The sequence below is a fragment of the Pseudoalteromonas luteoviolacea genome (assembly GCF_018100925.1).
Taxonomy (GTDB): Bacteria; Pseudomonadota; Gammaproteobacteria; order Enterobacterales; family Alteromonadaceae; genus Pseudoalteromonas; species Pseudoalteromonas obscura.
Genome location: NZ_JAGJEH010000007.1, coordinates 57,672 through 115,342 on the forward strand (window position 1 = coordinate 57,672; position 57,671 = coordinate 115,342).

At 40.9% G+C, this 57,671-nt stretch carries 45 protein-coding genes (2 of these 45 cut by a window edge); 13 read left to right on the forward strand and 32 right to left on the reverse strand.

All coding sequences use genetic code 11. The annotated features are described in order from the left end of the window. From J8M00_RS15875 to J8M00_RS15910, 8 genes are all read right to left on the reverse strand, one after another. On the reverse strand, positions 1 to 1,859 hold the 5' portion of the coding sequence (locus J8M00_RS15875) for an SPFH domain-containing protein (protein WP_211011521.1). The gene continues 241 nt to the left of window position 1, outside the view; only the first 1,859 of its 2,100 coding nucleotides appear in the window; it begins with the start codon at positions 1,857 to 1,859; the stop codon falls past the left edge of the window. 147 nt (positions 1,860 to 2,006) lie between these two features. Continuing rightward, positions 2,007 to 2,615: a DUF1449 domain-containing protein gene (locus J8M00_RS15880; RefSeq protein WP_211011522.1), complete on the reverse strand. Its 609-nt coding sequence runs from the start codon at positions 2,613 to 2,615 to the stop codon at positions 2,007 to 2,009. A gap of 56 nt (positions 2,616 to 2,671) precedes the next feature. Further along, complete coding sequence (locus tag J8M00_RS15885; protein ID WP_211011523.1) at positions 2,672 to 2,995, reverse strand: hypothetical protein; 324 nt, start codon at positions 2,993 to 2,995, stop codon at positions 2,672 to 2,674. Between the two features lie 5 nt (positions 2,996 to 3,000). Then, positions 3,001 to 3,693, reverse strand: coding sequence for a PspA/IM30 family protein (locus tag J8M00_RS15890; protein WP_211011524.1), 693 nt, complete (start codon positions 3,691 to 3,693; stop codon positions 3,001 to 3,003). 15 nt (positions 3,694 to 3,708) lie between these two features. Continuing rightward, positions 3,709 to 4,119, reverse strand: a complete 411-nt coding sequence (locus tag J8M00_RS15895) for a YjfI family protein (RefSeq protein ID WP_211011525.1) — start codon at positions 4,117 to 4,119, stop codon at positions 3,709 to 3,711. A gap of 409 nt (positions 4,120 to 4,528) precedes the next feature. After that, positions 4,529 to 5,113: a GNAT family N-acetyltransferase gene (locus J8M00_RS15900; protein ID WP_211011526.1), complete on the reverse strand. Its 585-nt coding sequence runs from the start codon at positions 5,111 to 5,113 to the stop codon at positions 4,529 to 4,531. A gap of 75 nt (positions 5,114 to 5,188) precedes the next feature. Then, a complete protein-coding gene (locus J8M00_RS15905; protein WP_211011527.1) occupies positions 5,189 to 5,935 on the reverse strand; it encodes a hypothetical protein in 747 nt (248 codons plus the stop codon). Between the two features lie 372 nt (positions 5,936 to 6,307). Then, complete coding sequence (locus J8M00_RS15910) at positions 6,308 to 6,547, reverse strand: hypothetical protein (protein WP_211011528.1); 240 nt, start codon at positions 6,545 to 6,547, stop codon at positions 6,308 to 6,310. Positions 6,548 to 7,199: 652 nt separating this feature from the next. Between J8M00_RS15910 and J8M00_RS15915 the strand changes: the two genes are divergently transcribed. Then, complete coding sequence (locus J8M00_RS15915; RefSeq protein ID WP_211011529.1) at positions 7,200 to 7,514, forward strand: hypothetical protein; 315 nt, start codon at positions 7,200 to 7,202, stop codon at positions 7,512 to 7,514. Between the two features lie 259 nt (positions 7,515 to 7,773). Next, entirely contained in the window at positions 7,774 to 8,184 is a 411-nt protein-coding gene (locus tag J8M00_RS15920) for a hypothetical protein (RefSeq protein ID WP_211011530.1), read from the forward strand. Between the two features lie 66 nt (positions 8,185 to 8,250). Here the strand turns inward: J8M00_RS15920 and J8M00_RS15925 are convergent, their stop codons facing one another. Continuing rightward, the gene (locus J8M00_RS15925) at positions 8,251 to 8,697 is read right to left on the reverse strand and encodes a DUF1353 domain-containing protein (protein ID WP_211011531.1); all 447 of its coding nucleotides are present in this window, start codon (positions 8,695 to 8,697) and stop codon (positions 8,251 to 8,253) included. 850 nt (positions 8,698 to 9,547) lie between these two features. Here J8M00_RS15925 and J8M00_RS15930 point away from each other — a divergent pair. Continuing rightward, entirely contained in the window at positions 9,548 to 11,203 is a 1,656-nt protein-coding gene (locus J8M00_RS15930; RefSeq protein ID WP_211011532.1) for an alpha/beta hydrolase, read from the forward strand. 43 nt (positions 11,204 to 11,246) lie between these two features. Here the strand turns inward: J8M00_RS15930 and J8M00_RS15935 are convergent, their stop codons facing one another. Next, complete coding sequence (locus tag J8M00_RS15935) at positions 11,247 to 11,429, reverse strand: hypothetical protein (RefSeq protein WP_211011533.1); 183 nt, start codon at positions 11,427 to 11,429, stop codon at positions 11,247 to 11,249. A gap of 200 nt (positions 11,430 to 11,629) precedes the next feature. On the opposite strand from J8M00_RS15935, the gene J8M00_RS15940 reads away from it, so the two are divergent. Continuing rightward, positions 11,630 to 13,051, forward strand: a complete 1,422-nt coding sequence (locus J8M00_RS15940; protein ID WP_211011534.1) for a PQQ-dependent sugar dehydrogenase — start codon at positions 11,630 to 11,632, stop codon at positions 13,049 to 13,051. 50 nt (positions 13,052 to 13,101) lie between these two features. On the opposite strand, the gene J8M00_RS15945 is transcribed toward J8M00_RS15940, so the two are convergent. Further along, on the reverse strand, positions 13,102 to 14,925 hold the full coding sequence (locus J8M00_RS15945) for a methyl-accepting chemotaxis protein (protein ID WP_211011535.1): 1,824 nt from the start codon (positions 14,923 to 14,925) through the stop codon (positions 13,102 to 13,104). A 138-nt stretch (positions 14,926 to 15,063) separates the two neighbouring features. After that, on the reverse strand, positions 15,064 to 15,543 hold the full coding sequence (locus tag J8M00_RS15950) for a MaoC/PaaZ C-terminal domain-containing protein (protein WP_211011536.1): 480 nt from the start codon (positions 15,541 to 15,543) through the stop codon (positions 15,064 to 15,066). Positions 15,544 to 15,952: 409 nt separating this feature from the next. Between J8M00_RS15950 and J8M00_RS15955 the strand changes: the two genes are divergently transcribed. Next, entirely contained in the window at positions 15,953 to 16,663 is a 711-nt protein-coding gene (locus J8M00_RS15955; protein WP_211011537.1) for a hypothetical protein, read from the forward strand. A 51-nt stretch (positions 16,664 to 16,714) separates the two neighbouring features. Here J8M00_RS15955 and J8M00_RS15960 read toward each other — a convergent pair whose 3' ends face one another. Then, positions 16,715 to 17,548, reverse strand: coding sequence for a mechanosensitive ion channel family protein (locus J8M00_RS15960; RefSeq protein ID WP_211011538.1), 834 nt, complete (start codon positions 17,546 to 17,548; stop codon positions 16,715 to 16,717). 335 nt (positions 17,549 to 17,883) lie between these two features. On the opposite strand from J8M00_RS15960, the gene J8M00_RS15965 reads away from it, so the two are divergent. Continuing rightward, positions 17,884 to 19,944: a di-heme-cytochrome C peroxidase gene (locus J8M00_RS15965; protein WP_211011539.1), complete on the forward strand. Its 2,061-nt coding sequence runs from the start codon at positions 17,884 to 17,886 to the stop codon at positions 19,942 to 19,944. A gap of 49 nt (positions 19,945 to 19,993) precedes the next feature. Here the strand turns inward: J8M00_RS15965 and J8M00_RS15970 are convergent, their stop codons facing one another. After that, positions 19,994 to 20,686 carry a helix-turn-helix transcriptional regulator gene (locus tag J8M00_RS15970; RefSeq protein WP_211011540.1) on the reverse strand — a complete coding sequence of 231 codons (693 nt, stop codon included), beginning with the start codon at positions 20,684 to 20,686 and terminating at the stop codon, positions 19,994 to 19,996. A 243-nt stretch (positions 20,687 to 20,929) separates the two neighbouring features. Between J8M00_RS15970 and J8M00_RS15975 the strand changes: the two genes are divergently transcribed. Further along, positions 20,930 to 21,676 carry an HAD family hydrolase gene (locus tag J8M00_RS15975; protein WP_211011541.1) on the forward strand — a complete coding sequence of 249 codons (747 nt, stop codon included), beginning with the start codon at positions 20,930 to 20,932 and terminating at the stop codon, positions 21,674 to 21,676. Positions 21,677 to 21,770: 94 nt separating this feature from the next. Here the strand turns inward: J8M00_RS15975 and J8M00_RS15980 are convergent, their stop codons facing one another. Continuing rightward, on the reverse strand, positions 21,771 to 22,400 hold the full coding sequence (locus tag J8M00_RS15980; protein ID WP_211011542.1) for a hypothetical protein: 630 nt from the start codon (positions 22,398 to 22,400) through the stop codon (positions 21,771 to 21,773). Positions 22,401 to 22,810: 410 nt separating this feature from the next. On the opposite strand from J8M00_RS15980, the gene J8M00_RS15985 reads away from it, so the two are divergent. Continuing rightward, positions 22,811 to 23,269, forward strand: coding sequence for a hypothetical protein (locus J8M00_RS15985; RefSeq protein ID WP_211011543.1), 459 nt, complete (start codon positions 22,811 to 22,813; stop codon positions 23,267 to 23,269). A 70-nt stretch (positions 23,270 to 23,339) separates the two neighbouring features. On the opposite strand, the gene J8M00_RS15990 is transcribed toward J8M00_RS15985, so the two are convergent. From J8M00_RS15990 to J8M00_RS16035, 10 genes are all read right to left on the reverse strand, one after another. Further along, positions 23,340 to 24,191, reverse strand: a complete 852-nt coding sequence (locus J8M00_RS15990) for a trypsin-like serine protease (protein ID WP_211011544.1) — start codon at positions 24,189 to 24,191, stop codon at positions 23,340 to 23,342. A 177-nt stretch (positions 24,192 to 24,368) separates the two neighbouring features. Further along, positions 24,369 to 25,241, reverse strand: a complete 873-nt coding sequence (locus J8M00_RS15995; protein WP_247687423.1) for a hypothetical protein — start codon at positions 25,239 to 25,241, stop codon at positions 24,369 to 24,371. A gap of 495 nt (positions 25,242 to 25,736) precedes the next feature. Continuing rightward, on the reverse strand, positions 25,737 to 27,032 hold the full coding sequence (locus J8M00_RS16000) for a hypothetical protein (protein WP_211011545.1): 1,296 nt from the start codon (positions 27,030 to 27,032) through the stop codon (positions 25,737 to 25,739). A gap of 1,245 nt (positions 27,033 to 28,277) precedes the next feature. Beyond that, complete coding sequence (locus J8M00_RS16005) at positions 28,278 to 28,430, reverse strand: dsDNA nuclease domain-containing protein (RefSeq protein ID WP_211011546.1); 153 nt, start codon at positions 28,428 to 28,430, stop codon at positions 28,278 to 28,280. 152 nt (positions 28,431 to 28,582) lie between these two features. Further along, on the reverse strand, positions 28,583 to 29,026 hold the full coding sequence (locus J8M00_RS16010; protein ID WP_211011547.1) for a hypothetical protein: 444 nt from the start codon (positions 29,024 to 29,026) through the stop codon (positions 28,583 to 28,585). A 123-nt stretch (positions 29,027 to 29,149) separates the two neighbouring features. Further along, a complete protein-coding gene (locus J8M00_RS16015; RefSeq protein ID WP_211011548.1) occupies positions 29,150 to 29,440 on the reverse strand; it encodes a hypothetical protein in 291 nt (96 codons plus the stop codon). Positions 29,441 to 29,536: 96 nt separating this feature from the next. Continuing rightward, positions 29,537 to 30,616 carry a restriction endonuclease gene (locus tag J8M00_RS16020; RefSeq protein WP_211011549.1) on the reverse strand — a complete coding sequence of 360 codons (1,080 nt, stop codon included), beginning with the start codon at positions 30,614 to 30,616 and terminating at the stop codon, positions 29,537 to 29,539. Between the two features lie 375 nt (positions 30,617 to 30,991). Further along, positions 30,992 to 31,786 (reverse strand): siderophore-interacting protein, encoded by a 795-nt coding sequence (locus tag J8M00_RS16025; protein WP_211011550.1) that lies wholly within the window; start codon positions 31,784 to 31,786, stop codon positions 30,992 to 30,994. A gap of 178 nt (positions 31,787 to 31,964) precedes the next feature. Continuing rightward, positions 31,965 to 32,819 (reverse strand): helix-turn-helix domain-containing protein, encoded by an 855-nt coding sequence (locus J8M00_RS16030; RefSeq protein WP_211011551.1) that lies wholly within the window; start codon positions 32,817 to 32,819, stop codon positions 31,965 to 31,967. A 102-nt stretch (positions 32,820 to 32,921) separates the two neighbouring features. After that, complete coding sequence (locus J8M00_RS16035) at positions 32,922 to 33,743, reverse strand: GNAT family N-acetyltransferase (protein ID WP_211011552.1); 822 nt, start codon at positions 33,741 to 33,743, stop codon at positions 32,922 to 32,924. Between the two features lie 498 nt (positions 33,744 to 34,241). On the opposite strand from J8M00_RS16035, the gene J8M00_RS16040 reads away from it, so the two are divergent. Genes J8M00_RS16040 through J8M00_RS16050 form a run of 3 tightly spaced genes read left to right on the forward strand, consistent with a single transcriptional unit; the run spans position 34,242 to position 39,196 of the window. Continuing rightward, entirely contained in the window at positions 34,242 to 34,967 is a 726-nt protein-coding gene (locus J8M00_RS16040) for a TetR/AcrR family transcriptional regulator (protein WP_211011553.1), read from the forward strand. An 18-nt stretch (positions 34,968 to 34,985) separates the two neighbouring features. Next, a complete protein-coding gene (locus J8M00_RS16045) occupies positions 34,986 to 36,101 on the forward strand; it encodes an efflux RND transporter periplasmic adaptor subunit (RefSeq protein ID WP_211011554.1) in 1,116 nt (371 codons plus the stop codon). After that, the gene (locus J8M00_RS16050; protein WP_211011555.1) at positions 36,098 to 39,196 is read left to right on the forward strand and encodes an efflux RND transporter permease subunit; all 3,099 of its coding nucleotides are present in this window, start codon (positions 36,098 to 36,100) and stop codon (positions 39,194 to 39,196) included. Before J8M00_RS16045 ends, J8M00_RS16050 begins: the two co-directional genes overlap by 4 nt. 379 nt (positions 39,197 to 39,575) lie before the next feature. On the opposite strand, the gene J8M00_RS16055 is transcribed toward J8M00_RS16050, so the two are convergent. Further along, a complete protein-coding gene (locus tag J8M00_RS16055) occupies positions 39,576 to 42,005 on the reverse strand; it encodes a TonB-dependent receptor (RefSeq protein WP_211011556.1) in 2,430 nt (809 codons plus the stop codon). 389 nt (positions 42,006 to 42,394) lie between these two features. On the opposite strand from J8M00_RS16055, the gene J8M00_RS16060 reads away from it, so the two are divergent. Continuing rightward, positions 42,395 to 44,551: a M3 family metallopeptidase gene (locus J8M00_RS16060; RefSeq protein WP_211011557.1), complete on the forward strand. Its 2,157-nt coding sequence runs from the start codon at positions 42,395 to 42,397 to the stop codon at positions 44,549 to 44,551. A 59-nt stretch (positions 44,552 to 44,610) separates the two neighbouring features. Here the strand turns inward: J8M00_RS16060 and J8M00_RS16065 are convergent, their stop codons facing one another. The 6 genes from J8M00_RS16065 to J8M00_RS16090 form a co-directional block, all read right to left on the reverse strand. Next, positions 44,611 to 45,423, reverse strand: coding sequence for a substrate-binding periplasmic protein (locus J8M00_RS16065; RefSeq protein WP_211011558.1), 813 nt, complete (start codon positions 45,421 to 45,423; stop codon positions 44,611 to 44,613). Between the two features lie 23 nt (positions 45,424 to 45,446). After that, complete coding sequence (locus J8M00_RS16070; RefSeq protein ID WP_211011559.1) at positions 45,447 to 48,056, reverse strand: TonB-dependent receptor domain-containing protein; 2,610 nt, start codon at positions 48,054 to 48,056, stop codon at positions 45,447 to 45,449. A gap of 233 nt (positions 48,057 to 48,289) precedes the next feature. Beyond that, entirely contained in the window at positions 48,290 to 50,482 is a 2,193-nt protein-coding gene (locus tag J8M00_RS16075) for an immune inhibitor A domain-containing protein (protein WP_211011560.1), read from the reverse strand. Positions 50,483 to 51,099: 617 nt separating this feature from the next. Further along, positions 51,100 to 52,617: a hypothetical protein gene (locus tag J8M00_RS16080; protein WP_211011561.1), complete on the reverse strand. Its 1,518-nt coding sequence runs from the start codon at positions 52,615 to 52,617 to the stop codon at positions 51,100 to 51,102. A 568-nt stretch (positions 52,618 to 53,185) separates the two neighbouring features. Continuing rightward, positions 53,186 to 54,670, reverse strand: a complete 1,485-nt coding sequence (locus tag J8M00_RS16085) for a flavin monoamine oxidase family protein (RefSeq protein WP_211011562.1) — start codon at positions 54,668 to 54,670, stop codon at positions 53,186 to 53,188. A gap of 193 nt (positions 54,671 to 54,863) precedes the next feature. Next, positions 54,864 to 55,769, reverse strand: coding sequence for a hypothetical protein (locus J8M00_RS16090; protein ID WP_211011563.1), 906 nt, complete (start codon positions 55,767 to 55,769; stop codon positions 54,864 to 54,866). A gap of 530 nt (positions 55,770 to 56,299) precedes the next feature. Between J8M00_RS16090 and J8M00_RS16095 the strand changes: the two genes are divergently transcribed. Continuing rightward, a protein-coding gene (locus J8M00_RS16095) for an S-layer family protein (RefSeq protein WP_211011564.1) crosses the window boundary here: on the forward strand, positions 56,300 to 57,671 show its beginning. The gene runs 1,667 nt beyond the window's last position; the window shows 1,372 of its 3,039 coding nt (coding positions 1-1,372); it begins with the start codon at positions 56,300 to 56,302; the stop codon falls past the right edge of the window.

A 57,671-nucleotide genomic window follows, 5' to 3' on the forward strand; every position in this document is an offset into this window, starting at 1 on the left:
CTTTCTCCCACTAAACCATCAATAGATTTTCCGAGCGTGATCGCTTTCATAAATTGATTAAAGAACTGGCCATCGCCACCCATGATGTTGATATCTGCATTACCCAGCGTCTTAGACAGGATTTCTGATTGATGAGCCGCAATGTCTTTTTCAGTATCCAGCTTGGCCAGCGTAAGTTCTTTTTGCTGATTAAGTTGAAGCGTAAAGCTTTCGTAATCTCTTGCTGATTGGTCCATCGCATTGAGTGCTTCAAGCTTTTCTTCAAGACCTTTTGCTTCAGCTGACATACGACGCTCAAGTGTCGATGCTTCTGCTTCCCCTTGCTTTTCAATTGCCTCGGCCATCGCAGATTGCACTTCTGCCTCAGCAAATCCGATATCACGTTTACCTTGCGCTTCAGCTGCCAGTTTTTGCTGTAGTACTTGCGCTTCTGTTTCACCCTGTTGCGCATTCGCTTGCGCTTTGGCTTTGATCACTTCCGCTTCAGCAAGGCCAGCTGCTGCTTTTTCAGCGCGCTCAGCTTCGGCTAATACCTTTTTCGACTCCGCGGTTTGATTTGCTATACGCAGCTCGGCTTCAGCCATTTTTTCTAGCTCGCGCGCTTTAAATTCTGACGCTTGCTCCTGTGCTTTAGCTGCTTCAATATCCTTCACCAACGCTTCTTCTGCTTCCGCTTTGGCCTTGATCACAATCGCTTCTTTTTCACGTTCAGCGGCGGCGAGTGTTTGCACATCTTTGATGCGCTCCTGCTCTTCGGCAACGGTTTTTTCTACCGCAACGCGATCTCGCTGTACTTCTGCGATTTCTTTGCGTTCAACTTCCAAGGCTTTTTCTTTATTGATACGCATGATTTCTGTTTCTTTCTCGCGTTCAATCACTTCAATTTCACGAGAGCGCGATACTTTTTCTTCTTCAATGGCGAGCACGCGCAGGCGGTTTTGCTCCGCAATGTCTATTTCACGCTGTTTATTTTGCTCTGCAATTTCAATGGCTTCATCCGCTTTTAAGCGTGCATCTTCTGCCTTCATACGCTCTTCTTGTTTTACGCGTTCAGCTTCTGCGGCTTCTCTGGCACGCACAGTTTCGATTTCTCGTTGTTGCTTCGCTTTGGCATCTTCTTTTTGGCGCTCAATCTCTAGAGACTTTTCAAGTGCTGCTTGATTTTGGATTTCAATTTGCGCTTGCTCATCACACTTGAGCTGGTTCGTCTGCACATTTTGCTCGGCGGTTTTCTCCGTAATACGTCGAATCCCTTCGGCATCCAAAATGTTGTTTTCATCTAGCTTGTGAATTGATGTTTGCTCAAGATAGTCAATCGCCACATCTTCGAGCGTATAGCCGGATAAATCCTGACCAATCACTTCTTTAATTGCATCTCTAAACTGGTTGCGATGGGTAAACAGTTCTTCAAAATTCATTTGTTTACCAACAGTTTTAAGGGCTTCCGAGAACTTAGCTTCAAATAGCTCTTGTAGTGTTTCAGGTTGAGAGGCGCGGGCACAGCCAACTTGTTTGGCAACGCGCAAGATGTCCTGCTTGTTTTCATTTACACGAATATAAAATGTAATGGCGATATCAGCACGAATATTATCCTTACAGATAAGGCCGCTGTTTTCCCTGCGCTCTAAAACCATGCGCTTGGTTGAGATATCCATGACTTCCATTTTATGAATGACAGGGTAAACGATCCCACCTGTTGTGGTTACGTCCGGCTCATTCTTCATTTTGTTAATTATGAGCGCATGCCCTTGATCCACTTTTCGATAAAACTTACCGATGATTAAAATAATCGCAAATATAACTCCGATAGATACGCCAACGATTGTTAAAATAGGTCCGAGATTATCTAAAAATTCCATGTGTGTTCCTAACTAATATGATTATTCCAAGCCATGGCTTAATGTTGTTTTCCAGTAGAGCTGCCACAGCAGTTTTGTGCCATATAAAACTAAGTTATTTTGGCAGTTGTTTATGTGTTAATGATGTATTGTGTTAATGAGGGGGTATTACCAAGGTTTCTCTACAATGAGGTAGCTATTTTTAGCTACATCATGCTCTATTAATAAACCTGTATCACCTAAGGAAAACATGCCTTCTTCCTCTGAACGCACTTCTATTAGCTGCTCTGTTCCTTGAAATTGTACTTTTGCTTGCCCAAAATGGGGACTTACTTTACTTGTCGCGATCACACACTCCAAACCGATAAAGTCATTCTTAGAGGCGGTTTCTTTGCTGTCAAAAAAACGTCTTAAAGGCCTAACTAACATGGCTGTTAACGGGATCGATACAACAAAACACCCCAGCATCATCGCACCACCTAATAGGTAGAACATAACTCCATCGCCAAGAGCGTATGCAAACAGTTGATGCGCATAAAAACTTGCTATCCAACTAAGCAGTACAACTAAGCTAATTGATATGGTCAGCGGTACACCACCAAAGCCCATTTGCATAATGGAGTCACCGCCACCATCAGCCTCTATCTCAACATCTCCTTCCAACATATCAATGTCTGCAAATCCAAGCAGTGCGATTAGCCAAAAGCCTATGACGATGAGTAACAAAGTGGTGAAAACCACTGTTGGGAAAGTAAAAATAGTATTGAGAAAGTCCATAATATTAAATATTCCTATGCATTAAGGGCCATGCAACTGCAAATACGCTTTAAGGTTTAACCACTGGCATCCTTCACGTGTTGAATCAGTAAGTCGGCGACTTTTTGCTTTACTACACGCTTGTCAGCATCAGGGATCTCAAACCGTTGTGCTAAAAGTGCAATTTCTTCATCACTTAGGTTAAAACTTAACCTCTGACGGGTCTTTTTTGATTTAACTTCCAACCCTAAAATCCGCCTTATCATGTCAGACGGTGTGAGCTCTTCATCAATTGCACTTTTTTTAATAAACTTTTGCACTTCAGAGCTGAGGTCAAAAGCAAGTTGCGTTGCTCGAACTGCTTTTTCTTGCTTTTGCCAAGTATGTTTATTATCACTCATCCGTGTTACTTATTTTGTTTTGCGCGAATTCGGGCAAGGATATCAGCGCCTTTGCTAGCATCTTCACCGATACCCGCTTCACGCATCTTGTCGTGAAGAGATTTATCGTTACTCTCATCAGCGAGTTGCTGCGCAGCATCTAGCTGATCTTGCCTGTCCATTTGACGCTGTTTTATGCGCTCCAATGACTGTTTTGCCGAAGCCATTGCTGAGTCACCAGAGGTCATTGTGTCGTTGACTGCCATCGTTGCTTTTTGCACACTTTCTGTTGTTTTGACCATGCTCAATTGACGCTGGTTTTCAACGATGGTTTTTTCTGCTTGTTTAATTTGCTCTTTTAACTTTGAGACGTTAGCAGTAAATGTACTAAGTATTTGCTGCTGCTCTGATTTTTCTTGCTCAAACTCGGCAATTTTCCCTGCGATTTCAAGTGCGAGTGACTCTTCGTCTTTATCCAGTGCCTGCGTTGCATAGGTTTCATGCTTGTCGATATCATCCTCTAACGCCTTGATAGCACGAGAGGTTTGTATTTCTTTGGCCATCACTTCTGTAAGGCTACGTTTGGCCTCACTCAATGCATTCTGAGCATCTCTGATTTCCTGTTCAAAAATTCGAATAGCATTCGCATCTACAATACCTTCACCCACCTCATTCACACCGCCTTTTACCGCAGTAAACAACTTCTTTAATATACTCATAATTAATACTCCTTGTTATTCAGTCAAATAATCACTTATCGCGTCCAAAGCATCAATTGAATTGGCAGATAAGGTGACAATTTCATGGCCTAATTGTTCTAGGGTAGAACTGGTAGAAAGCGCACCAAAAATTGCGTATTTATTGTCAATCTTAGCGAATGCACTTAAGGGCATGGGGACATTCAAACGTAATAGCGTATCGTTTAGCTCTGCGTGTTTGTCGGCATTTATTTCTTGCTCTGTAAACAAGTAACAAATACACAGTACCTGCTCTTCTGTGCGTGTTACAAAAATAGGAAGCTCATCGTTTCCATCAACGATTACTTGTAGGACTTCTTGTCCAACATTGTTGATAAAAAACGACTCAAAACTGGCACCTTCAGTTTCATATTGTGAGAGTTTAATTGAAAGCTCATTTAATTCCATGTAACAGATTCCTTATGTCAAATTGGCATTTATCTAGTAGATAAAGCCTGCCTGTTTGTATGAGTTACGTACTTAGATTTGCACGCCATGACATATTATGTCAATAGCATTTTTGATAAAAACGCAAGTTTATTTGCTCATTTAGCACTCAACTCCCCCGAGAAAAAGCCCTTTAGTATTGCAAAAGTGAATATATGCAACACTTTACAACCACCTCAAATTGACTAGATTATTTTGCCTGTCAGCCACTATGACATTGTCCATTCGGCTCATTTTTCATTGCATAGCTGCGGCTAGAAATTGAGAGTAAAATAGTAAAGGTGGGGAGGTGTAGAACGCAGAAGCACCGACTAAACAAATATCTCGCTTTGCAGTTAATCGACATGAGCGACTAACTGCTCATATCAGATTAGTATTTTTCTAATTTTGCCAGCAGATTATTTTTGACCGCTGGCCATTCGTGCGCAAGTATTGAATACACTGCGGTGTCTCGAATTGAACCATCAGGCATAATTTGATGACTTCTTAGTACACCATCTAGTTTTGCGCCCAGCCTTTCTATGGCGGTGCGAGAAGCCTGATTGAAAAAGTGGGTTTTAAATTCTAATGACATCGCATCACGTGCATCAAAAAGGTGAGACATTAGTAAGTATTTACATTCTGTATTAACTGCTGTTCTTCTGACTGAATTCGAGTACCACGTATAGCCGATAGACGCCCGTTTATGGTTTTCTTTGACATCATAGAATCGAGTAGTGCCCACTATTTTATTGTCACTTTTGGTTTTGACTACGTAGGCCATTTCACCATGTTCCATATTGGCTAGCGCTTTATCAACATAAGAATACATGTCTTCAGGAGAAGGAACCGACGCATACCAAAGCCGCCAATTTTGTCCATCATTAACTGCAGCAATTAGATCTTCACAGTGTGAACGTGCGATAGGCTCTAGTAATACAATCTCTCCTTCTATTGTTCCACTTGATAACCACATTTTTTATCTCCTTGACTCAATAAGTTAAGGAGAATTGTAAAGGAACTTCAAAAAATAAAAAGTGAAGATGTTTACTCAGTCAATTTTTATGATTTTTCTCGTAATTTGCTTTTCTTGAGATGGTGTCCAAGTGCGATAAACCTGCTCATAGCAGCTTAATTCGCCCTGTTCATTCAATTCATGGCAGGTAAAATGAGCTCCTGTATTTTGATAGCTTGTTTCGCTTCCTATTGCTGACCATTGATCTGCTAGCAATGAATCAAATTGATCACCTGAAGCGTCGTCTAGTATCCGCTTCATGTCTAATGTCGATACTCTAACAGCTAAGCTGTTCAACTCTCGCTTGCACAGCTTCACTCGATTTAAATTTTTCTCCAATACCACCTCACCTTCTCCAAGTTCGTGCTTATTTTCTAGTTCTTTTAAAAGAATGATTGAGAGGTCTCTGACGATGTGTGTCTGTATCAACTGGAACACACTCTCAGTTGAACACGCACCGGCTTTAGAAGCGACGTCCAAGATATGTAGCAGATCTTTGTCTGGCAGGCTATTTTGCGATAAACACATGCCGTATTGGGCATCATTTATAACCGTAAATTCAACTTTTTCATCATTTTGAATTGGCAGTGATGGAATTTCAATAGTAGGGAAACAGCTGGCAATGATGAACTGCTCAAAGCCCTCCACAAATGCTACCTGTAAATAACCAGATTCTAATTGCTTGATATGTATAATATAGCTAGCCTCAACGTCAGCTCTAGGCTTACCGCATGACGCGTCTAGTTTATCTTTATAGTAAATACTGTATTGACCATCTTGCATCGTAATTCCCTACTCATGCAGCCGCCGTCTTCAATATTCAACTCGATAATAATCGACAAAACTTTCCACATCAGAGCGGTGATATTGGCGTTACAGAAGCTTCGCACTGATATCACAGTTATTTAACAATTTGAATATGATAGCTGCTGGATGTATTTTTAATTGTTATTGTTTAAGTATTAATCTAAAGCCAAACACCTAAAATGTAAATAATCAATTTACATTTTAGTATACTTAACCAGCTTCTAAACTTAGTTCAAGGAAGGATAGCGCACAGTGTATTTCGTTATACCTCAATCAAAGCAATATAACCTTATCCATTACCTTTTATTCGCAACTTAAACTATACACTCAAACAGCTGAATGCTTCACTCAGTTTAGTAAAGCAAAACGCATATTAAATACGCCCTCCGCGACCTCTTCTATCTCGATAGAAGCAGAATGGCGATACAAATTTAATTGAGTTAAAAGCCTAGTCCGATCTTCTACAGATGAAACATCTTCATCCAAAAGCAAAGTCGCATTGATAAAGTGCTTTTTTGATTCGGTATACTTGCGCGCCTCGTTGTCGCGTTCTTCGTATTCAATTTGTTCGATCAATTTATGGTCCATAGCACATCTTTATTGCAAGTTATTTAACACTAATAACTATATAAAAGTCCTTGTAGCTCAACTATTACAAAGTATTACACGTGCGAACAATTTAGTCTACTCATCTAGCCTAGACAAATTACATAACTAATTCATCACGGGCGTACGCTGGCTTATAGCAAACATTTTTTGGTCTTTCCTATCTACGTCTATAATGCATAAGACTTTTTAAGCTTCTGTTTTTGAACACAATTTAAATTTTATTAGTGTAGTTGACGACATGTACCTTCATCGCTCGGCGTGCCATATATATGTCCTTTTAACCGCAAAGAGTGGCCTCACTCATGAGTAACCATTTTTCCTAGACATAACCTAGCTTTTACGCCAAACGCTCACTGCGCTACCACAACTCCACAAATCTATCAGGCACAAAACATAGAGCATTTACTCTCCCCCTAGGCCAAAAACTTCTCGTAGGCTTCTATTTTTAACTCCCTGCCAATTTTAATTCAGATCAATCACATTTAGTGAACCTCAGTTATAAACACAATTAGTATTTGTCGAGTAAAACCCGTCTAACAAATAAAAAAAAGCTTGCCAACACATTCTTTGAGAATAGAATACCCCACCAATAGAGCACAAGCTCTATATAACAAACTATTAAGGATGAATAATGAAAAAACTAATTACCTGCCTAATGGCATTGTGTGCATTTAACGCCTCAGCAAATAGTGAAGACTTAAACGCTAAACTATTATCAAATAAGATTAAAATTGTTGCTTTTGGTAAAAGTGGTTGGGATGACCGCTGGAGAGAGCCAACTTGTAGCATCACAAAAACAGACAAAGATGAATATGGCCGCCCTTATCTAACCAGTCACTATGATATGTGTAGATGCCAAAATAGCATTGAAGCAAAATATTTGGTGGAAGACACAAGAGATAACCCTAAAGACGAATTAGTGATTTGCTATATAAATAATAACTAAACGATAGAAGTTAAGGTCAGTTATACCTCTGACCTTATATAAAGAAGTCGACCTTATAGCGAGGTCAACTTCCTACTTTTTAAACATCTACTGAATACAGCAAGTATTTAAAAGCCCCCACCCTAAGTAGAGTCGAAAGTTGAACGGAATTTTATATTGCAAAGAAACAAGCACAGGGTAGAAAAATTACCACGCCCTCCACACTAATGTTACAATGTAACGCTATTTACGACTTTCATTTTTATTTATAGGTATTTAAATGGCACCTTTGCAGCTAGAAACATACATCAAATACAGCAAATTTGTCGCTTTGTTAGCGATTTTGATCAGCATTGTCGCTTGGACTGTTGAACTGACCGGCATCGTATATGTTTGCCCTTATTGTAGAGCACAGCGAACTGCCATTGGTCTTTTAGGGTTGCTGTTGATCCTTCCCAGTGCATCTCATTGGCTCTCCAAATACGCTGCGCTTGTTATTGGTTTTTTTGGCGCGGTTGTCGCTGCAAATCAGCACTTTATGGGCTGGAAGAAAATCTCAGCAGGCACTTTCAAGTTTCATGAGCACATTGCTATGGACCCATTTATTTTATCGGGTTTGGCAATGACAGGTATTATTGGTTTAGTGTTTTTGCATTTAAAACAAGTTAAACCGAATAAAACAAATGGATAGCTAAACCTGCCCCATTGATCCAAGCTTTACGTCAGCACTGCATCGAGTGCTGACTTGACCAGATCACTACAACCCATATACGCAGGGGTTTCTCCCGTCTTGCCGTATCAACTCTTTCAGCTCTTTTTTATAGGCTTGGTCTGCATCGTCATTATGCCAATACCACTTCCCAAATAATTCTACTGCAAAGCGCATTAATTTAGCTTTAGTATCTCCGACACCTGATTCACATAGCATAGAATAAAATAGCGCATCAGCTGCAGCTCTCTCTATCTCATGGGTATGATAGAGCCAATCATGTACTAACGCAGCTTTCATATATCTAGGATTAAATGGGGTCCCTACTATGTGATAGGCCAATATGGGAATACTTGCGCCATCATATTGGAAGAACTTGGGTACCCAACGAACCTGACCGTTATGTTCATAAGGAAAGTCATCCACAAGTTCATAAGCATTATCTAATTTATTTGAATGTGTCACGATCACTGGCTTAAGGTTGAGTGCTTTCACGATCTTTGCCCAGAAAAACAAACAGTGTGGTTATTCAAGCATGTAATTATGTCAGTTTTGTTAGGTGAAAATAGGCTTTGGTGACGAAGCTTTCGGAAATATCATTAGTAAAATGAACAAGCAACAAGAAAAACTATGGCAACCCCGCCATGGAGTTGCCATAGTGGCCAAGCTGGCTTGTCCCTTATTCTTTTTATTAGTTGGGACATCATGCATCCTCGTACTGAAGGCTGCTTGATATTAAGGGCGTGTTATTATTTTTTTATTACCCTGATTTCGCTGTAGCGCTAAGCCTCAACAAGGACCTATATTAGGTATTAAAACCGCCTAATGTCAACGTAAAAATAACTTTAATGTTTGAAAAAGCTAATATTATTAATTTTTTTATTCTTGAACATTTATCGATATCAGATAGCGAGCATTTGACATATTATGTCTTATGTTTCAAGCATAACAAAGTGCGTAAGCAATACTAGTATCTTAAAAAGACATTAACTCAGACAAAGTATATTTCAAGGCTATTGGCCATCACAGCTCAAATAGCTAGGATTTAAAATTTGATTCACAGTTAGTCTATTAAGGTTATTTTTGGCCATTATCGGCCAATGTTCGAGTGCCACTTCCCTCCCGTCGCTGGCAAACCATATATTTGAAAAATATAACTATTAAAATCACCACATGTAAAAAATCTATCTCCTATTTCAGAGAGGCCGTTGCGTCGCTTCGATCATGCTAGTGCAAGTTTATTAAGTCCAAGTGTTATTTTCACAAAAAATATACATTTATATATGTATCGAGTTTATTTCAACATCATTCGAAACACGCTTTATAGAACATAAAAGGATGAAACATGTATAAGGTAAAATTGGCGCTTTTGTGCTTATCGGTATTTGGATACTCACAGGGTGTTGCTGCACACTCAAACACCTCTGAATATAATCGCTACGTTAATTTTAATTGGGGCGAATGCCCCGGCTCTTTTGCCACCCCTGATAAGCGCAACCTCTGTTCCTTTGCAAAAGTACCAGTTAACTGGGACAAACCAAATGACAAACAAATAGATATTTTAGTTTCGAAATATCCTGCAAAAAGTAACCAACCCAAGGGCCAAATTTGGTTTCTACAAGGAGGGCCAGGCTATTCCGCAAGCTTTTACGCCCAGCACTACGACACGACACTTTCCCAATACACACAAGACTATGATTTATACATTCTTGAACACCGCGGTGTGGGCTGGTCAACACATTTAGAATGTCCAAACAAGCCAGATGGCGACTACCAACAATATCAACAGTCGTGCTATGACGCACTCCATCAGAAATGGGGCGACGATTTATTTCACTTTAATACCACGGGTGCCGCGCAAGATTTAGCCTATTCTATCGACAAAAGCCGAGCGACAAACTGGTTGCCAAGCTACGTTTATGGCGCGTCATATGGAACGCTTTGGGCGCAACGTTTTACTCAAGTCGCACCGCAGGGCGCACAAGCGATTATTTTAGATTCCATCGTCCCATCTAAAGGGTTTAGTCTGGACTTATGGGATGAAAACTTTAACTATATCTTTAGTGGATTAGCTGAATACTGTAACGCGGATCCCTTGTGTCAAAGTAAACTTGGAAATGATTCAGAGCATACAATCAAAACATTGTTAAATAAGGTTTATTCGAACTCCCATTGTCCGCAGACCAAGTTCAATCAAGACTCATTGCAAGCACTATCCACATTACTCATGATGCGCTCAATAGAGGGCGCGCTTATGCCGGCATATTACCGGCTAGCAAGGTGTAATAGTGACGATGTCATTGCCCTTAACAACCTACATCAATTCATTTTTGAAGGTACTGGTCGTCAACTACTCGAGTTGCAGCCCAAACCTAAAAATGACTACTCTCAGGTATTATCCAGCCTCATCGTTCACAACGAAATAAGCCAAGAACATAGATCCCTTGAGGCGCGCCTCAACTACTGTAAGGATGCGGTATCTTGTATTCCTAAAGCACTGCTGTATAGCCGCTATATTCAAAAGGCCGTATGGGGAGACAAATATCGTAGCCAGTTTACCTATACTGACGTTCATCATTACATCCCGACACTCATGCTCAATGGTGATTTAGATCCGCAAACACCGCATAGCTACGCGTACGACTTTATGCGGACTTTTACCAACGTAAACCAGCGTTACATTGAATTCCCACAAACCCCACATGCCGTAATCTTTGAATCCCCTGCTGATACAAATACAGGGAATAATTGTGGAGTTGATGTCATGCAAAGCTTTCTAAACAATATATGGCAACAGCCTAATACTGATTGCATTGCAAAATTACATGGTCTCAATTTCAATCTACCAGCATTTGAAAGTACATTGCTGTTTGGAACCGAGAACGCCTACGATGGCAGTGCACAAGTTATGACATTGGATTCACTAAAAAGGCTACGAGATACGCACCCAGAGAAATTTTCGGCAGCCCGAGATACTTTAATGCGAGTATCAGATTTTTAGAATCTGGGCAGGTGAAGACGCCAATATGGCGTCTTTCGCTCTGTTAACAGCGACGTGAACCACAGGCACGGCAAGTTAAAGTTGCAGGGCACTTTTTGCCCGTAATATCACAGCCAAAATCTGAGTGAGCACGACCACCAGCCACTCTTGGTGTGTTTTGATTTTCTAGCTCGTTATTAAGCTGTGTAAGTTGTTTGAAGTTTCTTTTTTTCAATTTAAGTTTCATTTTTAATTTCCTTTTGTTTACTTTTTAATCCAAAAGCTACACTACCAGACAATTAACTGAGTCTCAATATAGGTAATAAATGCGTTCTTTGTTGTTATTTGGCGTTACAAATTTACCTCCGACTCATCGAATAAAACGTACTATATTTTCACATTCCCTTTATACTCTTTGGGTTGTGAGTAAAAAACGCGCGTATAAAAATGAAAACTATCAACTTTGTAGCAAGTATCGTAGCGGCGCTGGGCGCCGCAATAAATCAAGCCTCGGCGAACGAAAATGTTGAGGACATATTTAAAAATAACTGTGCTTCTTGTCACGGAGCTCAGTTACAAGGGGCTATGGCTGGCTCGCTGCTCGATACGCAGTGGATCACTGATGGCTCAGATAAAGCTTTAGCAAACGCCATAAAAAATGGACTACTCGATCGCGGAATGCCTGCATTTGGGCATGCCTTAACTGAGCAAACTATTCGCACCTTGGTCGTGTATATTCGTGAAACAAGTTATAATGCCGACACTGCCAAACTCAAAACTCCCACTTTAAACAAGCAGTTCAAAACAAATCACCACAATGTAAATACTCGAGAGGTACTTTCTACCAAGGGTATTATTTGGGCTTTAGATTTTTTGCCTGATGGAAGCTTGATATATACACTTCGCCAAGGTGAGCTGTGGCATGTTGACGGCAAAGGAAATCGTACACACATTAAAAATACCCCCACAGTCTGGCATCGAGGGCAAGGTGGCATGCTCGATGTGCTTCCTGATCCTGATTATCAAAAAAATGGCTGGATATACCTGTCTTACAGTAAAAAAACAGGCAAAGACAAGGCTGGACGTGACATAGGGATCACAGCCATTGTTCGTGGAAAAATTAAAAACGGTAAATGGACAGAACAACAGACCTTATTTGAAGCACCAAAACACACACATAAGAACCGAGGCTGGCACTTTGGTTCACGATTTACCATTGATGGGGAATACCTCTATTTTACCAACGGAGACGAAGGCCATCAGGATGATGCACAAGATCTGGCAACCCAAAATGGTAAGGTACATCGTATTTATAAAGACGGTCGAATTCCGAAAGACAATCCATTTTACAATAAAAAAGACAGCCTAAAAACAATCTGGACCTATGGCAACCGCAACCCACAAGGCTTAGTCAAACATCCTAAAACCAACCAAATTTGGTCAACAGAGCATGGCCCTAGAGGGGGTGATGAACTCAATTTGATCAGCAAGGGCGTGAACTACGGATGGCCAAAAACTACGTTTGGTATGAATTATGATGGCTCACCAATTACACCTCATACAGATCTACCCGGTATGCAATTACCCGTTCACCAGTGGACACCCTCTATCGCTGTTGCAGGCATGAACTTTTATACTGGTAGTCAGTTTAAACACTGGCAGGGGGACCTTTTTGTTGGCAGCCTAGCAAAAAAGCAACTGCACCGGATAAGATTCAAGGGCAATCAGGTAATTGAAGACGAAATAATTTTAAAAGGGCTTGGTAGAATTAGGGACGTAGTGACTGCACCATCAGGTGAACTGTTTATTACTGTGAACGACCGTAATAGCAACACAAGCAAAATAGTTGCACTGAGTGCACAGAAGTAACTATGCATGGTAGCGGTGCTGCACAGCACGCTACCTTTATACCCTTCGAGTTATGATAATTTAAAAAATGACGCAGATGAACGCAATCTGACAGATAATTCGACAACCTCTTTGACTGAGTTAGACAAGTCGTTACTGGCTTGTGTCGAGCGCTTTGTTGTAGCATCGACGGCTTCAACAGTTTGGTTAATTTGATTGAGCCCGGTTTCTTGCTGCTTCGAAATAGCCATGATGTTTTGCACAAAATGCGACGTTTTATTGGCAGCAGGGATAATAGTCTCCAATTGTTTACCCGCATTTTCAGCTAAGCTAACACTATGGTCAGCTGTTTTACCAATACGCTCAGATGCATTTTGACAACGCTCAGCCAGTTTACGGACTTCACTGGCCACAACAGCGAACCCTTTACCATGTGCACCTGCGCGAGAGGCTTCAATAGTCGCGTTCAAAGCGAGTAAATTTGTTTGGTAGGCAATCTCATCGATGATCTTTACTTGCTCGGCAATGGTCTTCATCGCTTCTATCGTTGTTTTCACCTTCTGTCCGCCATCGTTGGCTTCCTGTGTCGTGTTAATTGCGACCTGATCTGTGGCGAGCGCAAATTCACTATTCGCTTTGATGGATTCGCTAATCGATGTCACGGCTTGTTTTGTGTCCGCTACACTTTGCTCTTGAGATATCGCCGTGGACTCCATTTCTTTTGCTGTGCGAATAACCAGTGAGGAGAATTGCTCAAGTGCCGTTGCACTTTGCTTCACCTCGAATACGACAGTTCTAAACTGCTTTGCCATGCCCTTTAACGCACGTATTAACTTGGCAGTCTCGCTATTACCGGTTACCTTTCTCTTGAAATGCAAATGACCTTGCGCCAACGCATTTGCAATAGAAACCGCTTCATTTATTGGCCCAGTGATAGAACGAGAAATAAAAACAGCCAATAAAATTGCAGCTAAGAGACTAAACACACTTACCCAGATCACGAAATTTTGAGATACCCTGTTGTCCTTTTGTAGTATCGGCCCTAAGTCATCTTGTTTATCTTTAATATTCAATTTTAAAGATTCAATTTTACGCGCAGCTTGTTGGCCTATAACATCTAATCGCTCTCTTTTGAGGGCATTACGTTTATTAATAACGTCAACGAGTTCTGTAAAGCGACTCATATATCTAGGCGCAAGGCTGCGCACGTTGATAAAGTATCGCCGCCGTATCTCATCTTGTAGCTGTTCATCTAATTGTTTGAGGTTTCCTAAAAATACGCTGTACTCTCTGTTCACTTGCTCAACATCCGCACTGTCATTGCTATCCAAAAATTTGATAACGTGAAGCCTCATCAACAATAGACTTCTAAGTGCTAAAGATGCGTAAAATGCAGCCTCCATATCATTGTCTTCGCGCGCACTAAGCAATACCCGAGACAAATCTTGCTCCATCAATGGCCCCATTTTGTTTAAGCTTTTGTGTACAATCTCATTGCGCTCAGCAATTTTTTCTTCAACTTTCGCAAACGTATTTGCATATTGTGTTGCGAGATTTTCTACATCTATGAAGGTTTGTACTTGTTCATTGCTAATAGCATCATGGTGAGCATTCGCCAATAGCTCATTCAGCGTTGCCATTCTTGTACGCTCTTCTTGCAATGCTATCTGGCTACCAGTGTTAATATAATGAAGTGCGGCGATTCTAATCGTCAGTAAATTCGCTTGAACACGCCCTGCGTTGTTGGTGTTTCTTGCTAGTGAGCGGTACTCTTTAAAGCCATCGGATGCGGTGTTTAGTGCCTGAATAGATACTAAAACAGCACAGCTAAAAAGGAGCAATAACACACAAAAACCCAAACCAAGCCGACTCGATATTTTTAGCTGTGCAAACATATCAACCTTCTGGTACATCCATACCTTTGATATACGATTCTAAAAATATAATACAACGGCTACACATTGCTGGTTTTTATTGTTAAAAGCTCATCAATATACTTACCCTTAATTTAAAAAATACATCCCAAAAATGGGTTAGCAGGCGCTATTTAGTACTTTTTCCTTGGTAGATTTTATTTCGATGCAGATCTTTTCAGTTGGCGCACGGACCGTTGCAATGCCAAACACAACCTCTTCCTTTCTTTGGTTGCTACATTGGCAATCGATGATCAATGAACCATGTCGAAAATCTTTGTCAATCACTGTCACTTTTGTGGTGATTACATCTCCTACCACAACAGGCAAAGCAAACTTTAGATCTTGTGAGAGGTAAACCGCACCTGGGCCCGGAAGTTGGGTGTTGATTACCGCAGAGATCTGCGCAGCAGTCCAAGTACCCTGAACGACTGCGCCTTGGAAAGCCATATTGTTAGCATATTCTTGTGCCCAATTATCTAGACTCTGCCCTTCGGGCAGTATGCTTAAATCTTGAATGTCACTCAATTGCACCAGTCGAGTACGTATTGCACTTTGACCTATTTCAATATCCTCAAAAACAACATTCTCTAGTTTCATCTTTTACCCTGTCATCTGGACGCAATTCTCAATATAGAGCTCTGATGCCATGACCATTTTAACTTCAACAAACTCAAACTTTGAGAGATGCGCAAACCCCACCTTGAAGGCACCGAGTGCCAACCACGTTCACGGCAAAGTAGACCGCCTGAGTCTCAATCAAGTCCGTCGCCATATGCTTTTTTTGGTCTAACTACAGTATAGAAGCGAGACTTTTCATAAATAAGTCAATTTGCAAGGGCTACTAAATTGGAAATTAAATAGGCAGTTTTATGAATCATAAATTAACGATAAGCTATTGAATAACCATAAATAATGATAAACACCCTAATTTTATCTTGATCACTTTACACAGGCGCAATAAACAGTATTATCCGTTCCGATTAAAACGACACATATTAGGATAGAAATGAAATTACTTGCCTTAGCATTATCAAGTGCTCTAATTTCAACAGCAACATTTGCTAGCGACACGGTTAACTTTGATTACGTTGGCGCAGGCTACGCCAAATTTAAGCTTATTGATGAAGATGGCGATGACAGTTTAAATGGATTTACAGTAGAAGCGAGTAAACAGCTTGATCAAAACTGGGTTATCTCTGCTCAGTATTTAGATACATCTCTTGATAAAGCTGATACTAGAGTCTCTGAATATGGCGATAAAGTTTATACAACATACGTGGAAAGCACCAGTGACATCGCGCAGTGGAATATAAACGCAGCCTATATTATACCCTTTGAAAACAATACATTGTTAGAACTTGTTGGTTCAGTTGGCCGAATTAATATGGATAATGATGGATTTATAAAACAAACAGTTAACTATTTAGACACTCATGGAGAAGAACACTCATATCCTCGCTTTCAACGAGACTATGACACACAACTCCATACTAGCACCTACGGTATCGAAGCAAACTACCACATTGCGTTTTTAGATAATTTTAGAGCGACAGCTGGAATCGGTTATCAACACTTTAGTAGAGCGCAAGATAAGAACGAATTTGCCTACCAATTTGAATTAGCTTATGACATTACTAAAGACTTTACTATCAGCGCAAGTTACCAAAACGTAGATGTGTACGAGAATCATTTTGTAACTGTTAGATATAACTTTTAAACGCACAATATAGTGGGAACAGCACATTCCCACTATCGTTTTCTTTCCACTCTAAGCGCTTTTATCAATAATATGTATATCTCTTTGAGGGAAAGGAATTGAAATATTGGCTTTGTCTAGTGCTGGTTTAATGGCTCTATTCGTCGCAAAATACACATCCCAGTAATCATCAGTTTTGCACCAAACCCATATCGTCAAATCAATTGAATTGTCGCCATACCCCACGACGCCAACAAAGGGAGCTGGCTCATTTAGTATTCTCTCGTCACACTTCGCCATCTCCAATATAGCGCGCTCAGCTTCATCAACACTGTTGTTGTAACTGATCCCAACAGACAAATCGACTCGTCGAATGGGTTCATGTGTCACATTGTTGACTTGCTCACTTGCTAAGGGACCATTAGGCAGAATAATACGCCGATTGTCCAACGTGATTAAAAAAGTACAAAATACATCAATGGCCTCAACCACCCCTTCTTCACCCTGCGCAACAATATAATCACCAACCTGAAAAGGTTTGAAAATGAGTATCAACACACCACCCGCAAAATTTGAAAGACTACCTTGTAGCGCCAAGCCCACAGCGAGCCCCGCGGCACCCAAAATGGCAATAAAGGATGTCGTTTTAACACCCAGCATGGAGATCACTGATATAAACAAACAGGCCTTGAGCAACACCGTTGCTACACTACTGAGCCATTTCCTCAGCGATATATTGAAATCTTTCTTTTCAAGTAAATAGTCTATGGCATTGCCAACAAGCGAAATTAGCCAAAGGCCCACTATCAAAGTAATAATTGCAAGCGCCAGTTTCGGTGCGAAATTAACGACATGCTCTGTGACTAAGTCCATTACTTTTTGCGGATCAAACGAAGATGTGTCCATAAGAACCCCCTTAAATTAAACCTTAAGGATTAAGCTTAGTTAAAAAAATGAAATTAAAAATGAATTTTTATAGAACAAATGTTCAAAGCAAAAAGCTAAAGCCTAGACTGAGGCTCTAAGCTGGAGGCGTGGCTCTACTCACCGCGAACACGCAGACTTGATGCCTGCACCAGAGCACAGCATTTAATTTAGTTGGCAACCTAAGCCCTGCGTATCACTCCCCCTTTTTATCACAACTTTTTGTTTTCTCAGTCCTAGTGTAATCCCATGTAATTTTTGCAATTAACAAGTTATGTAAAAATATTAACAACATTCCATTACCGTCAGAGAAATTTATGCCCAGAGATTACCCGTTAATACTTGGCTGGCTTCGAAAGAAGTGGCCTTGGATAATATCAACGCTAATTGCTTTCGCTATTTTAGTTGTGGTGTTTCGCACCGTAACGGCTTTAAGCGAACTCAACTATGGATTGACACCACCAAAACTCCCTAAATATGAGCACTTAGAGACCAAGTTTATTAATCAATCAGGTTGGCCAAGTATTAAACACTACAGTGATGAATGGCCTTACCATGCATCTCAAGGTACGGCGACTTTGCCCATTCCTTATGAGTGGTTAATTGCCCTTGAAGCACCGAAAAATACACCTTGGTTTATTCTTTTTGGTCAAGAAAAAGCCTTTTTATCTGAATATATCTACCGGCTTGGTTTTGTTAATTTGAATCCTTCAACAGATTTGGACAGCACTCAATTACAATTGCCTTTAGGGCTGGCAAAAACAGCCAGCATCCCAATGCCTGGCTTAAATCGCTCAGCAACTGCGGTTGGCTTTACTTGTACGGCTTGCCATACAGGGCAGTTTACCTACAACAACATTCGCTACGTTGTTGATGGTGGGCCTGCGATGACCGATTTGGGCTTGCTAACCAAATCACTGGGAGCTGCCATAGGTCAAACTGTCTTGTCGAGTAAATTGGCGCCATTCGACAGCCGCTTTGAACGCTTTGCAAAGAAAGTATTAGGCAGTAACTACAATGTTGTGAGCAAAGCAAAGCTTAAAAGTGCGCTGACCGATACTGTCAGCCAGCTTGCCAAGACTCAGGATACCATCAATGTGACGGAAGGCTTTACTCGACTTGATGCACTAAATCGCATCGGCAATAAAGTATTTGCGGACAACATGGATAGACCTGAAAACTATAACCCAATCGAAGCTCCAGTAAACTACCCTCATATCTGGACTACCTCATGGTTTAATTGGGTTCAATACGATGGCTCAATTATGCAGCCTTTGATCAGAAATGCTGGCGAAGCGCTCGGGGTAGCGGCAAATGTAGACATGCAGGTACCCGAAAATATCATGCAACAGCCAGCTACTTTTTCTAGCTCAATTCCGATAGACACTCTATACGATATCGAAGAGTGGCTGGCAGGTGAGTACCCTTTACGTAATTATACAGGAGCATCAGGCCAACTAGGAGAAATAAATGGCCTTCGCGCGCCAAAATGGCCAAACAGCTTGCCTAAACTCAAGCCCTCTTTGGTAAAAGCAGGGAAAGAACTGTACAAACAGAATTGCCAGCAATGTCACCTGCAGCCAATGGATAGCCCCGGTTTTTGGAAAAGTAATTGGCACGAGATCAGCTACGAAGAAAATGGTGAAGTTAAGTCTACTACTCACAAATACTTAAATCTTAACCTTTACTCTATAGAAAAGATTGGCACCGATCCTGCCCAAGCACTAGTTCTCAAAAATCGGACCGTCAATACCAAGGAGCTGGGACTCAATACTGATTTGTGCGTTGCGGTTGATAAATATCAAAAAACGCCTGAAATGCGTTCTGATTTACAGTTTATCAATGTACAAGACAGTGCTACCAGTAATTTTGCACTCGCACTCGGCGCCGTTGTAGAGGAAACCAACCAGCAGTGGTTTAAACAAAACTACACACCATTCGACACTCAACAGCAGCTTGAGGGCGGCAGGCCCAATTGCTTAAGGCATAGTGGTGGCTACAAAGCGCGGCCGCTCAATGGTATTTGGGCGACAGCCCCCTATCTACATAATGGTTCTGTCCCAAACCTGTATAGCCTACTTTCGAAGCCCTCACAAAGGCCTACTTTTGTCGAGCTAGGCCGCCTCGAATTTGACCCTGTCAATGTTGGCATAACTCAAAGTAAGCATATTGAAGCCTTAAATACCCGAAAGGACCTACCTCCAGCGAATCAAGTCGATGATTACCAAGGAGGCTATTTTGTTCTCGATACGCGTCAAGCTGGCAATCACAATACAGGCCACGCCTTTACAAACGATACAAGTGTACCGGGAAAAATAGGCAGAGAACTCAGCCACGAAGAGAAAATGGCGTTGATAGAGTACTTAAAAACATTGTAATTTGAGCTTGTGTGCATACCCATATGGGTATGCACCGCTATCAATCATGCTATCGGCGCTTTCGCCATGTAAACTGCTTTCGAAATGCACTCGGAGTAATACTTTCGTGCTTTTTGAAAAACTGATTAAAGTACGCAGAACTGTTAAAACCGCATTGTTGCGCAACAACCCCTATCGGCTGGTGTGTTGTCGCAAGTAGATGTCTCGCTCGCTTTATTCTCAAATGGTCACAATACTGTGAGTAGCTCATACCGAGACTGTCTGCGAACAGTCGTTTGAGTGTAGCTACACTGAGATTAGCCAATAAAGCGCATTCGGTCAGACTTGGTAAACAAGCCAAGTTATTTTTAATGACATCCAGTACTGGCTCTATCCTTGTAGTATTACGACGTGGTGCACTTGAAATAGCACTTTGGGATATGTGTGATTGCATTAACTGCGACAATACATCGGCCAATATCGTGAGCTTCTTAAGTGCTTGGGCACTGTTCATGCTCAGCATTAATGGCATCACTTTGTCTGTTATTTCCTTTGAAAATACGATGCCAGCTTCCAATCCAGTCAGCCAAGCTTGAATCACTTCAAATTCACTGATCTCAACTGAAAATAACGCCTTTGGCCAAAGCACGACAACCACATCGCCGACGGGCGCTAATTGATCTGTATTGTCCCACGTATGGGGTTCTCCAGGTAAAATTAAGGCAAGATCAACCGCCTCAAAGCAATGAACATCACCGGCCAAAAAGCGCTTGCCTTTTGCGCCCAATGTTAAGATTAATTCAAAACAATCATGTTGATGCCATTCAAACAGCAATGGGCTATTTTGAATATGCTTAACACGAACAGATTCATTGATGGTAAATCGAACGGGAGCGGGTTTGCTTTTACTAATGAGCTAATACCTACTAATTTTGAGCCAATAACTAAATTTATATCGCGAATTTTTGGCAAAGTAAACGCAACTTAAATGATGAGATGTAAAATAATGAATGTCGTATTCGATCTAGATGGGACTCTAATTTTTAAAGGTCAGCCTATGCAAGATGCAGTAGCCAAAGCGTTACGGGCAATCGAGCAACAAGGCGCAACGATACACTTTGCGACGGCACGCCCGCTAAGAGACACCTTGCCAGTACTTCCAAAACACTTTTGGCACCATCAGATCATTGGTTGCAATGGCGCGATGATTAGTAAAAACAAAGTCGTTTACGACACTTTAAACTTCAATAAACGAGAAGTTATCGAAGTTTTGAACTGGCTTGATCAAAAAGAAATTCCATACCTATACGACGGCATTGAGGAATATGCGATCTCAGACACGCCACATCGCTTTCATCTAGAAGTTAAAAAGTTAGGTAGAAACCCATATTGTAACCAATCACTTAGGTTAGAACCCATCGTCAAACTGTTGGTACTAGAAGAAAATCGCCACCTAGAAGTCAAAGCGTATCTGAATACTGCACTCAGTGACTATGATTTTTATCACCACAATGGGTGCAATAGTTTTGATGTCGTGCCCAAATACAGTAATAAATTAAATGCGCTATTGCGCGCTGGCCTAGATATGAAAAACACATTATGTATGGGGAATGACCAAAACGATATTGCCATGTTAGAAGCTGCACAATCAGCTTATGTGGTTGGAGACCTTATATCTTTGGAAAGAGAATATACGAAAGTAACTCAAGAAAACTTAGTCGAAAAGTTATACGAAATTTCAAAAACAATATAATAAAAATGACATTAAAAATAATAAGTTTTATTTTAAAATTGTAAGTGTGTTTTTATCACACTTACAATATCAAGTAACAACTTTTAAACTGTGATTAATAAACTTTTGAGCAAATTATTTCTTCGACGTAATCATCACCATAATCTTTATAGCGCATACCCGTTAAGTAATAATCACTCGGGCAATAAGCAACACCTGTATAAGGTACACGGACAGCGGTTTCTGATCCAGTTGAATGCGACCTCATCGCCTTACACCGTAATGCCTCAACGCTGTCATCGCCGCTATCAGCATAATAAAGCTCAGTCACTAGGTGATTCCTTGGGCAACGGTATGCTTTAGAACCGTTGCCATCCATTTGTACCTTTACCGTTGCAGTAGTAGCCCAGTACCAAGGTACTGATCCATATGTATCTGCAAGAAATTGCTCAACACTTCTATCACTGCCACCCGCACCATATACGGCGCGGATCCCACCATTTGTTGCGTACCACCCTGACCCATTGCCATTCATTCGCTCCCAGTACGACGCTTGTATTTCTTGCCTGTCATGTGGCGACAACTCTCCAACCTTCGTCACATACTTTCCGACATCTTGATAATAATCTACGTTGCTTGGAACGTCATTAGTATTAACATTGGATTCTCCTGCAACACTTGAAAAGTGCATAATAAGTGCAGTTACTCCGATTAAACTACCGCTTGCTAATTTACGTAATTTCATTTTCATCTCCTTTTAATTTAATTGACTGAGCGTTTCGGTAAATTAGCTTAGTAATAAATGTGAGGCTTAAACATTACAAAGCATTACGATAAACCACCTTTATAAACCAATGCGCTTTATTGATTTTTCATACAATTAAAATCCACCCACTTTAATCAACATTGAAAATAACTAAACAGATAAATCCGCCCCTATTAATATAAATAAAATATCAATAATCGAACTAGATAATATTGCCAGTTCTTTAATATTACCTTTGTCAATATGGTCACACGCAACGTCAATAGCAACCAACCAATAAAGTTATAATTATCAGCTGATTAGCCTAGGTTTTATTGGCATTTTTGTACAAGTAAACCATGAAGCTTCTCTCAACGTATAGATGTACACACTGAATGTTGGGAGGTTGTATGAATCACTACATTATCAAAGGCCACGATTACACTGCGTTTCGTGAGACACAAGATGAGCTGGAAGCCCTGCACCTAGATACCGAAGATGTCAGCGCTCTGTGTGATAACAAGGCACATCCTTTACATGACTGCCTTACTAATCATATTGTCGGGATTTTAAAATCAGAGATAGTTGTGCTGTTGGCAATCATTGTAAGCGCGTATTTCGCAGTTACCTGGGTACTTATACCACCAACTGCCGCCGTAATAGGGACTGTTGTGCTTGCACTGTTTAGCATTTGGGTATGTGGCATGGTGGGTTCAGACTTAATACGATATTACATGATGTGTAAAGACTTCACTCAAGGAGAAAGGCACCCTCTAGTTTTGCATGTTGAAATTGACGACAACCAGCACGAAGCGCTTAATGCGGTGATGCAAAAACACCCTCAGATGCATATTAAAAAATTGCAGTAGTAGATCGCCTTGTAACTCTTGCACTAGATACACCAAGTAGGCAACGTTTGGCTGCCTACTTTGACATACGCTATTTGCTCAACGCTTCATGGCTAATCAATATACCTGGACATAAAGCAGGGAGATCTGACGGTTTCAATCCGCCCGGTAGGTGCTTCAACTTGTCGAGACTCACACCTGAGCTAACCGCTTTGTCTGACTTGTCCATAACCTCCTTAATCCAAGGAGTAAAATGCGAAACACGTGAGTACACTTCAAAGCTACCATACTTCTCAGACGGTCCACCACCGTAACGAGAGCTTATGCCTAACACCTGAATTCCGCGCTCAGTTTCAATAAAGGCAGGCCCACCGCTATCACCACCGCCAGATATTCCTTCAAGTGGTAAGGCATGTTCACCTTTATCAAACTTAAACGTCAAAATCGGGCCTTTCGCTTCCTCAACACGATTTTGAGCCTTTCTGAGAACCCCTTTATTTTCATAGTTATCAACGGTGATACCTGTAATACCATTGCCTGTTCCGCCTATACCAATAAACCAAATTGGCAGCCCTGTTTCGTCATTTCTGGTATACAAGGTTGCAGGGGGTAAATGCGCGACGTCCCCCATGAGCTCTACCAAAGCGATATCATGACTAATGCCCGGAGTGTGATTAGGGTGAATATGTAACCTTTTGACTGTCGCACTGCCTTTGCTCATTTTTATCTTGGTGCCAGAGTTTAAACAAAATGTTGTGTGTGCCGCTGTTAGAATCCATTTTGATGAAATCAGGATGCCATGAGCACCATCTATGTAAAATGTTGCAAGTGGCGGAAAGTCATCAGGTTTTGCTAAATAATTAGTCTCTTGAACATCATGACGAATAATAATGGCATTTGCATTGAGTGCTATAAAGCCCAAGGCTAGTAAAATATACTTCATATAACCCCTGTTTTTATTTTTACACCGCTTATGATTGGATATGATTTAAATATTAAAAAACGAAGTATGAGCGTAATTAAATATACTTTGTGCTAGCCATTGAGCGTATCAGCTTTTTCTTATCTGTTGCAATAAGTTCTCAGTAACACAACTACCCTGTGCATGTTGCCTAATAACCTAACTATTACTTGGCCTTAAGTCTTCTATCACTTTGGCGTCAACCCAAAAGATGTCGCTGTCATTTTCCTTGGTAGCACGATTGAAGAATAAGAACTTCCCATCTGGAGTCACACTGGCAGAAGCCTCTCTTGCGCTGGTATTTACCTTGCTACCAAGGTTGATGGCTTCACCCCAACGGCCTTGTTTGTCACGGAAACTTATATACAAATCAGAATTACCGTAGCCTGATTCACGAACACCATCCCAAATTAAATACGATCCATCCGGTGCAATAAAAGGGTGAGCGTTATATTTGCCCGTGTTGATTTGTGGGCCTAATCGTTCAGGTTTAGTTCGTTTTCCATTCACCAGAGATGATATTCGCAGGACGTCTCCGCTTTTATAATCATCTAATACGTAAGTGCCATCTGCAGCAGCTGTCAGCCTCATTATTCCCCAATCTTCTCTATCAAACATAGGGGCCAATATTCGATGCTTTGACCACCCTGCCGCAGTTCTCATCATTACATATTTACCCATGTGCATCGTTTTGCCATCAGGTGCAAGTAATGGCCGCCAAATACGCGGCCCTACTGTCGATTCCTGCCAATTACCATCAATTTGCTTGAATACAATAAGCGACCACTTGTTGGCTTTGGGATCTTTCCTCGTAAAGTAAAACTCCGACATGTCTGGGGAAAAAAATGGATTGGTATCACGCTGTTTCGCAGACACACTTCCCGGAGCAAATACTTTTGGCTCCGAACCTGGTGGTTTCTGGCCCAAATAGGGTCCAACCATTGGCCCGTTACGTTCCATTGCCGAAGCAAAGTCAGTCATAGCAAATGCCATGAACACAGCACCTGCCCACAGTGATTTAACGCTTCCCATAGATAACTCCTCAGTTTTATTAATCAACGTTTTGATTGCAGCATATCCACTGTGGAACAATTGACTTGACGTTTACTTGATTTGTCACGAACTTTTCTATGATTAAGAAAGTAAGTATATATATCAATATATTAACGTTGAAAAATTGGTGGCGGGACAGTCGTTTTCTTAGCCAAATCGTATGCGGGAGTTGGAGGCTAACGCAGCTTAACGCCCCCTACATTTATACAATATTTGTAGTACCCTCAAGCTAAGCTCGATTTTTGGAAAATAATCTATCCCAAATGAAACAGTACAGTCAGCAAACTTATCTATCGCCGCTTCTGTTCTAAATTGGCGCAGTGTTAATATTACTTTTTTGCAAACCTATTTTTTGTCTACAAATGGTCTTTGATACAAATGACCACCTCAGGCAAAGGATGCTGCCGCTCACCACAGCATTTAAAAGTGAGCAGCATATTGTCGTCGGCAAGTGGACGGCCCCTGACTTATTAGCTATTGAAGATAAAAGACACCTTCATAAGCTAACTCTTGATCCGTGCTAAAGTGCCCAAACCAACCGCCAATTTGAACTTCATATATACCATCTTTACTGTCTTTAATGACCAGTTCCGGATGTGCCGAAATACCATTGAGGTACTTCACATTGTAAAAAGACCAGTCAGACAAAGCGTTTGAAATGGCCTTAGATAAAAGTAATTTGGCGCTGTTAAAATTAGCCTGCTCAATTAGAGATAAAGACTTAAAATTTCGGTCATCCCATAGATTAATAATTTGACTGCACCCAGTGATTAAGCCCTTATTACCCAACTGATCATAAAAGGCAGGTAACTGCTCTCCATATTCGTCAATAAAGCTTTGCACATCTCTACGCTCATCATAACAGGCCATGGTAGGTACAACCTCCTTCAACGACAGTGTATCACCTATCACAACCCCTGATAGCCTTAGCTCAACTTCATCTTCTGAAACTCTGAATGTATCGTAGTCCAACATGTCATACTTATGCTCAAGTTCAGCTAAATATGAATCCGAAATTGCCTGGTGAAGTAAACTGACTTCAACACCACCTGCTTCCATGGTAGGTTTTGTGGCTGCAAGTTCGATGAGATTGCTCCATATCATAGGAAGCAACTGTCGGTTGTATTGCGCTCCAACCAATACGCCTTGGTGAAAGTACAAAGCAGTATTACGACCAATGGTGGTTAACCGCCACTTACTATTGACTTGCCAATCAAAACTAAATCGACCAATTTTGTTCAGTGCTTGCTCATATGTAGTGCCTAATTTAAGTCCGTATACGCTATCTTTGTTCAGTAGCGCAGAGCGCAATTGTTGCCCACGAATAGCATTTTCAAGTTCTACTTTTTCCAGTGAGATTTTCGCATAGTTATAAACAAAGCCGAGTTTATTCGCTTCATCTTGCTTTATCTTTTGCCCATGGCTGCACTGTGAAACAGGGGAAAGCTGCAAAAAGCCAGTTACCCGTGTGCTTCTTGTAATTTTGCCTCCCTTGATTTTAGCCTCATCGAGTTTGAACTTAAGTGACTCCACGATATAGCCAGTACTATTACCTTCATAGGTCAACTGAGATGCTTTGTTTAGCAAGCGTTGCTTCAATGCTGACATAACCTCTTTTCTTGCTTCTCCTTTCTCAAAGCTAGCCTCTTCTCTAAGGTAAACCTCTTTAGCATTAGCAGCTTCGGTGCACTCACTACCGCGAAAATAGATATCGGCGGCACTAGATGAAAAACTCAAAGGGAGCAACCACAAAAATAGAACTGAACGCATCCTTACCTCTTTATTATTTTTTGAACAATTTAAAGTAAATTTACTAGTAGCACAGTTTGGATAGTAATCCAAGTATATAAACAAGAACTCTGTAGGCTTTTCAAAATTCAGCTGATTATATTAAAAAATTAATAATAAACGCTGAGTTAAACAAGGGGGGATGAAAATTTAAGCCCGCATGAATGACAAAATAATATGAGAATGAAAAGTTGGTTATGCTTTTTATTGCACCGAAGAAGAAAAAATTACAAACCTATTATAACAGTAAACACCAGCACAAAAAACACTCGTTAGAAACAAAGTAAAAACCCAATTCAAAATAAAAAACAACCTTGAAAATTAACAAAACAAAAACAGTAAAAAAATAAAAACAACACAAAAGAGTTCAATAAGGAAACAATCAGAGCAATAAAAAAACAAATTAAAAAAAGCTAAAAACACTAAACCCAAGTAAGTTAATGGATAATAAGAAACAAAATGTTGACAGCTAACAATTTAAAAAATATATTAAATTCGAATCTTGGAAATTACGTTTTATTTCAAGAAATATTTATAAAGGATTTCTCATGCAATTATCTTTCAAAAAAAAGAACCTTAAATCTCTTACTCTTAAGAACTCTGAATTAGCAAAAAGCCAGACAAATAATATTGCTGGTGGTGCTAAGTTCACGTTCAATTGCCTTACAGGTGGCCAAAACGATTGGTGCCAGGAAAAATAGCTTAAGGCTATTTTAGAAAACTTGGTGTATGCATAATTTGTATACACCATATTGAATTATCTCAAAGAGCTGCATTTCGAAATAATATTAACCACCGATTAAAATCTGGTTTAAGCTCACAACCATTCATGAGAAGAAACTAAAATTTAATTAAAATATAATGTTCACACCCACTCTCGTCCCTCAACTGCTGACATTCATGAATTTAAAAACCAACCTGACAAATAAGCACCTAAGATACTTTGCTTATTAAAGCACCTTGCTCCTCTGGTTTGATCTCACCAGCCTTGAACATATTCCTGTTATCAAAACTAAAGCAAGTATAAGAAACAAACATTAATTCAACACCTGCATTATTTAACTTATTACTTTGCTCAAATAAATCCCCAATAAATTAAATAGGATTTTTCTTTGTTGCTGAAATTAATTTACTTAATCCCCAAGGTTTATCATTAGTTTTAACTTGCGAAAACGTAGCTTTTTATGGAAATTTTTCAGAGTCAAGAATAAGTACGTCGTCATGATATTAAAAATCAAAAACATACTCCTTACCTTGAAGTTCATATTCAAACATATGAGAAAGTGCCCAACAGGCTAGAAAGTCAAAACCTTTTTTAGCTATTTCGCCACCTCTTTCTGTTTGAGGCACATCAATAAAGTTTTTAGCCAACTCCATCATAATCCTTTACAAGAATCACAGGTATATTCCATACTGGATTAAGGATTAAGGATTAAGGATTAAGGATTACGGCTTATAACACCTAATAAACGACGAAAAATTGCAGGCTAAATTAAGCGAGGAATGAGCGCAAGCCTGCTTTTAGGCACTTGTTATATTTTTATTTTTTCGTAGAAACTCCACTTATAAAGTTGATACATACCTTCCCCAGTAGATTTCCACCCATCAGACTTTGTAGACACCCACGCCCTTATACTGTTCTTATCATATTTACTATTAAGGCTAGCGTCGATACGTAAATTTATTCCGACAAGCCTTCTACTATGACTGCTATTATTCATCTCATCATAATCACATTTTTTATTTGAGAACTTTATATCCCAGTTTTCAGGGCTCGTTACTTTAACTGAATAATTGGCACTACAGGGCGGAGCATCGGGCGACAAGCCCCAATAGACCTTTTCTTTCGTAAAAGTAAAGCTCCCATAAATAGCTTGACCAGATCGGCTTATAGCCTCCCAGTTGCCGATAGGAAAATCAGGAGATGAATAAGCAATATTAGAAAGCCCCAACATTGCCAGTATAATATATTTCATGTGCAATCCCTTAAAAATATACCGCCTCAATATGGGGCGCATAATGCATGGCTATACTTAGCGACAAAGGAGCGCAAGCCATGCGTTTTGCGTCCTTTGGTTTAGGCACTTGTTATATGCCTTTTACTCTGAAGTTTCAAATTCAAAGCCGCCAACTTTTTTGGCAACAATATTGTAAGCCCAGCAAAATAACCGCTGCATAAAATAAAACATTACACCATAAAACAAAGGAGCTAAAGCGAAGAATAAAAAAGGAAAATTAGGAATTTTCTCGCCATTGTTAGTTTCCATTTCGGGAGTGATAAAAAAGAAAAATAGCGCTATAAAGCTAAATGGCAACATTAAAATAGCAAAGGTAATTGCAAGGACTTTACTTGTTTGGTGACCTGAGATATTTGTAATTTGAACTTTCATATTGAACAGAATTCCCTTGGTATATAACGCCGCGCTCTGCGGCTGGATTGGAGCGCAGCGGAAAACCAGTCCGACAACAGCGCTTTGTTAGGTGACTCACTCACCCATGAAAACCCCTTTTCCAGTTTTTCTTAGTTCGTTTAGCCATTGAGTTACGGTTTTTCTACCAGCCTCTCGAATCGGATAGTTTCTGACCTTGCAGACTTCACTGGCACCGGGTGAAAAAGAGGAGGTCGTAACAATTAGCCCACCTTTAGCGCTCTCATCAACCACATCTGCCCAGAGCGACTTCACTAAGACTTTATCAATTTTTGATTTCGTTCGCTTACATTGAATAAGCTGCACTGGTGGATGAACAAATTCAGAGTCTTTGCTCCAAACCCTTACATCAATACCGCCATCATTCCTTCCTGATCCAATCTGAACCTTATAACCTTTTCTCTCAAAGTACTCAGCGGTAAGGGCTTCAAACTTTCTCCAGTGCATCGTAGATAGCTTGTCAGAATTGCTTGCTAAATAGTTGATATATCTTTGATCGAGAAAAGTACCATACATAGCATCTAACGATTCGCTTTCAAATAGCTCTTTAAGTTCAATTGGAGATTGCCATTCGGTCACTCTTGCTGAAAGCCAATCCCAAGGGCTTGCTTCTTCGCTTTCCTTGGTTAAGCTCACTAACCTATGTGCAATCTCCAGCGCCTCAACACCCAAATTCAATTGGATGTATTCATAATATGCTTCTTCATCGAAGTCATCGAATATTGAATTCTTACCCTGATCGAAATGAGTCTCTCCAAGCTGCTTTAATACTTTTTTGAACAAAGCTCTCTTATTTGGAGAGTGCATAAATTCCATGTCGAGCATGGTTGGAGCGTGCCCCACGAACTCTTGAGTGGTAACGCCTAAGCGATACAACATAATTTGAAAAGTATCTTCAATATGATCAGTTCGAATTCGAACAAGTTCTTCATTCTGTTTTTTAAAAATATCGAAAAGCGGATCGTTACTATCGAGGAGCTCGATCATCTCAGTATTGTTCAACGCCAATCCAGATTTATAACCGATTCTATCGCTTAAAAAAGATCGAAAACCTGTATTGGTTGTTACCCAAATCCCCATAGAACTCTCTTTTTCACCTAACAATTTAATATCGACCCAATGGGCCATTTTTATCATTGTACTGGTTCTATCACAATAACTAACTTGTTGCTAAAGATATTTTTTAATCATTGTAGAAATTATGGAAGGGATAAAAACGACCCAATGGGTCGTTTTCTTGACTATAGAAAAAACACAAAACAACTGGGCATAAGATCAGTGCTTTAAAATAATTTTCTAATGGCCGCTATTCTTTGAGGCATTCGACTAAACACGTTTTGGGGCAGAAACAAGTTACGCATTAAGGTCCGCTTTTGACACATACATGACTGTCAGATTTGATTAAGCCCTATTAATCACACTTATTCACATAATGTACCAATAAGGCTTAAAGAGATAGAAAGAAAGTACCGCCTTGATTAATTTCCTCTCAACTTTCCTTTTCCGCTAGGCTCAGCCTGAAAGTTGTGAATCAGCTAATTTCTCGACTTTATGTTCGTCTTCTGAACAGTTATATTTCCAATAACTGCTCACGTACATCTGCTCTTTTTCAAGGCCTTTTGTTCGCTTAAACCAACGACGTAATGCTTTCATGGAATCAAATTCACAAGCACACCAAACAAAAACATGACCTTGCATCCAATCTAGTGCCTGTACAGTGTCTAATAATTGGCTATTTTTACCAGGCGTATTATTTACCTTCCAGATCACTTCAATACCACTGGGTTTCGTTAAATCCAAAATATCTTCTGGTTGCGTCACTTCGAGTATTACAGTTCCCTTAGCACGGTCTGGTAATCGCGTTAAATAACAACTTATGGCAGGTATTGCTGTCATATCACCAACAAACAAAAACCAATCGGCATTGTGATCGACGCCAATCGTACTTCCTGGCCCGCCAACGATCATCTCATCTCCAACCCGCGCCATCCTAGCCCAATCTGAAGCTGGTGCCACACTGCCTTCCTTAGAATGCAGTGCAAAATCCAGGGTGAGTTGTTGTGTTGCCTTGTCAAATCCACGTACTGTGTATGTACGCATCATGATATTTTGACGGCTCAACTGCTCAAACGCCTCATCTTCACGCAGTACTCTACCTTGTTTGGTAAATAGCAGCTTCACATAGCCACCTTCAAAACCACTAGGAAAACTTGCTAAATCGGGTCCGGTTAACACAACCCGTTTCATATTCGGTGATAAATATTCACTCTCTAACACTTTTGTTTTGCGATAATTGCCAGCAGCCATCATTGATACCTTTTGTTCTTTGTTATTAATACGAATGGCGGCGTGAAATATTTAATAAACTCGTGCTTGAAAGAGTTGAGACTTAGATGTGAACATTAGATATTAAGAAGCAGATACCTAAACATATGAAATTGTTCTTTGCTGCTTCGTCTTGCAAAAATAAGCTTATTACAAACCGTCAAGTAGACTCATGCAAATAATTAGATACGCCGCCATATACATCGATAGTTAGCCCTCTGTCGATGGCATATTTAGCGGGCGTTAATCCAAGCTGAGATTTAAGATAACGAATCAAATGAGGTTGATCACTAAAACCAAATCGACATGCAACTTCCGCCCAATCTATCTCCTCTTTACTGCGTGAATATAGGTATTCGAGCATTGCTTCCAGCCTGTTCATTGATTGACATTGTTTCAGTGTAAAGCCAGTCGTTTTGCTGAATGCTCTTTCTAGTGTTCTTTGACTGCAATGCAATAGCTCACCTAGCCGAGCTATCGGCTCTATATCGATTACTTTCAAAACTCTAGAAGTTAATTCACCGTATTTGTCATGATGAAATTGAGTAAGCCAACGGACTAATACGTTATCAAGATTATCGCGACACAAAGCACTGTCTTTTCGAGCGAGTGATAGCAAATCAACTACTTCTAATTTACTCATTGCGAGAAGGGCCTGTAAATCAACTGCCGCGACTTGGTCCAATGTTGGGTGACCAAAACCGGGGATTTTAATGGCATAGAACGCGCCGACTTTAAACTTAATACCAAGATGAATAAAAGGACTGGAGTGATCTAGCTGTAAGGTTTGTAAATGGGGAAATAGAATATGATCCCCAAAGCCACATTCTATATTGCCGCCAAAATTGTAAGAATAGGATTGGTCCTCGGGAGACATGATTAAATGACCACAGGGATCTGGGTTTAGCATAGGAAACTCAAAACTTTGCGCTCGCTTCCTCTTCTCAATCAGCCAATAACACTCGACAAAAGTAGACACAACAGAACACTTAGGGAATTGTAACCACTGGATCATAATACTCTCTGATGTGTAAATGTAATATTCATTTATAGTAGCTGATTACACCGCCGCAAAAACTTTTGGCCTAAAACACAAGACGCGGCTGAGACTGAATATTTAACGATGAGAAAAGTCAAACTGCACAATTCTATTCAATGCTTTAAAGCCCGCTTTATGAATAGCTTTTTGTGCCCCTATATTGCCGCTTTCCGTAGAACAAATAGCGTTCAGCCCTTTTCTTTTAGCAATCATTACCAATTGTTCTAGTACTCGAGTAGCTATACCTTGTCTTCTGTGTTCAGTCGATACAATCATTCCAAGGTCTGCAAATTGTGTTTGGTGCTCATCAAATAATCGGCACTCACCTGTCGCGACAATGCTTCCATTTATTGCCCAATACCATAACTCGTCACGGCTGATTAAACGCGTGTAATAACTTGTGAGCCACTCTTTCGGTGCATCTATCGCTTCAAAAGCAAAATCTACTAGCGAGTTTAGTTGATCATAGCTTGCTAAGATGAGCTCTATCTCTTCTGCTTCTCTCACGATTTTATCTTCACAATGCTGGTACATAAGTGCATTAACCGAATGGGCTGTTGAGCCATCCATACATAATGATAGGTATTGCGGCTCCGCAGTACTGGCAAAAGCACCTTTAACTTCGCCTACAGTCTTACTTTCGTTATTAATAATTAACGTAAATAGTTCGCTAGGCAATGTATTAGCTATTTCTGACAAATAAAACTGTAAAAGGTACTTTTCACTATTGATACAGCAAAAGCCAACCAAGACTTCACTTTCATAAAAACCGAAGTGCTGTGCCATTGGAGCGAATCCAAAGTGCCACATACCATCTAAGGGACCTGTTGATGCGTTAAAATAAGCGGTTTTCAAATCGCTGAGTTCATTTGGCTGAGTCATTTTTTTGATCTTTAACATCACTTCAATCCTACTTATATTGCTTAAATTACTTAGTCTTGCACTAAAAACCGTCCTCAACTACGACTCAATGAAAGCAATTCTAATGAAATTTATATATTCGAGATTGAATAAAAACGACAACTTAAAAAGAGGTATCAACTAGGCGCACAAATAGATGCTAAATTTAACTCTAACAAACCTGACAATAAGGCTTGGCGCTAATATGGTTCAGGATAACAAAAACATTTCACACTAACATAAACATCATTTAATTTATATTATTCAAAAGGTTACGACTAAATGCTTGTTTCACTTTAACGCTCCACTTCAGACGAAACCTTTCATAGTCGACCAGCGAGATGCTCAAGTGACCCCTATTTAATTATTCTAAGGGGGAGACAAGCTTGAATATTAAATAGCCTGTTTCGATTGACATCAAGTTTTTGAGAGTTAAAATAACAGCATTCGAATGTCATTCGAATGCAAATCAAAACTGGTCACCTATGGAGTAATAAGATGGCACCAGCACCTAAATATGATCAACAAACTCAGCGAAAAATGATCCTTGCCGCTGCCGAACAATGCATCAATGAAGCGTCGATCACTGACTTTACCATGGCCAAAATAGCACGCATTGCAGGACTTTCAATGGGTTCGGTATACAAGTTTGTGCAAAGTAAAGAGGATATCGTGCTTGCCCTTGCCAATGAATCTTTTACACATCTCTCCAGTATATTCGACCAAGTTCTCGGCCTTGAACTCAGCGCACCCGAAAAGATTATCGCGATCAGCCTTATTTCACCGCTAAAGTTACAATTGTTCGAATTTGATTACGCACTGCAAACTTACGCAACCAATGAAGCTGTCATCAAAAAAGGTTCTACTTATTGGACCGGTAAAATTATTGAAGCACAGTCTCGTTGTGAGTCTTCGTTCAAATTAGCATTGGTAGAAGCAATTAATGCCGGAGAGCTTGAAGATGTACCGAACTTATCTGAAGCAATCGAAGAAATCATCATCAGCGGCTGGGCGATGACGGTCGGGTATGAACAAGTACAACGTGTGCAGCAGACTAAACAGATTATAGAAGGAACGGATTCATTGTTAGCACCATTACCTCTTAACCACCCAATTATCAGAAGCTCGGTACGTCTACTCAATAGCTACCCGTGGCGACAGCCTATAAATGACGCCTCACTTAAACATATTGAACAAAAACTGATTGCGCTAGACCTGCGTTAATCACAGATAGGAGTAATTATGAATATTAAACGTTGGCTCGCAGCTACCTTTATTGTCCTCGTTGTGATTGCCAGTTTGGGCTTTATCAAGTTTAGTCAAATACAAGCTCAAATTGCCTTTGGTGAATCATTTCCTGAACCATCAGCATCGGTAAAAAGCACCTATGCAAAAGCGATTGAGCATACCAGCAATATCAAAGTGGTTGGTCAGCTACAAGCACGAAAAAACATGACTATCAGTAATGAATATCCAGGGCAAATTACCTATGTTGGCTTTAACCCGGGTGACACAGTAGAGTTTGAGCAAGTATTGTTGCAACTTGACACCAGTATTGACGAAGCAAATTTAAAAGCCGCTAAGGCACGCGTCAAATTAGCCAAATCGACCTATGCACGTGTCGTAAAACTGTTGAAACAAAAGCGGATCAGTCCAGACGAAGTTGATAAAGCAGAAGCCGATGTCAGTATTGGCGAAGCTGAAGTGCAAAACCTGCAAGCCTTGATCGCTAAAAAAACCATCCGTGCTCCATTTGCTGGTCAAACAGGCCTTGACCAATACCAGATCGGTCAGTTTTTAGATGTAAATAGTCAAATTACCACGATGATTGGTAGCGACAATGCGATATGGGTAGACTTCCATGTTCCTCAAACATTGGCACAACCACATATTGGCAGCCAAGTAAGTATTTCACTGACTGATTCAAGTAGTGCTGAGTTCAAAGATTTCCACGCGAAGATCATAGCCAAAAAACCCAGCATTGATTCTGATTCTCGACAACAAAGTTACCGCGCGCTGCTACCAAATTCAGATAATCGATTTAATCATAATCAAATGACTATGGTCACAGTCCCCGCCAATACCATCAAAGCAGTATTAGTCCCGACTAACGCCATTACGCGTAGTCATTTTGGCGAATTTGTCTATCAACTCGAAAAAGACGAACAGCAGAATTGGCGAGCAAAACCGGTCAAAGTAACATTGGGCGACAAGATACAAGACAACCAGATCGTTCTGACAGGGCTTTCTGGTGGTGAGTTTATTGCCAGTGAAGGGGCGTTTAAGCTCAGTGAAAATCTATTGGTCTATACGGAGCAAACAGCTTCAATCGACAGCCAAGGTGGAGCACAGCAATGAGTTCATTACACGAAAATAAACCATCGGTAATGGACATTTTTGTCAATCGACCTGTATTGGCAATTGTACTCTCATTGCTGATCATATTAGCTGGTGTTAACGCGGCTAAGCAGATCTCTGTACAGCAATACCCCAAAATTGAAAGTGCTTCTTTGGTGATCAATACCGTTTATACAGGCGCTGCGGCAGATGTTGTAAAAGGCTATGTCACAGAGCCTATCGAACGCGTAGCTTCAACTGTACCTGGTGTTGACTATGTCGACTCTGTCACAACCTCTGGTATGAGTAAAGTGACGGCTTGGTTAGATCTCAACCACAGTACCACCGATGCACTAGCTGAACTTACAACCCGGCTCAACCAAATTAAGTTTGAACTACCAACTGGCGCTGAAGATCCTGCCATTCAAATTGTTCGCGCAGATAGCCCCTATGCCGTTTTTTATCTTGATGTGGAGTCACAGGGTCTACCCAGAAATGAAGTTAGTGATTACTTAGTTCGTAATGTTGTGCCATCTATGTCGGATATTCCAGGTGTGCAAAAAGTCACCCTAGAAGGTGGACGAAACCCGGCGATGCGTATTTGGTTAGATAGCGATAAATTGGCCATTTACGACCTCAGTGCCAGCGACGTTTTTGCAGCGCTGCAAGCAAACAACACCATAGCGACCATTGGTTACACGGAAAACAACCGTCAACGTATCGATTTAATGGCAAACACCAGCCTGAAAAGCGCAGCTGATTTTGAAAATCTAGTCGTGAAAGAAACTGCCAGTGCGCAATTAAAGCTTCGGGATATCGCAGACATTGAAGTAGGCGAAGCGCAAGGTATGGTCACAGCACGACTTGATTATCACGACACAGTATTTCTTGCTGTTTGGGCGCTACCAGGTGCCAACGAAATTAATATCGGTGATGCTCTTTATAAAAAACTCGACGAAATCAATCAGATCCTACCAAATGATATGAAAATATCGATTGGCTATGACGGCACGCTTTATATGCGTGATTCCATCAAAGAAATTTTCACCACGCTTGCCGAAACTGTACTCCTAGTAGGTATCGTTGTTGTAGCAATGATGGGCTCATTTAGAACTGCTATGGTGCCTTTGATCACGATTCCAATTTCTATTTTAGGTGCCGTCGCAGTGATCTACATGATGGGTTTCTCATTGAACCTACTTACGATTTTGGCCATTGTGCTCTCAGTCGGACTGGTTGTCGATGATGCTATTGTAGTGGTTGAAAACGTTGCCCGTCACATGCGAGAAGGTAAGCCAAGGTTGCAAGCTGCACTGATCAGCTCAAGACAGCTACTTGTGCCAGTTATTGCAATGACGCTGACCCTCGCCGCAGTATATGCTCCAATAGGGTTTCTAACTGGCTTAACTGGCTTTCTATTCCGAGAATTTGCCTTTACCTTGGCGATTGCCGTACTGATTTCAGGACTGGTTGCGATTACACTCTCGCCCATTATGAGTGCTTATGTAAACCCAGAAGGCGGTAAAGAAGGCAAACTTACACGAGCTGTAAATAGCTATTTTGACAGGCTACAAGCATTTTACTTTCGTAGCCTAGATACCTTGTTTAAGTGGCGACCTCAGATATTTTTTGTTGCCATTGTGTTTTCATTATTGTCAGTGCCATTTTATTTATTGTCACAAAAAGAGCTTGCCCCGATTGAGGATCAAAGCAGTGTTCAGGTTGTTATTGAGGCGCCACCAGAATCTTCTCAGGTGTATACAGCGGAAAAAATGAATGACACAGCACGGGTTATGAATGCAACTGAAGGTGGTCAGTTTACTTGGCAAATAGTCACAGCTGCCGCTGGTTTCGGTGGTGTAGAACTTGCGCCATTTGAAGAACGCGAGAACTCTGTTCACGACTTACTATTTGATCTATACGGACGCCTTGGCAGTGTGACAGGCTTGAGCTTGTTTCCTATTTTACCGGCATCTTTACCTACCGCAGGTCAGTTTGATGTAGAAGTTGTATTACGCTCTAGTGACGATGCACAAACGATGAAACAGTACGCTGACCAAATCATTGCCAAAGCCAATGCCAGTGGTCAGTTCATGTTCGTGAATACAGATCTGAAAATTGACTTACCGCAGGCTGAGTTGGAAATAGATCGCTTACTTGTGGCTGATTTAGGGCTAAACCTTGCAGATGTCAATAACCAACTCAGCGTATTGATGTCAAATAACTTCGCCAACTACTTTAATAAAGATGGCAAGGCCTATCGTGTGATCCCGATTGTTGGCGATGATGAGCGCTATAACCCTGAAAATATACTCAATATGCAGGTCAGAACAGATCAAGGTACATTAATTCCTGTATCAGCTTTTGCGACATTGAAAACTTTCACAAGTCCAAGAGTGCTCGGATCTTTCAACCAACAAGGTTCATTTAGAATTTTGGCGGGTGTATTACCTCACATCACAAAGGAACAAGGGCTGAGCAGCATTGAAGAGTTTGCCAAAGACATTTTACCTGCCCATTACTCTATTGATTATGCTGGAGAGTCAAGGCAACTTCGTAAGGAGGGTAACACCATGGTGGGTGTATTATTGGTGGCCATGATTGTGGTGTACTTCTTACTCGCAATCCAATTTAACAGCTTTAGAGATCCACTTGTGGTGCTCTTAGGCTGTGCACCACTTGCATTGTCAGGTGCGCTTATGCTGCCGTTTTTATCACTCACTACCGTGAATATTTACAGCCAAATTGGCCTTATCACCTTGATAGGATTAATCGCAAAGAATGGTATTTTAATCGTTGAATTTGCCAATCATTTGCAACTTGAAGGAAAAAACAAGTTTGATGCCGTCAAAGGTGCAGCAGCAACCCGCCTTCGCCCAATCTTGATGACAACTGGCGCGACTGTACTGGGCCACTTCCCTCTAGTACTGGTTACGGGAGCCGGTGCCGAAGCTAGAAACAGCATAGGTATTATTCTGGTTGCAGGCATGCTGATTGGCACTTTCTTTACATTGATTGTTCTGCCGTTACTTTACGAAAAGCTAGCGACAGATCACAGAGGCGAAGTAGAGTCTGAGCAAGCACTCAGTGAAACGCAATTTGCTACTCAAATTTAAGACTTCTGGGTTGTTCAGCTAACATGTAAGCTGAGCAACCCTCTGTTCTCAAGCTCGATACGTTTCAAATTTCTCCCTTATGTAGCAATAAGTAATAATCCTTTCGCGTCCTTAACGCCCCTTGACTATATAACTGACCTCATTTTGAATACGCCACCAAACACGCGATTTTCTATAACAATTTTATATTGGGACCGTATTGGATGATGGGCAAATGTTTACCATTGAAAATCCGAGATTCAGTTTATTTCCAGTGAAAACCAGTAAGTAAACAAACACATTTTGTGCTTGTTCATTTCTGCATTGCGGTTGCTTTAAGCGTTTTGAATAGCTAGACAAAAAAAGGGGCCTAAGCCCCTTTGACTACAGTGACAAAAAGTTAGAAATACCCTCTAAACCCAAGCGCAAAGCTTCTGCCCGGCATAGGTGCTTTATCCTTTAAAAATGACGTATGAACGCGTGCTTCTGTATCCATCAGGTTATGACCTTTTAGATACAATACCCAGTCCTGCCCTAGGGCTGCGAAATCATAATTGATACTGGCATCAACTAGGGTGTAGCCTGGCGTTTCGGTCTCATGAGGCGCGATATGGGATTGCTTTTGATAACGCACAACATCTAGATTTAACGTGAATTGCTCTAAGTTATACGTCAGCTTTGTACCAAAGCGAACTGGTGAAACCATAGGCAAATTACCACCGTCGTTTAAACGCGCACGTACCAAATCAGCAAACAAAGTAGCATGTAATGACTCAGTTGCCTGCCAAGCAAACTCCGCTTCAAATCCATGTGTGATCACGTCATCAGTTTTAAACACATAAACAGGTAATCCATGCTCTTCATGATCAGTGTGATCATGTTCATCTCCATGCTCGTCGTGTTCACCATGATCATGGTGGTGGTCATGTCCATCATCCGCCATTAGGCCGGTGTTAACTTGGTAGTAATAGTTGTCAATCTGGTTATAAAAAGCGTTCAATACAAAACCAAATTCGCCATCTAGCTTTCGCCAAGTTAAATCTATATTGTGCGCGCGTTCCAACTCTTTGTCTGCGGGGTTTAATTCAAACGATAGACTATCTGCCTTTTGTCTAAACAATGCGCCAACTTCATAAGTACCCGTTCCAATATGAGGACCAAATGAAAAAAGCTCAGACGCTGCTGGTGCACGCTCTGAACGAGACACGGAAATACCTATGTTGTAACCCGGTTGATAATCCCAAACAGCACCGGCCGACAAACTTATTGGTGTAAACTCGTGATCTACTGCAAAAATACGTTCAGCAATTGCCTGCTCGCCTTCATGATCATGGTCGTGGTCGTGGTCGTGGTCGTGGTCGTGGTCGTGGTCGTGGTCGTCACCTTGCAAATCACCACTCGACAATACAACCCTTGGAGCATCAATTGTGACACGCTCTACCCGTGCACCGAGTTGCACTAACACGTCCGAAAAATGACGTTCTTCCATCAGCGCAACCGCAAATGTTTCGCTCACTGAAGGCGGTGTAAATGCTTCAGCACCTTGTGCGGAAAAGTCACTGCGTTTGTAATGCACACTGACACCACCACGCCATTGTGCAATCGGCTGATGCATCAAATCCAATCGTACTTCTTGGCTTTCATTCGCAAAAATAGTCCCTACTTCACCATGCTCTATCTCTGCATGCTCGTAGTCAGTATACGCAGCTCGAAAATTTGCTTCGCTTAGCCATTGATGGTCGAAGCTGTATTTACCAATCATCTGCCATCTGTCTTGGTCTAAATCAGCATAAACTGTTGGCGCTTCGTCGCCGTGACTATGGCCTGGTATCCCGTATTCTCTGGTCATTTTTCCGTAAGAGATGCCAATATAACCTTGTTCAAATAAATAAGAAGCACCAACCGTCCCGCCCGAAGACTCTTCTGCACTATTTTCAACTTTATAATCACCAGAATGCGTTTCATCAGCCCCTTTTTCAGCAGGTACTGGAATGTCATAGTCTTCTGAGTCTCTCAGATAACCGTCAACATGAAACGCAAATTGCTCTGTACCAGTGTTTAGATTTAAACTCGCTAGCTTCTGCTCATCACCTGTCGCATGCTCAACCAGTACCTCACCAAATGAATCGCTGCGCGTTGGGACACGCTCGTCCACCACGTTGACAACCCCGCCAATCGCACCACTGCCGTAAAAAAGTGTTGCAGGACCTCTAAGTACTTCCACCTGTTGCGCGGTTGAAGTCTCTGAAGCAACTGAATGATCTGGGCCAACACGAGAAGCATCACTGACATCTAAACTATTTTGTGTGATCAAAACACGAGGACCACTTAACCCCCGAATAACTGGTGTGCTTGCCACTTTTGCATGGAAACTGGTGTGAACCCCCACTTGTTTAGACAAGGTATCACCCAAGGTCGCAGCCTGCTGCTCGCGCAATTTATCTCCGGATAACACACTTACCGGCATAGATGACTCCATCATCGACGCATGAAATGGTGATGCTTTAACGTCTAACACTTCAATAGCTGAAGAATTTAATGTCACGACAATAGAGTTTAAACCTGTATCTGATGCTGCAACAAGTTTGTTTTGGTGTGCAAACCCAGCCGCCGTGATATGAAGCTCCACATCACCGCTTACATTTGTTTGTAAAACAAACTTACCCTGACTATCAGTTTGGGTTGTTCTTTGCGAACCCATAACTGAAATCGTCGCATTTGCAATTGCTTGACCCTGCTCGTCTTGAACTTGGCCGCTAATATTTTGAGCATACGCTTGTACTGATAAAGGCGCTATCAAGCCAAGCATCAGTGGTGAAAGTTTAAACATAATTGTCCCATCTAAATTTTGTTATAATATAACATATCATGCGCGGGTAATTTGCAAGCTTTTTCCATGTGTTTTTCAACCATGTCTTAAAAAGAGCTTTCAACTCGCTATTGCAATAAAATCATCAACCTTGAAGATGAACCTATTTTATCAATTAAAAATCAATCACTTAAAATTTCATTAGTAAATAAACAAGAATTATAATTGCATTTATTTTGCTACAATATAACATATCATCGAAATTCAACCTTGCGGGTAGCTTGTACAAAAGTACGCTCAAAGCATCTTGATAGAAGCCAATCCCAACCTGTTTTTATCAAAGGGCTTTACCAATAAAACCGTAATTTTTGCATTAAATATCCAAAGTTTTACTATCTCGGAAACACACCATGATAAGAAAATCAATCGCTGCTGCAATCAGCTCAGTGCTGTTGCTTGGGGCTTGCAATAGCCTAAATGTCGCGCCACAATCAGCAATATCAAAGCTACAATCAACAGCTCAGGTCGACTTGACAAACCCACTGCTCAGCCCCAGTTCATTGCAATATCAAGCACCTGACTTCTCAGCCATCAAGGACAAACATATTGCACCAGCATTTGAGCTGGGCTTTGCACAACAGCTCGCGGAAGTCGACGAAATAACAGCCCAAAAAACGGTCACATTTGAAAATACAATTGTCGCTTTAGAAAAAAGTGGTGCGCAGCTAACCCGTGTTAGTGCTTACTTTTCAAATATCAGTGCGACCGATTCAACGCCTACACGCAGAACCCTGCAGCAAAAATTTGCTCCTTTGATGGCACAGCACTACGACAATATTTACCTGAACGAACAACTTTTTAGTCGAGTGCAACACATCTACCAACAACGTGATACACTAAAACTTGATGCTGAATCGCTCAGGCTCACAGAGGTATATTACAAACGATTTGTCCGCGCAGGTGCCAAGCTCAATGCAGATCAAAAGTCACAGATCAGAATGCTCAACAAAGAGCACTCTCAACTAACCACCCAATTTAGTCAAAATCTGCTAAAAGAAACTCAAAATATTGCCGTTTTGGTTGAAGATAGAACACAACTTAAGGGCCTAAATGACAAACAAATAGACGCCATGTCGGCAGCAGCTGAAAATGCAGGGCACACAGGTAAGTATCTAATCAGTATTACCAATACCACACGCCAGCCCATTCTTGCGCAGCTTGAAAATCGCGCTTTAAGAGAGCGTATATGGTTAGCCTCTGCAAATAGGGCGCGCTCCGGTGAGACCAGCAATACAGAGATTGTAAGTCGCCTCGCGCAAAACCGCGCTGAACGCGCTAATATTCTTGGCTTTGATAGCTGGGCTGAATATGGCCTGTCGGCACAAATGGCACAAACACCTGAAGCTGTATTCACAATGTTCTCAGGCATGACTGAACAACTGATGGAAAACGCAGCGCTAGAAACACAAGCTATAGAGGAAAAAATAGCCCAAAGAGGTGGCGACTTTACCGTGCAGCCGTGGGACTGGGCTTATTATGCGGAGTTAGTCCGCCAAGACAAATATGCGCTGGATGAAAGCACTGTCAGACCATACTTTGAATTTAACCGCGTACTCAAAGATGGCGTGTTTTTCACCATGAAAGCGCTATATGGTATAGAGTTTAAACCTCGCCCAGACTTACCTGTTTATCATCCTGATGTCACAGCGTATGAAGTGTTCGACCATGACGGAACTAGCCTAGCTATTTTTTATGCTGATTACTTCGCACGCCAAGGCAAGCGAGGTGGCGCCTGGATGAATTCATTTGTCGACCAGTCTCACTTGCTTGATCAAACACCAGTTGTGGTCAATGTAATGAACATTGCTAAAGCACCGAAAGGCCAGCCAACGCTACTGAGTTATGGCGAGGTGACCACCATATTCCATGAATTAGGCCACGGAATTCACGGTATGTTGTCTGACGTCAATTACCCTTCTCTGGCAGGAACTGCAGTATCTAGAGATTTCGTGGAGTTTCCATCTACATTTGAGGAAGATTGGGCAATTCATCCAAAAGTTATCGCCAACTATGCGAAACACTACCAAACAAATGCCGCGATACCACATGAACTATTAGACAAGCTAGTAAAATCAAGAAGTTTTAACCAAGGGTTTGACACTTTAGAGTACGTCGCAGCTGCGGTCGTAGATATGGAATGGCACTCCCTGAAACCGGAGGACAAAATCACAGATTTAGAAGCATTTGAGCAGAAAGTGCTTAAGAAACATGACCTGTACTTACCTCATATTCAACCTCGTTATAAATCTGCGTACTTTTCCCATTCAATGGGCGGCGGTTACTCTGCCGGATATTATGCCTATATGTGGAGCGAAATTTTAGCGGCGGACGCCTTTGCGTATGTTCAATCTCAGGGCGGGTTGAACAGAAAAATAGGCAAACTCTATCGTCAAAACATCCTTGAAGTAGGTAACTCAAGACCTCTCATGGAATCTTACAAAGCATTTAGAGGCCAAGAGCCGACAGCAGAAGCATTGCTAAAACGCCGAGGTTTAAACGCAAATTAGCGTAAGTAATTGATATAGAATAAAACCAAGTGGCTTATTCTAGGGCCACTTTTCTCTGCCTAGTTTTTACAATCATTGCCACTACATAATAAAGATTTCGCCAATACCGCCTCATACGTTCCGTCACTTTTCATTTTTCGCAGCGTTGTGTCGAACTGCTGTTTAAGCTTTTCGCCACGCCACGTTTTAGGAAACGCGAAATAACTGGGGATCACAAACTCATATTCACGGTGAAATTGAACCAATTGCTGAATGTTAAGTCGGCGAAGTATATCCATCCCTCCGAGCTGATTACTAATTACGACGTCTACTCTGTCAGCCAACAAAAGCCTAAAACTCTGAGTACCAGAGGTCGTTTCCACCACTTTGTTGATAATACCTTGCGCTATGGCTGAATCTATTTCTTTGCCGTAGCTTACATTTCTAACCAGCCCTACTCTTAGCTGCCTCAATTCATTGATATTGCCAGTCAATTTTAAACCACTATCACGCTTGCTGAATATTGAAACCGATTGGTTTATCAATACCTGCTGTGAAAACAGCATGCTTTTCTGTCGCTCCTCAGAAAAATAAATTGTGAAAATGCCATCGGCACGTGCAGCCTGAACTTCTCTAAGAGCACGACCCCAAGGTAAAAACTCAACCACAAAGGACTTATCCATACGGTTAAATACTTCGTTAACCATATTTACGCCAATGCCTTTAGCATTGTTATCTTCTAAATACTGATATGGCGGATACTCAAGTGTGACAAAACGCAAAGTCCGCGCATTCCCCTCCCAGCTATGGACTAGCAAAATCACAGATATGACGACGATGACGAGAAGTCGAATATGCCCATGTTTACGTCTATTGGAAGAATGACCTGCCATATACCACCAACCAACCATAAAATTCAAAAGCGCACTTTAAGCTTTAAATACGCTCTGCGTCCCCTCGGATCGCCTGTTCTGGGGTCATAACTACCTGCAATATTTACAAAAGGCGGGGCTTTGTCCGTTATATTTACCACACCAGCGGTGATCGCCCCACTAACTGCCAAAATAGAAGACTCGTTAAACTCCATTTCATATTGTAAATCTATCGTATTAAAAGAGTTTATTTTTTCTAGACTTACGTCATTTTCGTAACTGGCCACATGGCGAAAAAACACATTTGCGCTATGGCCGTTTATGGTCCAATTGATGCCCATGCTGCCTTTGAGTCTTGGTGCCGGATTTCCGACAGTGTTGCGATTCAACTTCCCCAGACCGTCCGTAACAGTGCCACTTTCATCCATTAAGTCATACTCCAACAAATAAGATGCTGAAAGCTGTGGAGTTACCCGTCCAAAGTGCATATCAAAATGATACATGGCTGTCAGATCCACACCTGACGTGTCAATCGCTTCAGCATTGATAAACCGCGTATTCACAATTGAAATTGTACCTGCGGAGGTGCGTACTACCCGATTAGGGTCATCTGGAAACGCATTGACAACCGCTTGGTGGCTTTCTCGAGTTAACACTTCTTCAAACGAAAAACGCCAGTAATCTACATCGATATCTAATGTGTCGAACGCATATGAAATGCCAAAATTAAACGCTTCTGAAGTTTCTGGCACCAAGCTCGCGTCACCTACTGTTCGATTACCGCCAAATGTCGTCGAACCATCTCTGGGATCGGTAATGTTGGCAAAATTGGTTTGAACGCCTTTTAATTGATGGACAGACGGCGCCCTAAAGGATGTACTGTATGAGCCTCTAAACGATAAATCTGGTGATAAGTGCCAAAGCACTGATAGTTTCGGATCTGTGGTGTCACCTCCTAAATCTCCATAGTCTTCATAACGAATGGCCAATCCCAGCTCAAACTTAGCCATAAGCGGGAGTCGCAACTCAGAAAATAGCGCTTTAACATTGCGCTCTCCAGATACATTTTGATTGCCGATTAAAAACGCAAACCTGTCTTGTTGCGTCAAAGAATCATAGACAGAGGTGATTGACTCTTTTCTATATTGAATACCAATCGCCAATGCGCTGTAGTCATCGCCGATTGCAAACAGCTCATCAAACGCAAAGACGCCTTCAAAAACACGTAATGTCGATTTTACATTACCAATATAATCACCAATGATATAACTGCGTAATTGCTCATTCACGCTATCCTGAGGGGAAAAAGGATTAAAATATAGACAAGAACCTGTGCCTGCCACTGGATCGGCTCGGTTATCACAATTCACCCCACCAAACCCATATAAAGCTGATTGAAAGTTGTCAGCTAAGACATCTCTGGGATTTAAAAATGCATCATTTTGCGCACTCACGTAGGAAACTTGCCAGTATTTGTTCGACCCAATAGATCCGTCTACACCAAATGCGACCCGTGAAGTACGGTGCTCATAAAAATTCCGCTCAGTTGGTTTGCCAACACCAAATGGTCGCCCTCTAAAAAATATATCTTCGTCGTAGGGGTTGTTTGGATGTGACAAGAGCACAGACGGCGCATTTAACACAGGAAAGCTCGGTGAGACTTCTCGAGAAATATCATTATCTGCAAAACCCGCTTCAAACCACGGCTCAATACCAGTGTTTAGTTCCCATTTTGCATGCATATATACCTGTAGCCTGCCTTCATTCGGCACCGCTGTGATTTGCGGTGCAAAATCAAACAGACAAAATGTATTACCATTACTCCCTTCGGATTCAACACCTCCATTTTGCTCACAATTTGGGTCAGCAACTGTGAGACCCGTTGGGTTTTGTCCATTGGCAAGAGAAGGGATCACAAAACTACCGGGATTGCCAAAACTGCTAAATGCCGGTTGGACCCAATCAACCTCTCCAAGCACTAAACTGGTCCTTTCTAAATAGCTTGCTGCGAACAGCAGATGTCCAGTGTTGCCAATCTCAGCGCCATAAGCGAAGTCAATTTTAGTTTCATCTTGACTGCCTTCACTTAAGCGATTTCGATACTCATATTGAAGTTCACTACCTATTAAATCATCTCTACTGATAAAGTTTACAACCCCCGCAACAGCATCAGAGCCATAAATAGCCGATGCGCCATCTTTTAATATTTCGACTCTCTTTATTGCCAAAGTGGGGATCAGTGATGCGGTGTCGACAAAGCTGGCTCCTTGATCGGTAACCACTGCAGATGTCACTTGACGCCGACCATTCAACAGCACCAAAGTAGAAGATACGCCCAGCCCTCTGAGGTTTACATTTGAAGTGCCAACCGTAAAGTTTTGTGTCAAATTATCAGAGTTGTTCTGCGCCCCCGCATTAAATGATAGGGTTTCAATTAGGTCTCGCACATCATTGGCACCAATATAAGAGAGCGTTTTTGCATCAATGCTAGATGTTGGTGATGGGCTATCGGCTTGTATTGAACGCTTTATTCTAGTGCCTGTCACGGAGATTTTTTCAATCTCTTGTGCTCCGTGGCACAGCGTAGATAACCAAGAAAAAGGAGCACTGATTAATATAAGACTAACGAATCTTGCAGACCTTATTCGAAACATCTTCTCCCCGCTTTGCGCCTTACCAATGCGATGTCGCAACAAAATGAATACGTTAGACTAAGCATAGAGTATTTTTAGCGTATATTATGGAAATTTTAAGTGAGGTTAGTTCAAAGGATAGGGCGATAAAATAGGGGCTATTCCATTGCATAGTCAGTTCAATTTTAAAACTGTAGAATGAAAAAAGCCCAGCAATTGCCAGGCTCAAGCACAACGTCATTGTTTAATAAGGCTTACCACATTTTAGAAATTTTTACGTCTGCAGTCGCACCGTCAGCTGATTGATCAACGACTTCAAACATAAGACCTAACTTCGGCAGCTTTTTACCTGTTGCTGGGCGAATGTAGTTTGTATAGTCATCCCAATCTGCAAAGCGAGGATTTGCATTTGTGAATTGATCTCTCCATACCGTTTCAAGATAACCACCATTCGCCAAATCGGTGCGCGTTGTGCGCCCTGCATCACCTAGTTGCGGCACAGTGTTAAATGCTGCATCTTTGATCTGTCTGCGACTATTTAGTGGTGTTACGCTTCGATCTGTTACCCACTGACCTGTGCTGCTATATTCGGTCACATACTCTAAAATTGGGTTTCTGTCTGCATCGACAATACCAATCCAACCTTCACCAGGGTGCGCCCCCACTAGGTTATCAGCACTTGGTACATCAAAGAATTCAATTACATAAGATGGGTCAACATACCAAACTAACAGGCCTTCTTCCATTCCAGCCTCTTTCAAGCTCGCATCGAACCCAACGTGCTGGCGCCATTCTAATAGATAGTAAGGTGTATATTGAATTGTTCCATCAGACAGCGATGCGCTGTTTACAAAGCTAACTTTTTCAGGTGTATTTGAAGTGATTTCATTGAGTACTTTATCACCATCTGACACGACTATATTATCAACCGCGACGTAAGTCGCTTCGCCACCTATTGCGTAGTTTTCAACAGTAAAAGTGACGTCATCGAACTGTGCTAAAAATGAAATATCGTAATTAACCGTTGTCCAAGTTGAACCTGTGGTAAGAATCTTTCTACCATCAGAAGCCATTTCTAAATCAGCTGCATTTGCCGGTGCTAAAGCACCAGAAATACCCGCGCTTGGAATATCCACCAACAGCCTCAATCCAAAAGCGCCATTAATAGACTGTGTTGAGTTTAAGCTAAAGCTCAAAGTGGCAGCTTCAGTGCCTTTTACTGATTGTGCAAAAGAGATGGCACTATAACTTGTTAGGTCAAATGCATTGGCATGCAATGGCTCATAGATCTTTTTCGTTTGCTCTGGCAGGTTAATTTTAACCAAGTCGTTGTTCAAACCTTTCGTACCAGCTTGAGAGAACTTAACCGTTACACCTTTTCCTGTTAGCTCAGCAGCATTGATTTCCTGAGATTGGATCCAGTTACCACCATACTTATTTTGTAAGAACAGTTTTGCATATGGGCTATAACCCGTCGGTTTTGTGCCTCTGATCACACCACCCCAGCTACCTGAAGCCATTGAAGAATATGCAGAAACAGTTTCACCAACCCCACCATGTTTATCTTCAGAATATACAGTGTCATACTCATCTGGTAGACCTAGATCATGACCTAACTCGTGCGCTAACAAACCAATCGTTGCATCGATTGGCTGGATGACATAACTGCCAATACGCGCAGTTTTACCCACTGATTCATTAAATACGTCTTGGTTAATTGAGTGACGGTGAGACCAAATATAATTATTAAACGGACTGTTTGGATCTGGACGTAGTGCACGCGGCTCAGACTCCTCGCCTAATGTTGAGTGAATAATACTTAAATGGTCAATTTGACCATCATTATCAAGGTCATAATCACTCAAATTAAAGTTTTCATCTGCTAATACATTATATACAGCTTCTTTTATCAGTGCGTGAGTGTCCTGCTTATAATGAGGGTGATCAAACTTTGCTTTATACCAGCCAAATACTCCCCCTTCTACATCAAAAGAACCACCACTTTGATCTAGGAAGTATTCACGCATACTTGGTAGTGTTTCACCTCTTGGCCCTTCGTAGCCATTTTTCGAAAATGTCATCTCATAATAGTGCTCAGGTGTATAATTTTCATAGTAGTGTCTACTAGGTATATTTTCTGGCTTTATTGTATTATGAGGAACGTCGGCAAATTCCATCAAAATGGTAAGCACTTTACGTGTTGTTACTGGGCCGTGCCATTCGCGGGTCTGTGATGCGTCAGTGGTATTATCTACAACCAGTGGTGCATTAAAATCAGCGGTTAAATTTCTATGTAACTCAGCATCTTTTTTCAGCTTCTGTACTTGAACAGGATCAATGGTTACGTTATCTGTTGGCGTGTTTGCAGCATGCGAATGAGCTTGTGCATAGCCACTTAATGCACAAATAACTGCCGCTGTTAGCGAGTTCAGTGTATATTTTTTCATTATTCTTTCCATATTTATTTACTTGATTGTCAGCCAGAGTATTTACCGAACAACGGTATTCCTAACTCTTGAATATGAAAACGAATAAAAGCCATGAAAATAACAGAGATTAAAAAAAACCTTAACTTACTCTATAAAAAATGAACAGCACAAACTTTGATACACTATAACACTTGGTTAAAATAAAAACTAAAGAGCGCATTCAAAAAATAATAAAGAAAATACCTGAGATCTCTCACATTCCACATGAGAATAAATTCATTGCAAATTTAATAACAATTAGTCAGTTGGTTAACTATAGAAAATAAGAAGCTGATATAAAGTCATGGGCTGCATGGACGAGAGTTATTTAATGATCGTTGTAGATAAAAATACGAATGGCCAACCTAGCAGCTCTCTCCATACACTTGTAAGCCACTCTAGTCTCAATAACTGTTATGCACATCATTTTGCTTCATTCAGGATATCAACATAACATGGATTAGGTAGTTAATAGGGTAAAATCAGAACCCCATTGGTAGCAATACAAATGAGTGGAAAATAAAAATACTCAAACTTCTCCTCTTAAAATGCGTATTGCAACCCCTTGTTTCAATACGCATAAATTCGTCATACAATCACTTCAGAAGCATAGTCGAAGTAATTACTGTAACTGCCGTATCGATCTCTTTTTTATTAATTTGATAAAGCAGAGAGTATTTGTGATAGGTAAAGTCAGTATGTGACAGGTTTTTTCCGTTAACTGCGTAGACCTTATCAAAAGGTGTTGCTACGCTAGATAGGTCGTACGCCACGTCGGCATCGTTTACATCTAGCGCCAAAGCACTGTCAGTGGTAATGAAAGTCGGTGCTTTATTCGAGCTCAGTAAATTAGTGTGTAAGATAGTGACATTGTCTTTCACCGTACCGTCAGGCTTTCTTAGGAACGAATTCACCATATTTCCATCAATGGCATAGGAGCCTGGTGCATTTTCTAACACATAGTTACGATAGTAGAAAGGCGCCTTATAATTTGGAGAAGTCGAAGACGAGCTTAAATCTTGTATCTGTAGCGTATATTCTCTTTTTCCATACGCTTTGTAGTCATTTTCAAACTTCGCCATTTCGGTGCCCAGTGGCAGTCCTTGAGAGGTACCTGTGTAACTACCGTTTGAAAACGCTACGTTGTAAGTAGACGGCAAGCCTTGTGCATCTAGGTCATTAAAGTAGGTATAAGAATTATCGCCGGTAACCAATAGATTTTTTGCGGCCCCTTCAGTCATGTCAGCCAATAATGCGCCCATCTGCTTTCTTTCTTTGTCTACATTACACGCCGAGTTCAATGTAGTACTGCACAATTTATTTACATCGTCAAGGCGACTTTTTATACGTTCAACTGCATGTATAAAGGAAGGTGGAATTATGGCTCCTTTATGTGGAGCATCAATAGAAATATAATTTGCAAATTCGTGCTGATATGTTGAATCTTCAAAACGATTAAGTGCTTTACGGCCCATTATACCACCGTAACTGTAGCCTACCATTGTACTGTGATAGTCACCCTGCTTATGCCGAGTTTCAACATAATGTATGAGCTGGCCTACGGCGTTTTCGACATATTCACTGTGTGTATTATAACCGATAAAGACAATGTCTTTTCCGGCATCCAATAGTGTCTTGAAGACGTCTTTAAGTTTAAATGTTGACCAATACTTTTCTAGATCATAAACACCGCTATTAACTCCATTAGCTGACACATTCAGGCCTGAAACAAAGTAAACGGGTTTATCAAACTTGCCATCTTTTGACTTTATGATGTTCGCTTGGGCAATAGAGATAGTTTGACAATCGGAGGAGTTTCCTTGAATAGGTTGGCAATATTTTCTGTTTGAAACCGAATAACTGAGCTGTAATGAGTCTCCAACACCTGCTTCATATACATCCATGTCACTGATACTGATTTGCTTGTTTGGCTCAAATATAATGGTTCTAGCTGATTGTTGGGAGCCACCAACGTATATATCCTCGAGCTCAAAATGTACTGATTGTACGGAATAGTCACCTACACTTGTAACCGGGTTGTCTACTGAATAAGCAGCGCTTTGTGCAGAAGCAAAAAGTATAGGAAGAAAGGCTAATTGGGTCATTTTACTCATGAATATAATCCGTATAGAAAATCGAGCGGAAGGTTACCTGAAAAAGAAACCCAAATAAACCTATTAGATTTAATTATAAATAATATTATAAACACAGCGCCAGACTAACAAAAACGACACAAATAAACTATTCAAAAACCATAAACCACGATGAAATTATAATAAAAACCAATTTTAAAAAACCTAAAAGTTAATGCAACCCGACCTTTCCCCCCTTTTACACGAGTTTAAAACTCACCAAAACAAAAAATAAATTAACACATATAAACCAACAATTAAAAATAACAATTTAAAAGCTTCAATCTCACGTTGCCTTTTACAAGTTTTGGCTAAACAAAGTACTTGTATGGCTGTATCTACAATCATATTGAAATAGCCTAGTGAACTATCAGCATTAAAATGTTTAGGCATAACCTTTGGAAAGAGTTCTCTTAAAAATTATCACTTACTAGACGCATTCGTTAAATTAGCAATGAAAACCAACCTCATAGCAGCCTATCAAACACATATTGATTGCTGTTCAATTTGGTCATAGGAAGTGCCTGACAGCAGGCACTCTCCCAATTACCTATAGATTTAACTCTTTAATTTGCTGAGAGACACGAATACCACTGCGAACCGCACCTTCCATAAACCCTAAATAAAGCGTATCGGTATGCTCGCCTGCAAAATAAATACGACCTACAGGTTGTTGAAATAACTTCCAGTATTTAGTTATTTGCCCTGGTCCATAAGCGATAAAACCACCTTGAGTCCACTCTTCAGCAACCCAATTTTGTACTTTTGCATCAACCAAATATTGCCCAGAACCCGGGTACATGATGGATAACTCATCGAGTCTTGCAGCTATGATCTGTTGATCTGTCCAATCTTTTTGTATCTGACTATAGTCTCCAGAGGTATAAGTGATCAAAATCCCCCCTTCACCCCCTTGGCGTTCGGTCGTTTCCCACGTCCAGCCTGTTGATAAACCACTAGCAACAGCGGTATCTCCGCCGAGATTTTGATCTAACCAAAATCGTTTACTGTACTGCAGCAATACTTTTGAATGTGAACCATAATTAATGTTTTTTGCTGCGTCACTCATTGCTTGAGGCAATCGAGGTGAAAAGTCAATTTTGTTTAACACTGGTAAAGGCACGGTTACCACCACAACGTCGGCTTCATAGCTGGCGCCAGATACCGTATCAATTGTCACTCGGTCACCTTGCTCTTGAATTCGAACTACCGCCTGATTTAGGTGAATATCCCCTTCGATATTATCCGCAAATGCTTGCGCCATAGCTCTGCCACCTTTTAAAAAGCGATGGCTTTCAACATCGTCATCAGACACCTGCTCATACACTTTGACGTACTGGGCTAAGTGCAACAAAGAAAGGTCACTAGGCTCATCAAAATCCCCTCTGACATATTGCTCCGCAAGCAGTTTTGCTTCTGGGTGAAGTTGTAGATCATCAATCCAACTCTGAACTGTGGTTAAATCATATACTTTGGCTTTTTCGAGCAGTGCAGGATCATCTGCATCGGGGACTGCATCGGCAAGCAAACTGAGTTCTTCATAAAAGCGATTGTAATCATTGACAATTTGAGCATCAAAGTTACTTTCAAAGTCAGTGTAATTGACTAACTTTCCATCAACATAATAAGCACCACTCTCGATTTCTCCCCAATAGCCTGTATCTGCAAGCTCAACGTTAAATAAACTGGCATATCGATGGATCTCTTGGTGAACGGTTGGGCCATCTATAAATTCACCTCCCATCTCGCCATGTTGCTGTCCCATATCGTATGTGCCTATACGACCACCTATTCTGTCCTTAGCTTCGAGTATTGTGACAGAGTAGCCTATACTTTCTAATTCATATGCTGCGGTTAAACCAGACAAACCAGCTCCGACGACTACAGCTTGGTTGACCACGGGCTCCTTTTCGGGCTTAGCCTGAACATGCACCACATCAACAGTGTCATTGCCGCCACAGGCCGACAATACAGTTGAAAACACCACACTACTTACGACAATGCGCAAAGAATCCTTTCTTTCGGATAACTTCATATACACCTCATTTAAATGTTAATACGATAAAAATAAGTATTTTTATATTTATATTTCAATAGACTAGAACCACGATTAGCAGTTCAAAAGAGGGGGCACGCTACCACGTCCCTACAATGTAAACAAGGACAAAATATGGTAACGTACAAACGAGAGAAAAATATGCGCTTTATATAAAGATATGGTTGATAATTTACTGAGTGGTTCCAAGATGTTTATATATCAATACCTCCTGCTCGGCATTAATCAGTTGAAATGCCAAGTCCGTCGCCAGTTTAACCGCAAAGCGTGTTTTTCCTTGCAATGAAAAGAACCCTTTGGGCAGCATGCTATAACGCTCGTACACCTGTGTTGCTTCACACTCTAATGCAATCAGCCGGGTGAATTTCGATCCTGCAGCAATATTTCGCTCTGTCCCTTGATAAATCGCAAAATCATCAACAATACAAAGTAGGGAAAACAGTTCGCCGTCTTCTTCAGGGATCACTGTGTATCGCTTCAACTCAACCAGTGGCGTACCAAGTTGCAACGCTTGATACACTTCGCGAAAGCTATCAAGATAAGACCTAAAGCCAAATTCCTCAGCCTGTGATTGCATACGCTGATGCTTTTGAGATGGTGATTCATAGACGGCGGTCTTTGGCGCAATACATCGCCATGGTGCAAGCGATTGCTTTAATTCTGCTAGTTGCTGCTGTTGATGTTTTATTTCATCTTCTTCCAATCGCTTGGCTTTGATGGCTTCTTGCTCCAACCGCTGCTGTTCAAGCATCTTCGTCTGTATCTGTCGACGCTTTTTGTTACCGCTTTCAAAAGCGTTAATTTTAATGTTTATCACCTCTTGAGCCTGCGCAAAAGACAAACTTTCACCATATTGATTAACTATATGGATATCCTCGTTAACATAGTCAGCGTTTAACTTTATTAATTCGCCAAGCAGCTCCTGATACTTATTATATAAAGCGCCTTCTTCTGCCAAAGTTGTTGGGCTACCATATTGAGGATCTCTTAGCCAGTTCGCTTCACGCATATCATTGACGGTGGCATACATTAATGCCATTAACTCTATTTTTTTATTTTCCACGTTTAACTTCAACATTCATCCTAGTAGTTATCAATTTAATTGAAATCACGTAACAACTAAACCCCAATAAAAAGATAATGATTTTTATCTATCTTTACCAATCAATATCATATTTTAGTTTGCGAAGTTACTCTAAACAACTCACAAAAATTAAATGTTAATATTTCTACCCACCAACAAACACAGATTTAAAGAAACAGAAAATAAAAATATTAATATCGCTAAAACCACTCAACTTACATCTTGAAAAAAATAAACACAACCAATAAAGTATAACAAAATAAAAAACGCAAGTTAAAAGGAGTTTAACCAAAGCGAAACATACATAAGAATTTTTTCTGGCATATTTTTAAATATCAGGGAAGTACACAATCCACTTTGGCTTATCCAATGTCTATTTTTCCATTTATTATAAAATATCCAATTAAATTTCATGAAAAATAAAACATCAAGGATAAGAGAGTGTGGATGAATAAATTTTCTAATTATATCCCTTCCCTAATCTACTTCTTAACATAAGCTTTAAAAAAGCTATTGAGTAATTAATGAAACTAGTCCAAATAACGTTACTAATTTTATTGCTTGGTCCGAGCTTTTTGGTCAGTGCCTCTAGCCTGACCACTTCTGATAGCAATATACATTTTCTACGCGGTGATAAAGATAAACTCATCATTGCCCCACCAAATCAACATGGTATTTCATATAATCGATTTACAAATTTTATTGTAGATAAACCTATCCTGATGCTTGATTCAAATGGGTTAGCTAATTCAAACACAGGAAATAAACTAAAAACAATAGTGATCCATGCTAATAGTTTGTTATTAAGAAACGAACTTGTGTTTGCCTCAGGAGACATTGCTGCAAACATAGTATTTATCGTTGATTCCGATAATGGTTCAATTAGTTGCAATAATTGTTCATTTAAAGGCTACCCTAGGATCACGCTCGCTGTAGCAAGTAGCTCAACAGGCTATTCTAAGCACATGAGCAGCCTCGGCAATTTAACGAATCGGAATGCAGGCCAGATAGCCCTAAACAACTTATCTGCACCAGATGCGGCGTCTATTGAAACACACGCCCAATACGTTTCAACCACTGGAAATATTAGTTCAACTTTCAGAGCCAGCGCGCACGGTTCACAACATCAGCTTAGTAATTCAGGGCTAATTGGAGTTAGTGGCGGATTCAACTTTTTCATTGGTCGAATGACGGTTAATTACAACACGCACGAAATTATTGACGCGAAACAGGTCTCACTCAGCTCAAATACTTTTTCAGGAACAATTCACGGTGCAGGTGTTTCTATAGTCAGTGCTAGGCCTGTCACGATAAATTCAGGTGCCAAACTCACAACACAATCAGATATTATGGCAACAAGCCATATAGGTGACGATTTCTTCGCGCCGACTGGTAATATAGATATTGTTACGGTCAGCCAAACACCAACCCTAGGCACAATAAACAATAAAGGTTCTGTGCTGTCTGATACCGGAGTAAATCTGCAAGCCACTAGGCTATATAATAGCGGGACAATTAAGGGCCACAACGCTGAAATTACCATTAATGACGAACTTCAAAACACTGGCACATTTGAAATATCTGGTAATTTTGAGCTTAGTGCAAAAGCAATTGATAACCGTAATAAACTAGCAGGCAACACATTACGCGTGCACGCAAGTGATGCAGTATTTAACCACCTTGGTGGCAGTATACTTGGTTACAACGTGTCATTTGATACTGACTACTTTATTAATGGCTCACGCAATGCATCTACTCCTACGATAAAAAAACATACAGCGTTAACCATTAAAGATGGTTTAGAGCCTGCAGAAAAATACGGCATTTTTAATAGTAATCAGTTTTCACAATTTACGAGCCAACAACTCATTGCTAGTCGACCTGCGCATATCAGTG

What these genes read in the sequence shown, in the direction of transcription:
- J8M00_RS15880 (WP_211011522.1), bottom strand. Translation starts at nt 2,615, where the DNA reads ATGGACTTTCTCAATACTATTTTTACTTTCCCAACAGTGGTTTTCACC.
- J8M00_RS15965 (WP_211011539.1), top strand. Translation starts at nt 17,884, where the DNA reads ATGCCCAGAGATTACCCGTTAATACTTGGCTGGCTTCGAAAGAAGTGG.
- J8M00_RS16090 (WP_211011563.1), bottom strand. Translation starts at nt 55,769, where the DNA reads ATGTTGAAGTTAAACGTGGAAAATAAAAAAATAGAGTTAATGGCATTA.
- J8M00_RS16060 (WP_211011557.1), top strand. Translation starts at nt 42,395, where the DNA reads ATGATAAGAAAATCAATCGCTGCTGCAATCAGCTCAGTGCTGTTGCTT.
- J8M00_RS15995 (WP_247687423.1), bottom strand. Translation starts at nt 25,241, where the DNA reads ATGGGAAGCGTTAAATCACTGTGGGCAGGTGCTGTGTTCATGGCATTT.
- J8M00_RS15890 (WP_211011524.1), bottom strand. Translation starts at nt 3,693, where the DNA reads ATGAGTATATTAAAGAAGTTGTTTACTGCGGTAAAAGGCGGTGTGAAT.
- J8M00_RS16050 (WP_211011555.1), top strand. Translation starts at nt 36,098, where the DNA reads ATGAGTTCATTACACGAAAATAAACCATCGGTAATGGACATTTTTGTC.
- J8M00_RS15975 (WP_211011541.1), top strand. Translation starts at nt 20,930, where the DNA reads ATGAATGTCGTATTCGATCTAGATGGGACTCTAATTTTTAAAGGTCAG.
- J8M00_RS16035 (WP_211011552.1), bottom strand. Translation starts at nt 33,743, where the DNA reads ATGTTAAAGATCAAAAAAATGACTCAGCCAAATGAACTCAGCGATTTG.
- J8M00_RS15945 (WP_211011535.1), bottom strand. Translation starts at nt 14,925, where the DNA reads ATGTTTGCACAGCTAAAAATATCGAGTCGGCTTGGTTTGGGTTTTTGT.
- J8M00_RS15980 (WP_211011542.1), bottom strand. Translation starts at nt 22,400, where the DNA reads ATGAAATTACGTAAATTAGCAAGCGGTAGTTTAATCGGAGTAACTGCA.
- J8M00_RS16075 (WP_211011560.1), bottom strand. Translation starts at nt 50,482, where the DNA reads ATGAAAAAATATACACTGAACTCGCTAACAGCGGCAGTTATTTGTGCA.
- J8M00_RS16010 (WP_211011547.1), bottom strand. Translation starts at nt 29,026, where the DNA reads ATGAAATATATTATACTGGCAATGTTGGGGCTTTCTAATATTGCTTAT.
- J8M00_RS16025 (WP_211011550.1), bottom strand. Translation starts at nt 31,786, where the DNA reads ATGGCTGCTGGCAATTATCGCAAAACAAAAGTGTTAGAGAGTGAATAT.
- J8M00_RS16070 (WP_211011559.1), bottom strand. Translation starts at nt 48,056, where the DNA reads ATGTTTCGAATAAGGTCTGCAAGATTCGTTAGTCTTATATTAATCAGT.
- J8M00_RS16020 (WP_211011549.1), bottom strand. Translation starts at nt 30,616, where the DNA reads ATGATAAAAATGGCCCATTGGGTCGATATTAAATTGTTAGGTGAAAAA.
- J8M00_RS15920 (WP_211011530.1), top strand. Translation starts at nt 7,774, where the DNA reads ATGGCACCTTTGCAGCTAGAAACATACATCAAATACAGCAAATTTGTC.
- J8M00_RS16080 (WP_211011561.1), bottom strand. Translation starts at nt 52,617, where the DNA reads ATGAGTAAAATGACCCAATTAGCCTTTCTTCCTATACTTTTTGCTTCT.
- J8M00_RS15950 (WP_211011536.1), bottom strand. Translation starts at nt 15,543, where the DNA reads ATGAAACTAGAGAATGTTGTTTTTGAGGATATTGAAATAGGTCAAAGT.
- J8M00_RS16040 (WP_211011553.1), top strand. Translation starts at nt 34,242, where the DNA reads ATGGCACCAGCACCTAAATATGATCAACAAACTCAGCGAAAAATGATC.
- J8M00_RS15960 (WP_211011538.1), bottom strand. Translation starts at nt 17,548, where the DNA reads ATGGACACATCTTCGTTTGATCCGCAAAAAGTAATGGACTTAGTCACA.
- J8M00_RS15955 (WP_211011537.1), top strand. Translation starts at nt 15,953, where the DNA reads ATGAAATTACTTGCCTTAGCATTATCAAGTGCTCTAATTTCAACAGCA.
- J8M00_RS16030 (WP_211011551.1), bottom strand. Translation starts at nt 32,819, where the DNA reads ATGATCCAGTGGTTACAATTCCCTAAGTGTTCTGTTGTGTCTACTTTT.
- J8M00_RS15915 (WP_211011529.1), top strand. Translation starts at nt 7,200, where the DNA reads ATGAAAAAACTAATTACCTGCCTAATGGCATTGTGTGCATTTAACGCC.
- J8M00_RS16055 (WP_211011556.1), bottom strand. Translation starts at nt 42,005, where the DNA reads ATGTTTAAACTTTCACCACTGATGCTTGGCTTGATAGCGCCTTTATCA.
- J8M00_RS15885 (WP_211011523.1), bottom strand. Translation starts at nt 2,995, where the DNA reads ATGAGTGATAATAAACATACTTGGCAAAAGCAAGAAAAAGCAGTTCGA.
- J8M00_RS15985 (WP_211011543.1), top strand. Translation starts at nt 22,811, where the DNA reads ATGAATCACTACATTATCAAAGGCCACGATTACACTGCGTTTCGTGAG.
- J8M00_RS16015 (WP_211011548.1), bottom strand. Translation starts at nt 29,440, where the DNA reads ATGAAAGTTCAAATTACAAATATCTCAGGTCACCAAACAAGTAAAGTC.
- J8M00_RS15895 (WP_211011525.1), bottom strand. Translation starts at nt 4,119, where the DNA reads ATGGAATTAAATGAGCTTTCAATTAAACTCTCACAATATGAAACTGAA.
- J8M00_RS16005 (WP_211011546.1), bottom strand. Translation starts at nt 28,430, where the DNA reads ATGATGGAGTTGGCTAAAAACTTTATTGATGTGCCTCAAACAGAAAGA.
- J8M00_RS15940 (WP_211011534.1), top strand. Translation starts at nt 11,630, where the DNA reads ATGAAAACTATCAACTTTGTAGCAAGTATCGTAGCGGCGCTGGGCGCC.
- J8M00_RS15905 (WP_211011527.1), bottom strand. Translation starts at nt 5,935, where the DNA reads ATGCAAGATGGTCAATACAGTATTTACTATAAAGATAAACTAGACGCG.
- J8M00_RS16000 (WP_211011545.1), bottom strand. Translation starts at nt 27,032, where the DNA reads ATGCGTTCAGTTCTATTTTTGTGGTTGCTCCCTTTGAGTTTTTCATCT.
- J8M00_RS16085 (WP_211011562.1), bottom strand. Translation starts at nt 54,670, where the DNA reads ATGAAGTTATCCGAAAGAAAGGATTCTTTGCGCATTGTCGTAAGTAGT.
- J8M00_RS15910 (WP_211011528.1), bottom strand. Translation starts at nt 6,547, where the DNA reads ATGGACCATAAATTGATCGAACAAATTGAATACGAAGAACGCGACAAC.
- J8M00_RS16045 (WP_211011554.1), top strand. Translation starts at nt 34,986, where the DNA reads ATGAATATTAAACGTTGGCTCGCAGCTACCTTTATTGTCCTCGTTGTG.
- J8M00_RS15930 (WP_211011532.1), top strand. Translation starts at nt 9,548, where the DNA reads ATGTATAAGGTAAAATTGGCGCTTTTGTGCTTATCGGTATTTGGATAC.
- J8M00_RS16065 (WP_211011558.1), bottom strand. Translation starts at nt 45,423, where the DNA reads ATGGCAGGTCATTCTTCCAATAGACGTAAACATGGGCATATTCGACTT.
- J8M00_RS15935 (WP_211011533.1), bottom strand. Translation starts at nt 11,429, where the DNA reads ATGAAACTTAAATTGAAAAAAAGAAACTTCAAACAACTTACACAGCTT.
- J8M00_RS15990 (WP_211011544.1), bottom strand. Translation starts at nt 24,191, where the DNA reads ATGAAGTATATTTTACTAGCCTTGGGCTTTATAGCACTCAATGCAAAT.
- J8M00_RS15900 (WP_211011526.1), bottom strand. Translation starts at nt 5,113, where the DNA reads ATGTGGTTATCAAGTGGAACAATAGAAGGAGAGATTGTATTACTAGAG.